Raw genomic sequence first — 57,671 nt, 5'->3', positions numbered from 1 at the left:
TCACCCAGTTCAACCCGCACGCCACGCACTTTCACCTGGTCATCGTTACGCCCCAGGTACTCGATATTGCCATCCGGCAACCAGCGCGCCAGGTCGCCGGTGCGGTACATGCGGCCCTCGTTGAACGGGTCTTGCAGGAAGCGTTCGGCGCTCAGGTCCGGACGGTTCAGGTAACCACGCGCCACGCCGCTGCCGCCGACGTACAACTCGCCCGCCACACCCACCGGCACCGGACGCAAGTGCGCATCCAGCAGGTAGACGCTGGCATTGGCGATGGGCCGGCCGATATGCAGCACCTGCCCGGCGCGCACGCGGCCGGAGGTGGCAACTACCGTGGCTTCGGTGGGGCCGTAGTTGTTGATCACTGCAAAGCGGCGTTCCTGGGTGAACTGGCGCAGGCGATCACCGCCAATCAGTAGAATGCGCAACGTGGAGTGTTGCAGGTTCTGGCTGAAGGCGTATTCGGCCACAGGCGTTGGCAGGAAGCTGACGTCCAGCGGTTGCGCCAGCCACCAGGCGAGCAGCTCATCGATGTTTTCATTGCCTATATCGGCCGGTGGCAGATGCAGGGTGGCACCCACGCACAGCGCCGGCCAGACCTCCCAGGCCATCGCATCAAAACCAAAACCGGCGACGCTGCTGGTGTGGCCCGTCGCAGCCAGGCCAAAGGCCTCGCAGTGCCAGTGCACCAGGTTTTCCACGGTGCGGTGTTCCACCATCACACCTTTGGGCTGGCCGGTGGAGCCGGAGGTGTAGATGACGTAAGCCAGGTGCGCCGGGGTCAACGCGCTGAGTTGCGGGTTGCTGACGGCCTGCTGCTGCAAGCGCGGATCGTGCAGGTCGAGGGTGGCAACCGCGCCCAACAGGTCGCGGGTACTGGCTTCGGCCAACACCGCCACGGGGGCGCTGTCTTGCAGCAAGTAAGCGATGCGCTCGGCGGGATACGCCGGGTCGATAGGCACGTAGCCGGCACCGGCCTTGAGGATGCCCAGCAAGCCCACCAGCATCTGCGGACCGCGACGGCAGCACAGGGCGACGCGATCGTCGGGCTGCACGCCCTGTTGCAACAGATGATGGGCCAACTGGTTGGCGCGAATATTGAGCTGCTGGTAGGTCAGCGATTCGCCGTCTTGCACCACGGCGATGGCGTGAGGTTGGCGCTCGGCCTGGACCTCGAATGCCCCATGCACCGTGTGGCCCTTGGGGAAATCGCTGGCGGTGGCATTGAACTCGCGCAGCAGGGTTTCACGCTCCGCTGTCGGTAGGATCGGTAGCTGGGTCAGCACAGTCTTCGGTGCGTTTTCCAGCGTCTCGACCAACTGTTCGACAGCGTTATGCATATAGCCACACATGCGCTGGGCACCGATCTGCGGCAGTGCCAAGACGGTCAGGCCGAAGCCTTCGCCCAGGTCATCCACGCTCAAGGTCAGCGGGTAGTTGCTGCGTTCCTCACCACCGAGCAGTTGCACTCCTTCCCAGATGCCATGGCCGTCGCGGGCCATTTCGCCAGGCGTGCTGTGGCGGTAGTTGAGCAAGGCACTGAACAGCGGCGAGGCATTCGCCACGCCGCTGCAACGCTGGGCCAGCGCCAGGGACGCATGTTCGTGGCCAAGCAAGGCGCTCAAGCGCCCATGGGTCGCCTTGACCGCAACCGCAGCCGGCGCGGCTACATTGACCCGCAGCGGCAAGGTGTTGATGAACATGCCCAGCGCACGGTCCGCGCCGTCACCGGCTTGCATGCGGCCCATCAATACGGTGCCGAACACCACGTCGTCACGCCCGGACACCAGGCCCAGTACCTGCGCCCAGGCCAGGTGCATCAGGCTTGCCGCGCTGACGCCCAACTGCCGCGCCTGTTCGCGCACGCGCTGGGCCAGCACGGCACCCACCGGCCATTCGGCTTCTTCGATCTCACGCCCATCGCCCTGCACGTCTTGCACGCCGAACGGCAAGGTCGGCTCATCCACGTCAGCGAGCATGTCGCGAAAGAAGGCTTCGTGTTCCTCCACGCTGACACCCAGGCGCGCCTGGGCCACGTAGTTGCGGAACGGTGCCGCCTCGGGCAAGTCCTGCGCCGGGTTGAACAGGAACGTGCGCATCTCCTGGCCCACCACTTCCATGGCGGTGTGGTCCAGCGCCAGGTGGTGGAACAACAGGATCGCTGCGACGCGGTTATGCTGCGGATCCTGGGCGTAAACCATGCGCAGCAGCGGCGCCTGGGTGATGTCCAGGCGGTAATGGCGGGCATCGAAGCGCGCGTGCAGTTGTTCGATGACGTCGCCGTCCGCCGGGTCCAGCGCGATTTCCTGCACCACCAGTTGCGCCTCGCGCCACACCACCTGCACCGGGCTGTCCAGCCCTTCCCAGACCACGCCGGTACGCAGGATGTCATGGCGGGCCACCACCTTTTGCAATGCGCCCATGAACGCGTGCAGGCGCTCGATACTGTCGAATGCCATGCGCGATTGAAGCAGGTACGGATCACCCTGCTCGGCACTGATGTGGTGGTAAAGAATGCCTTCCTGCAGCGGCGCCAGCGGGTAGATATCCTGCACGTTCGCCGCACCGCCCGGCACGTTCGCGACGATACGCGCAATAGCCGTCGGGTCGAGCTGTACCAGGGTCAGCATGGACGGCGTGATCTGGGTGCAACCCACTGGAATGCCATTGGCTGGCACCACGACTTCCCGACCACTGCCCACGGCGGCGGCCAGCGCCGCCAGGCTTGGCTGGCTGAACAACACACGCACATCGCAGCTGAGGCCGACCTGGCGCATGCGCTCGATCAGGCTGACCGCCAGTAATGAATGCCCGCCCAACTCAAAGAAGTGATCGTGACGGCCCACGCGGTCGAGCTTGAGCACGTCCTGCCAGATCTGCGCCAGCTGGGTTTCCACTTCGCCTTCCGGCGCTTCGAAGCCACGGCTGAGCAGCGCACTCTGGTCCGGCACCGGCAGGCCCTTGCGGTCGAGCTTGCCGTTGGCGGTCAGCGGTAGCAGCTCCAGCCACACATAAGCCGACGGCACCATGTAATCCGGCAGGTGGCCTTGCAGGTGGGCGCGCAGTGTTTCGATGTTCAATGGTTCACTGGCGGTGTAGTAGGCCACCAGGCGCTTGTCGCCGGGCTCGTCTTCACGGGCCAAGACCACAGCGTCTTTTACGCCGGGGAAGCTGGCCAGGCAGGTTTCGATCTCGCCGGGTTCAATCCGGAAACCACGGATCTTCAACTGCAGGTCATTGCGCCCCTGGTACAGCAAGGTGCCGTCGACCTGCCAGCAGGCCAGGTCACCGGTGCGGTACAGCAGGCCTTCACCAAACGGGTTCGGGATGAATTTTTCGGCGGTCAGTTGCGGCTGGTTCAGATACCCCTTGGCCACGCCCGCGCCGCCGATGTACAGCTCGCCCACCACGCCCAACGGCACGGGTTGCTGGCGCCGGTCGAGCACGTAAGCCTGGGCATTCGCTATCGGGCGGCCGATGGGAATGCCGCCCTCGCCCACCGAGGTGATCTCGAAGGTGGTGGAAAAGGTGGTGGCTTCGGTGGGGCCATAGCCGTTGAGCAGGTGTTGAGGTTTACCGTGTTCAAGTACGCGGCCAATCACCTGCGGGTCCAGCACATCGCCGCCAACAATCAGGTAGCGCAGTTGGCGGAACACCGGCATCAGCGCGTCGGCGTACTGGTGGAACAGCCCGGCGGTCATCCACAACACGCTGACGGATTGCTCCTGCAATAACGACGCAAACGCCGCCTGGGACAACAGCACGCCATGCTCGACCACCACCACGCAGCCGCCATTGAGCAACGGCGCCCATACGTCGAGGGTGCTGGCATCGAACGCCGGGTTAGAGGCAAACGCCACGCGGTCGCGCGCGTTGAATTCGGCGTAACCGTTGTTGAGCACCAGCCGCGATATGGCACGGTGCGGCACTTGCACGCCTTTGGGCGCCCCGGTGGAGCCGGATGTGTAGAGGATGTAGGCGACGCTTTCGGCGGACTGCGGCAGTTCAGGGTTACGCGGCGACTGGGCGTCCAGGTTCAGGTCGGCCAGGTTGTTGAGCACCCGGTGCGCACCACTGTCCTGCACGATAAACGCTTGGCGCTCAACCGGCGCGTTGACGTCCAGCGGTACATACACCGCGCCGCACTTGAGGATCGCCAGCTGGCAGATCAGCAGATCGAGAGAACGCGGCAGGGCAATCGCCACGCTTTCGCCCGGTTGCACGCCCTGGCTGAGCAAGTGGTGGGCCAGGCGGTTGGCATGCCGGTTGAGGTCGCGGTAACTCAAGGACAGCTGGCCATGCACGGCCGCCACGGCTTCCGGACGGGCCAGCGCCTGGGCTTCGAACAGCTGATGCACGGTGAGCTGGGACGGGTATTCACGGGCGGTGGCGTTGAAGTCCACCAGCAATTGGTGACGCTCGGCGGCCGGCAGGATCGAGACTGCCTGCAACGGCGTGGTCGGCGTCTGCTGCAACGCGGTCACCAGATGGCGCAACGCGGTGAGCATGTACTCACCCACGCGTTGTACATCGAGGGTCGCGACGCCCTGTACGGTGAGCGCGAAGCCCGTGCCCAGGTCATCGACGTTGAGCACCAGCGGGTAGTTGCTGCGTTCTTCGGAGCTGAGAATCTGGATGCCGGAGGCGGCGAACGGGCTGTCTCCCGGCGCTTCCCCCGGTGCGCTGTGGCGATAGTTGAGCAAGGTACTGAACAGCGGCAGCGAGCCCGGCACGCCGCTGCAACGCTGGGCCAGGGACAACGAGGCGTGCTCATGCCCGAGCAATTGCGCCAGGTGTGCATGGGTGGCGCGCACGCCGGCTTGCACGCCGACCGTGCCGAGGCTGACCCGCAGCGGCAAGGTGTTGATGAACATGCCCAGCGCACGGTCGGCGCCCTCGCCGCCCTGCATGCGGCCCAGCAACACGGTGCCGAACACCACGTCCTGTTGGCCAGACACCTGCCCCAGCACCTGGGCCCAGGCCAAATGCACCAGGCTTGCAGTGCTGACACCCAATTGCCGCGCCTGTTCGCGCAAGCCCAGGCTGAGTGCCGGTTCCAGCGGCAGGTGAGCTTCAAGGATGCCACTGCCGTCGCCATTCACGTCCTGCAGGCCGAAGGCCAAGGTCGGCTCATCGATATCGCCGAGCATTTCGCTGAAGAAGGCTTCGTGCTGGGCCTGGCTGACGCCGAGTCGCGCCTGGGCTACATAGTTGCGGTACTGCACGGCGTCCGGCAGTTGTGCGCTGTTGCCAGACAGGCTGGCGCTCATTTCGTCCACCAACACCTGCAACGCGGTGTGGTCCAGCAGGATATGGTGCAACAGCAAGATGCCGACAAAACGGCCTTGATCTTCTGAGTAGGCGAAGCGCATCAGTGACGCGCGGGTCAGGTCGAGGCGGAAGTGACGCGGGTCGAAGCGTTGCTGCAATTGGGCAAGCGACTCGTCGCAACGCTCAACGGCCAAGTTCGCCTGGCGCAATACCACCTGCACCGGCTCGTTGAGGCCCTCCCAGAGAATCGCGGTGCGCAGGATATCGTTGCGTTCGATCACGCTGTGCAGTGCCTGGATGAACGCGTCCACCGCCGCCTGATCGTTGAAACTGAACTGCACCTGCAACACGTAGGGATCGCCCTCGGTGGTCGCCAGGTGATGGTAGAGAATGCCGGCCTGCAACGGCGCCAGGCCGTAGATGTCCTGCACGTTGCTGAGGCCACCGGGTACGCTCTGGATGATGTGATCGAGCGCCGCCTGATCCAGTTCCACCAACGGCACCATGTCCGGGGTGATGTGCTGGCTGGCCTGGGTGATCAGGTTGGCCGGGACCTGCACCTCCTGTTGCCCACCCACGGCTGCGGCCAGTGCCGCCAGGGTCGGTTGGCCGAACAGCACGCGCACATCGGCGCTGAGGTCGACCTGGCGCATGCGTTCGATCAGCTTGACCGCCAACAGCGAATGGCCGCCCAGTTCGAAGAAGTTGTCGTCACGGCCGACCTGATCGAGCTTGAGCAGGTCTTGCCAGATCGTGGCGATGGCGGTTTCCACCGCGCCTTGTGGCGCTGTATAGCCGCGACGGGCCAGGGCGTCGGCATCCGGCGCGGGGAGTGCCTTGCGGTCGAGCTTGCCGTTGGTGGTCAGCGGGAATTTATCCAGCTGCACAAAGGCGCTGGGCACCATATGCTCGGCCAGACTCTGCAGCAGATGGTCGCGCAGGTCGGCTGCCTGTAGTTCGCCTTCGGCAATCACGTAGGCCACCAGGCGCTTGTCGCCCGGTTCGTCCTCACGGGCGATCACTACGGCATCACGTACGCCAGGAGCCGTGGCCAGGCGCGCTTCGATCTCGCCCAGTTCGATGCGGAAACCGCGGATCTTCACCTGGTCATCGTTGCGCCCCAGGTATTCGACGCTGCCGTCGGCCAGCAGGCGGCCGAGGTCGCCGGTCTTGTACAGCCGCTGGCCGGTGGCCGGGTCGGCCAGGAAGCGCTCGGCGGTCAGCGCCTCACGGTTGAGGTAACCGCGCGCCACCCCGGCGCCGCCGACGTACAACTCACCGACCACCCCCAACGGCAGCGGCTCGCGACGCGCATCCAGCACGTACAACTGCAAGTCGGGAATGCGCACGCCAATCGGGCTGACGCCAACTAATTGCGCATCCGCCGCTTCAAGGGCGCGATAGGTCACATGCACGGTGGTTTCGGTGATGCCATACATGTTCACCAGTTGCGTCCCGGCGTTGATCGTCCGGGCGTACCACGGCTTGAGCATGCCCGGCTCCAGCGCTTCGCCGCCAAAGATCACCTGGCGCAAGGAGTGGGATTGCGGGTTCTGGCTCTGTGCCGCGATCAGTTGGCGGAAGGCGCTCGGCGTCTGGTTGAGGATGCTCACACCCGCTTCGCACAGCAGCGAATAGCATTCATCCGGCGAACGGCTGACCAGTTGCGGCACGATCAGCAACTGGCCGCCGTGCATCAGCGCGCCCCAGATTTCCCACACCGAGAAATCGAAGGCGAACGAGTGGAACAACGCCCATACATCGTTGGCGTTGAAGCCGAACCAATGCTCGGTGGCCGTGAACAGTCGTGCGACCTGGCGGTGTTCGATCATCACGCCCTTGGGCTGGCCGGTGGAGCCGGAGGTGTAGATCACGTAGGCCAGGTGGGCCGGGCTGACCCTGACCCGAGGGTTGACGAGGGACTCACCGCGCAAGCCATTCAGGTCGATCTGTGGCAGGTCGCCGACCAAGTGACGCGTGTTGGCTTGCACCAGCACCGCCACCGGCGTGCTGTCGGCCAGGGTGTAGGCAATGCGCTCCAACGGATAGGCCGGGTCGATCGGCACATAGCCGGCGCCCGCCTTTAGGATACCGAGCAAGCCAATGATCATGTCCGGGCCGCGCTCCACGCAGATCGCCACGCGGTCATCCGGGCAGATGCCTTGGGCCAGCAGGCGATGGGCAACCTGATTGGCGCGCTCGTTCAGCTGGCGTTAGGTGAGGTGCTGGTTGTCGAAGCGCAAGGCGATGGCTTCGGGCTGGGCGGCGGCGTGGGTTTCGACTTGCTGATGGATCAGGGCGGTGTCGGCGTAGTGCGCGGGGCTTTGATTGAGGCTGTGCAGCAGGGTGTGGCGTTCGGTGTCGGGCAGGATATTCAGGCCGCTGAGCGGCATGTCCGGTCGTTGCTCCAGGGCATCAGCCAGGCTTGCCAGGGCGGTGTGCAGGTAAGTGGCAACCCGTTCAGCACCAATGGACGCGTCGACCATCACGGTCAGCGCGAAATCCTCCCCCAGGTCATCGACGTTGACGGTCAGCGGGTAGTTGGTGCGCTCCTCGGCGCCCAGCACACGGATGCCCTCGGCCACCTCGATCACCTCGGCCATGTCCGTGGCGGCGCTGTGGCGGTAGTTGAGCATGGCGCTGAACAGCGGCGTCGGTGCCGCCACACCACTGCAACGCTGGGCCAGCGCGAGGGACGCATGTTCGTGATTGAGCAAGGTGGTGAGGCGTTCATGGGTGGCCTTGACCCCGGCACGCACGCCCTGTTCGCCCACATCCACACGCAGGGGCAAGGTGTTGATGAACATGCCCAGGGCTCGTTCACCGCCCTCGCCCGCGCCCATGCGGCCGAGCATCACGGTGCCGAACACCACTGCATCACGCCCGGAGACCACGCCCAACACGCGGGCCAGCGCCAGGTGCATCATGCTCGCCACGCTGACGCCAAGGGGGCGTGCCAGAGCGCGCAGGCGGCGGCTCAGTGTGCCGTCGACGGGGATGCGTGCCTCGTCGATGCCCAGGCCATCACCCTGTACATCCTGCAAACCGAAAGGCAGCGTCGGCTCATCGATGTCCGCCAGCATCTCGCGGAAGAACGCTTCGTGGGTCTGCTCGCTGACGCCATGGCGTACCTGGGCGATGTAGCTGCGAAACGGCACCGGCTCACCAGCCTGGGCGTGCTCGCCGGCCAGGTACAGCTGGATTTCATGGCGCACCACGTCCAGGGCGGTGTGATCGAGGATGGTGTGATGGAACAGCAGCGTCGCCGCCACCCGCCCAGTGTGCGAATCCTCGGCAAACACCAGTCGCAGCAGCGGCGCCTGGCCCAGGTCCATGCGATAACTACGCGGATCGAAATCAACCGCCTCGCAAGACAGGCTCGCCTTGCGCCACACCACTTGCAACGGCTCGTCGAGACGCTCCCAGACCATGGAGGTGCGCAGGATGTCGTGACGATCGATCACCCATTGCAGCGCTTCGGCAAACGCCTCCAGACGCCCACGGCTGTCGAACTCGAACTGCGCGTGCAGCACGTACGGATCGCCCTGCTCCGCCGACAGATGGTGGTACAGCATGCCTTCCTGAAGCGGCGCCAGTGGGTAGATATCCTGCACATTCGCCGCGCCGCCGGGGATGGCCGCGACAATCCGGTCGATGGCGGCCTGGTCGAGGCTGACCAGGGGCAGCATGTCTGGAGTGATGCGGTAGGCCGGGCTCAGCCAGTCGCCGCCATGCTCGGCCACCAGTTGGAGCAGCCGGGGCTTGTGGGCGATCAATTGATCCCACAGCGCATCGTCCATTGCTTCGTCATCGCCCAGGATGATCAGGTCGCCTTCTTCCAGTTGCAGACGGATCGCATGAGTGGAAATCGCTGCCAATAATTCGCTGAACTGCATGGGGTAACCTGCCTGATAAGTCACGGTGGAGAAGAAAGTCCGTTTTCAGCTGCCGCTTGAATCGGGTGCTGTGCGCCCCGCATCCAAAAAGCGGGCGCAGCCGGGGGCCTGGAGAGGCTTCCGGCAGGCTTGGAAAATTAAGGGATTTGGCAGGCGGGGGGTGACATGGGAAGCGGGGACAAGGAGGAACTGGGTTGGTTCAATCTGTGGTAGGAGTGCCCACCACAGCCCCATTCAAGGGGTTTTCAGCTTCAGGTGACGCGCATACCACGGCCGCTTCGGCACCCGTTTGAACAGGCCCTGCAGGCTGTTTTCGTCCTCACCAAAGGTAATGCGCAGCGCCAGCTTCATGACCTCCGGGTCCATCTCCATCGACTTGCCCACCTGCAACCCCGGTGTGGTGCTGCAGCCATGGGTGTCCGGGCCCAGCCAGGGGTCGCCGACTTCCACCCAGCGCCCCGGCGCGAACCAGGCCACGCCGTTGACTTGCAGGCGCTGGACTTCGCCCGGATTGAAGCGTTCATGGGCACGGAACCAGTCTTCGATGCGGTCGTCGATCCAGCCGTGGAAATGCCAGAACACCGGGTTGACGTGGGAAGAAAACGGGTCACCGAGGAAGTCGTTTTCCGCTGCATACCAGCGCGCAGCAAAGTCGGAAGGGTCACGGGCCATGGGCACGGGGGCACCATTGGAGGGGTCGCGTGGCACCGAGGCCCAACGCATGTGCAGCCAGTCGTGCAGGCCCAGTTCCATTTCGGAGCCCAACTGGCCTAGGGTGAATTTGGCCAGGTAGCGCGGGTCGCGGTATTGGGACTCCCACACTTGGAAATTGCTGTGATAAGTCTCGGCGGCCTTGATGTCGCTGACCCACTGGGTGTACTCGGTGTCGTCCGGTGCCGACCAGGTGGGCGGCAGTGCGAAACCGTCGTGGTTGTCGAAATAGCGCAAAAAGCCGTGGCGATCACGCTCCAAGGCCGGTTGCGGCTCGGGGAATTGCGGCCATGAAGGCAGATCCTGCATTGAGCGCGCAGTGCCGAGCATGTGGCGGTGCATGAAGAAGAAGTCGATACCCGAGCCGTTGCGGTCTTTGCGCTTGCCCCGCGCATCGCGTTCCTGGCCGCGCGGGCCGGGTTGCCAGCCGATACCGCGCAAGGCCTCGCGCTTTTCCTCGGGGAGTTTGTGCCACTGGTCACGGGTGGCGTGCCACAGCTGGTGGAAAAGACGGTGTTCGGGAGCAATCAGCCAAGCCAGCAAGGTCGGATTGAGGCCGATGCGTTGGCGGGCTTCGGGGAACCATTGCTTATGGGCGATGAAACGGTTATCGCGCTCGACCAAGGCCAGGGGACGATCCAGGTCGAGAATCTGCCCGCTGAGGGTGCTACTGCCCGCGTTGGCAAAATCAGCCCAGACCTGGTCGAGGGTCATCTTGAATTCATAGGCGGGCGTACCGTCGGCCGAATCGCGGTCGATCAGCCGCCAGTAGAGCACGGCGCTCTCCCCCGTCAACAGGTCACCCAACACCCGGTAGCGCGGCTCGCCCTCGGCGCGCAGGTGGGCGGCGGTGTCCAGGTAACCGCGCAAACCGCGTCCACGGGGCGCAATGTCGAGCAGCAGTTGCAAATCTTGCAATGGCAGCCCTTTGAGGCCGGCGTCGCGGCCTTCCAGGCGCAGGTCCCACACCCCACGCAGGGTGTTCGCCAGGTGCTGGCCGGCGGTGTCGGCCAGGTCCACCGTGGCTTCGCCGGGGGTGATGGGGAATTCTTCTTCGCGCGTCAACTCGCGATGGGCATAGAAGGCGGCCGGCACCGCGGCGCCTGTCAGCGCCAGGCCTGCGATGAACCCACGTCGAGAGATGGTCATTGTCTACCTTAGGAAACGGCTTTATCAGAGCTAGAACGTTTGCCCGCCGGGGAAATTTACCGAGGCGCCCTCGCCGCCTAAATTTTGCCGCCGATCACTCGTTCTTCCCTGATAGCGAAGGCCTCAACTGACTGAGATGGCAATGACAAAACCACGTTCGAAAAAGGCGCTGTACATCGGCTTGCCACTGGCACTGGCCATCAGTGCCGGGGCCGGCTTCCTGGTCTGGGATCACTGGTTCAAGGGCAATGCCGGTTACCCGCTGGCGGTGATCAAGCAGGCCAACGAAATGCAGGATCGACTGCTGTCGTTCGACAGCCATATCACCGTGCCCGTGGATTTCGGCACTGCCGGCAACGAAGCGGACAAGGACGGCGAAGGCCAGTTCGATCTGGTCAAGGCGGCACGCGGGCGTTTGTCCGGCGCAGCGCTGACCATCTTTGGCTGGCCGGAAATCTGGAACGGCCCCAATGCGCCGCACAAACCCACCGACGGTTTTGTCGAAGCCGCGCGCAACGAGCAGGAAGTGCGCTACAAGATCATCAGCGGCATGGTGCGCGACTTCCCCAATCAGGTCGCCATCGCCTACACCCCGGATGACTTCCGGCGCCTGCATGGCGAAGGCAAGTTTGCGATCTTTATCAGCATGCTCAACGCCTACCCACTGGGCAACGACTTGAACCAGTTGGACCTGTGGGCGGCGCGCGGCATGCGCATGTTCGGCTTCAGCTATGTGGGCAATAATGCCTGGTCGGACTCATCGCGGCCGCTGCCGTTTTTCAACGATTCCACTGACGCCCTTGATGGCTTGTCGGATATCGGCAAACAAGCGGTGCACCGCCTCAATGACCTGGGGGTGATCATCGACGTGTCGCAAATGTCGACCAAGGCCCTGGAGCAAGTGGCGCAATTGAGCCGCACGCCAATGGTGGCGTCCCATTCGGCGCCACGTGCCTCCGTGGATATCCCGCGCAACCTGAGCGACAAAGAGCTGCAACTGATCAAGCAGAGCGGCGGCGTGGTGCAGATCGTCGGCTTCTCCGCCTACCTGCGCCCACTGAGCCAGCCGACCCAGGACAAGCTCAACGCGCTGCGCGCCCGCTTCGACCTGCCGCCCCTGCCCAACCTGGCCGTGGCGCTGATGCCAGGCGACGCGATCATTGCCGCCTGGCCCGAACACAAGTTCGGCGAATACGCTGGCGCGCTGTACGGCATCCTCGATGAAGAACCGAAGGCCACGCTCAAGGACCTGGGGGACGCCATTGACTACACCGTGCGCAAGATCGGCATCGACCATGTCGGCCTGTCGTCGGACTTCAACGATGGCGGCGGCGTCCAGGGTTGGAACAACGTCGGCGAAATACGCAACGTCACGGCCGAACTGATCCAGCGCGGCTACTCCGAAGCCGATATCGCCAAGCTGTGGGGAGGCAACTTCCTGCGCGTATGGGACCAGGTCCAAAAATCCGCCAAGCCCTTGGCCAATCGTTAATCATCCAGAAGCCAGTCCATGACCGACCGCCGTACCTTTCTCAAGCAGGCTGGGGTATTTGCCGCCAGCCTGCCACTGGGCGCCGCCCTGCTCCCGCAGGCCATCGCCGCCAACGCTCCACCCGATGACCCATGGACGGGACTCAAGCAACTGTTCAACCAGGACCCGAACTACCTGCATTTTTCCAACTTCCTGGTAGCCACTCACCCCAAGCCGGTGCGCGAGGCCATCGAACGCTACCGCGCGCAGATCGACCGCAACCCTGGGCTGGCCATGGACTGGGACCTGCAGGAAACCTGGAAACGCGAAGGCCAGGTGCGCGAGTGGGCTGGCCGCTACCTGAAGGCCACACCACCGCAGATCGCCCTGACCGGCAGCACTTCCGAAGGTTTGGCGATGATTTATGGCGGGATCAAGGTGCGGCCTGATCAGGAAATCCTCACCACCGTCCACGAACACTATGCCACCGAGTTCAGCCTGGATTTCCGCGTGCGCAAGGAGCAGACCCAAGTCCGCAAAATTAGCTTGTTCGACAACGCCCATCGGGTGTCCGCCGACGAGGTGCTGGGCAACATACAGCGCAATATCCGCCCCAACACCCGCGTACTGGGCATGACCTGGGTGCAGTCCGGCAGCGGCGTGAAGCTGCCCATCGGCGAGATCGGCAAGCTGGTGGAAGAACATAACCGCAACCGTGACGAGCAGGACCGTATCCTCTACGTAGTGGACGGCGTGCACGGTTTCGGCGTGGAAAACCTCGATTTTCCGGACATGCACTGCGACTTTTTCATCGCCGGCACTCACAAGTGGATGTTCGGCCCACGCGGCACGGGCCTTGTCTGCGCCCGCGACCCGCAGAACAACGACGTGACCCCGATGGTGCCGACCTTCTCCGAAGACAAGGACTTCGCCACCAGCATGACGCCAGGCGGCTACCACGCCTTCGAGCATCGCTGGGCGGCGGACGAAGCGTTCAAGCTGCACCTGCAACTGGGCAAGGCGCAGGTGCAAGCGCGCATCCACGCACTCAATACCGAACTGAAAGAGCAATTGCTGGCCCACCCAAAAATCGAACTGGTCACCCCGCGCAGCCCAGAACTGTCGGCGGGCTTTACCTTCTTCCGCGTCAAGGGCCAGGACAGTGATGCCGTCGCGGCCTACATGATGAAAAACCGCGTCGTGATCGACGCCGTGGACCGCGATGTCGGCCCCGTCATCCGCACCTCCCCCGGCCTACTCAACTCTTCCGCCGAGATCCAGCGCTTCATGACCCTGCTGAACCAGCGGGCGTGACGCACACCTTTTCCCCTTTGAATGAGAGGCCCACATGAACAAACCCCTCACAGCCCTGGCGCTCACCGCCCTGTGCGGCGCCTTGCTGCCCACCCTGGCCCAGGCCGCCGCGCCGCAACCCGGCAAGGTGTTCAAGGACTGCAAGGACTGCCCGGAAATGGTGGTGCTGCCCGCTGGCACCTTCACTATGGGCACGCCCGAGGATGAAGTCGGCCGCGAGCCGGATGAAGGCCCGATGCATGAAGTGACCTTCGCCAAGCCGTTTGCCATGAGCCGTTTTCATATCACCGCTGGCGAATGGGACAGCTACGTGCGCCAGACCGGCGTGAAGATCGCCGATGGCGACACCCGCCCCGGCCGCGAATGTATCGCCAGCAAGCCACGCTATCCCCAAGGCCCGCGCCAGCCGGCGGTGTGCATGGACATGGATGACATCAAACGCTATGTGGCCTGGCTGTCGAAAAAGACCGGCCAGCAATACCACATGGTCAGCGAGTCCCAGCGTGAGTACGCCGCGCGCGCCGGCTCTACCGGGCCGTTCCCCTTCCCGTTCGATGAAGGCAAGGACTACAGCATCGCCAAGCACGCCAATACCTATGGCCCCGCAGATGGCTACAGCTATTCGTCACCGGTCGGCAGCTACCCGCCGAATGCGTTTGGCATGTACGACATGCATGGCAACGTTTACGAACGAGTGGCCGACTGCGAACACCCCAACTACATCGGCGCGCCTACCGATGGCAGCGCGTGGATGGAGCCTAACTGCGAGGGTTACATGATTCGGGGTAATGACTGGGGTGAAGCGCCGGTGTTTTCGCGCTCGGGTAACCGCAACACGATCTACCCGCAGACGCGCGGGGATTGGATTGGGTTTCGGGTAGTACGCGACCTGTAACACACAGGAGATTTAATGTGGGAGCAAGCCCGCTCCCACATTTTTAACCGTGCCCGCGTTAGATTCCTTTTTGGGCCAGCAACGCCAATCCTTCATGCAACGCCGGGAACAGGCTGTTATTGAAGTTGTTCCAGCGCAACTCAAGGATGGTGTCTTGCGGCGTGATTTCGGTCTTGAGCACGTCGTGGAACACTTCACCCGAATCGATGCCGTTGTCCACGTAGTGGAAAGACGCACCGGTGAGGTACAGCGGCTCCGATGGCGTGGTGGCCTTGGTCGCCCAATCCGTGATCGTCAAACCACGCGCACCGTACAAGGCGTTCCAGGTGGCATAGGCACCGCGGCGCTCGTACGGCGATTCAATGCGGGTAATGCCCGGATGGATGTTCATGATACGACGGGCAAATGGCGCACCGGGACGCACCAGTTCATCCAGGATCACCAGCAAACCGTCCAGCACCACGATATCGGCCTTCAACTCCACCAGCGTGTCGTGCAGGCGGCGCTCGAAGTCCTGCTTGCCGGCGATGTGTTCCGCACTTCCCCGTGGCAGGCGTCGATAGGTCGACGGCACGCTCAGCAGCAAGTCATTGACCAGACGTCCCTGTACGCGCAGGTCGGCCGGATACAACCATTGGCGGCCAGGTTTGTAGGCAAAACCGTAGTCGGCCACCAATTGCTGGTCCCGCGGGTTCTGCTCGTCGTCGTCATACACCACGCCCACAAGGTTGTAGGCCTCGCCCAGCGGCGTGTCGTTCAGCGCCCCCGCCAGGGATTCCAACACCGACATCATGTAGCGCTCATGGTCCTTGTAGGCCACCGGCTGCCCGGCCTTGTCAGCCGCGGCATTGCGCAGGGACCACACGTACACCAGATTCTTTTTCGTCATTGTTTCGCTCTCGCTGGATAGATCAGGCACGCGCCAATACGCGTGCGCCTACACCACAAGAACGAACCAGCCACCGTGCAATTTATCCACCCCCGCCACCATCGGGCACACCGAGCTAAATAGTCGCGCCAATCCTTCGTTTGTCATGGGTAAGGGTCTGTGTGCCCAGCCCCCTCTTTTTCACTTTCCGGGAAGTATTTATGACCGACCCCAAGCGCGGCGCCTTCAGCGGTTTGCTCGCATTGCTCAGGCCCTTTCGCACCATCGTGACGGTCTCCGTCGGCCTAGGCATGGCCGGCGGCCTGGCCATCACGTTGCTGCTGGCGACCATCAACAATGCCCTGCACTCCTCCACCGGAATGACGCAGGGGGTGATTCTGACGTTTGCGGCGCTGTGCCTGCTGGCACTGACCAGTTCGATCGTCTCGGATATCGGCACCAACTACGTCGGCCAGCGGATTATCGCGGCCCTGCGCAAGGACCTGGGCGAAAAGGTGCTATCGGCGCCTATTGAACAGATCGAGCAGTATCGCTCCCACCGCCTGATTCCGGTGCTGACCCATGACGTCGACACCATCAGCGATTTCTCCTTCGCGTTCACCCCACTGGCCATCGCGACCACCGTCACCCTCGGCTGCCTGGGCTACCTGGCGTACCTTTCGGTACCAATGTTCCTGATGATGATCGTTGCCATCGTCATTGGCAGCAGCGTGCAATTTATCGCAGGCCACAAGGGCATCCGCGGCTTCGACGAGGCCCGCGACCAGGAGGACGAGCTGCAACGCTATTACTCTGCGATCGCCTCGGGCGCCAAGGAGCTGCGTATTCACCGGCCACGCCGCTACCGCATGAACACGCACCGCATCCAGAAAACCGCCGACCGCATCAGCGACATCCAGGTGCGCTCGGTGAACATCTATATCGTCGCCAAGACGTTCGGCTCGATGCTGTTCTTCGTGGTCATCGGCCTGGCCCTGGCGATGCAGGCCTACAACCCCAACCCGGACCCGGCGGTGATCACAGGCTTCGTGCTGGTGCTGCTGTACATGAAAGGCCCGCTGGAGCATGTGGTGGGTTACTTGCCGATCATTGGCAAGGCACGCATTGCCTTTGCGCGCATCACCGAGCTTTCTGACCGTTTCTCGTCGCCTGAACCCCATCTGCTGATGGATGGCAGCGAAGCCCCCACGCCGGTGGTCAACAGCCTGGAATTGCGCGGCGTGAGCTACAGCCCGCCGCCGGTGGAAGGCAGCCAGCCGTTCCACCTGGGGCCGATAAACCTGAGCATCAAGCAGGGCGATATCGTGTTTATCGTGGGCGAGAATGGCTGTGGCAAGACCACCCTGATCAAACTGCTGCTTGGCCTGTATCAACCGCAGGCCGGGGAAATCCGCCTCAACGGCGAAACCGTGACCGACCCCGCGCGCGATGACTATCGCCAGTTGTTCACCACCGTATTCGCCGATTACTACCTGTTCGATGACCTGGTCCAAGGCAGCGCCACGCAGTCCCTGGACAGTGCCGCCAAGTACCTGGAGCGCCTGGAAATCGCGCACAAGGTCAGCGTCAAGGACGGCGTATTCAGCACCACCGACCTGTCCACCGGCCAGCGCAAGCGCCTGGCCCTGGTCAACGCCTGGCTGGAAGAACGCCCGGTGCTGGTGTTCGACGAATGGGCGGCCGACCAGGACCCGGCCTTCCGTCGCGTCTTCTACACCGAGTTGCTGCCGGACCTCAAGCGCCTGGGCAAGACCATCATCGTGATCAGCCACGACGACCGCTATTTCGATATTGCCGACCAGTTGGTGCGCCTGCGCGCCGGCCAAGTGGTGCACGAAATGGAACCGGCGTGAATTTCTTTTCCGGTTTCTGCAGGTAGGAACGTCTCACTAGTGGTAATGAGAATTGACCTCAATAAACACCTATAAACTGCCAACCTAAAACATAGAAGAGAACTCATCCATGTCAGTAAGACTCGGTCTCAGCCCTCTGAGCAAAGCGCTATCCATGCGAAGGGCCCTGAACTTCAACCTCAAGCCTTGTGCCCTCGCCCTTGCGGTGTCCTTGCCCATGGCTGGTTATGTACAGGCCCAAGAGATCGAGATCGATATTCCTGCACAACCGTTGGGGACGGCGTTGCAGGCGTTTGGTCGCCAGACCAATCTGCAGGTGCTGTACAGCCCGACGGATGTGCAGGGTAAAACCAGTGTTGCAGTGAAAGGCAAGCTTGAGCCGACCAAAGCTATCGCCAGCCTGCTAAAGGGCACAGGCGTCAACTATGGCCTGCAAGGCAATGCTGTGACCATTAGCGCCAGCGGCGGATCCGCCCTGGAACTGGGTACCACCCAGGTCATGGCCAACCAGTTGGGTACGGTCACCGAGGGCACGGGCTCCTATACCCCCGGCACCATCGCTACCGCTACACGCATGGTTCTGACACCCCGCCAGACACCGCAATCAATCTCGGTGGTCACACGCCAGGCCATGGATGACTTCGGCCTGACGGGTATCGACAGTGTCATGCGCCACACGCCGGGCATTACCGTGTCGACGTATGACAGCGAGCGTACCAACTACTATTCACGCGGATTTGCCATCCAGAACTTCCAGTACGATGGCATTCCAATGACGCGCAACGCGCCCTACTCCGCCGGCCAGACCCTGACCGACATGGCGATCTACGACCGCGTCGAGGTACTCAAGGGCGCCACCGGGCTGCTGACCGGCGCCGGCGGCCCGGGCGGGACCATCAACCTGGTGCGTAAAAAACCGACTTCGGTGTTCCAGGGCCACATCGAACTGGGTGCGGGCTCCTGGGATAAATATCGCTCGGAAGTCGATGTCAGCGGTCCGCTGACGGAAACCGGCAACGTCCGCGGCCGGGCCGTCGCCGCCTACCAGAAAGAACACTCGTTCATGGATCACTATGAACGCAAGACCAGTGTGTTCTACGGCATTCTCGAGTTCGACCTGGACGAGGACACTCTGCTGACCGTCGGCGCCGACTATCAGGACAACGATCCGAAAGGCTCCGGCTGGTCCGGCAGCCGCCCCATCTATGACCGGGCCGGTAACACGATCAGCCTGCCGCGCTCGTTCAACAACGGCGCCAAGTGGAGCAAATGGGAGCAGTACTCGCGCACCGCGTTCGCCACCCTCGAGCACACCTTCGACAACGGCTGGGTCGCCAAAGGCCAATACAACCACCAGATCAACGGCTATAACGCCCCGCTGGGCTCCCTCACGCGGCCAGATCCCGTGACGGGGCTGTCCTCGATCTACGGCAACAAGTTCACCGGTGAAACCGTCAGCGACAGCGGCGATGTGTACCTGACCGGTCCCTTCAGCCTTTTCGGTCGCGAGCATGAACTGGTGGTCGGCTCATCGATCTCTTCTTCACACTGGGTGGGCAAGGACTACTACAGCCCGACCTACATCAACAACGTTCACGACTTCTACAACTGGAATGGCGACAGCATCGAACCGGATTGGGGCAAAGTGGGCTTCAAGAACGACGAAACCACACGCCAGACCGGCAACTACATGACCGCGCGCTTCAGCCTGATGGACGATCTGCACCTGTTGTTGGGTACGCGGGTCGCCAATTACCAGGTGACCGGCACCAGCGACACCAAGGACACCGGCAAAGTCATCCCGTATGCCGGGTTGGTCTATGACCTCAACGACAACTACTCCTTGTACGCCAGCTACACCGACATCTATCTGCCCCAAACGGCTTACCGCGATACCAGCAACAAAATGCTCGAACCGGATGAAGGCACCAACTACGAGATCGGCCTCAAGGGTGAGTTCTACGACGGTCGCCTGAATGCCAGCCTGGCTTACTTTGAAATCAAGGAGGAAAACCGCGCTGAAGCCGACTTGAACTACAGCGGCATATCGCTGATCGACAACCCTTATAAAGGTATCAAAGCCAAGACCAAGGGCTTCGAAGCGGAAATCTCCGGCGAACTGGCCCCCGGCTGGCAGCTGCAAGCTGGCTACACCCATAAAGTCATTCGTGACCAAAGCGGCGAAAAGGTCTCCACTTGGGAGCCGGAAGACCAAGTCAACCTCTACACCACCTACAAACTCAAGGGGCCTCTGGATAAGCTGACCCTGGGCGGTGGTGTACGCTGGCAGGGGGAAGGTTGGCAGGTGCTGACCAACCCCACCACAGACCGCAAGGACAAATTTGCGCAAGACCCCTACTGGCTGGTGGACGTGATGGCCCGCTACCAGGTGACCGAGAGCGTCTCTGCCACAGTCAACGTCAACAACGTGTTCGACAAGAAGTACTACACCAACATCGGGTTCTACAACTCGGCGTACTACGGTGACCCACGCAATGTGATGCTGACGACGCGCTGGAGCTTCTAAGCTCGGGTAACAACAATAGCCCCTGGCCACTTGAATGGTCAGGGGCTTTTTTATGGGCGCGTGCCCATCGCGTACAAATGATTATGCATCCCCGCAGGAATCACCCATAAAAAAGCCCCCGGCCACTGACGCGACCGGGGGCTTTTCGTCCTCCGTTTATCTGCCCATCACATCCAGGAAACTGCTGACAAATTCGGCGTTGTCCACGATCCGCTCATGGGTAGTGTCGATCACGACCGATTGCTCGATTGCCATCTGCCCCAGCACTGCCCGCAGGCTCGACTCGATCAGCTCGCGGTGCTGCCCACCCTTGCTCTGCGCCGCCCACCAGCACAGTACCGGTGCAGTGATCGCCGAGTATCGGGCCTCTTGCAGCCGCTGATCCAGTTCGCGCTTGACGTCCCAGGACACCTGCGCCTCGGAACCTTCCAGCAGTTCGCGCTTTAGCGTCAGGTAGGCCTCACCCAAGGTGTGCTCAGCCCAGGCATCCAGTCGTGCCCATTGCCGCACTTGATCTTGCTCGCACGCTTGGGCCTCCTGCCAGGCTGTTTGGATCTGCAGGGCCTGGGCCGGGAACATCACGCCGAGCAACTCAGCCCGCTGCTCAACGTCGGACAAGTGTCGATCATCGGCGTTATCGTCTTCCTTCCAGAATGCTGTCACGTCATGCGGCGGCGGCGTGTCGACCAGGCCGACGCACTCTACCTCCCTCCCCGCCTGCTCCAGGCGATAGGCCACGTCCAGTGCCAAGTTGCCCCCAAGCGACCAACCGGCCAGGCGGAACGCACCTTGCGGATGAGCGACCAACAATTGCTCGGTGTAGTCCTCGACCATAGTGGCCCAGGCAGGCACCGTCCCACCCTCTTCTGTCAGCGCCCGACAGATAACGCCCAGCACCGGACGCTGTTCCCTGAGCGCCAGGGCGACGGCCTTGTAGCAATGCACCGAGCCATAGCTGGGATGGAACAGGAACAACGGCGTCCCCGATTCCACGCTGTTGAGCGGCACAATCAGCGAACGGCGTGCGCTGCCCAGCAGGCAATCGACTTGCCCTTGCACCGTAGGGTTGAGCATCAACTGGGTCACCGACAAGTTGGTGCCGCAGGCGTTTTTGATGCGCTCCTTAAGCATCAATATCAACAAAGAGTGCCCACCCAGTTCGAAGAAATTATCGCGCAGGCCGACTTGTTCGACACCCAACACATCCCTCCAGATCGCTGCCAGCTGTTTCTCCAACGGGCTTTGCGGTGCCAGGTAAGCCTGGGCGTGCTGGACCGCATCAGGCCTTGGCAAGGCCTTGCGATCCAATTTGCCATTGGGGCTCAACGGCATCTGGTCGAGTACGACCCACTGCGCCGGCACCATGTAGTCCGGCAGCTGTTGAGCCAGGTGGGCGCCCAGCACATCGCGCCAATCGTCACCCGCGTTTTGCAGCACCAGGTAGCCCACCAGGAACTTGCCGTCCACCGCCAGCACGGCAGCCTCACGCACCCACTCGTGTTCCAGCAGGCGTGCTTCGATTTCGCCCAACTCGATGCGCAGGCCGCGCAACTTGACCTGATGGTCGATACGCCCGGCGTACTCGATCACGCCGTCGTCGCGGTAACGCGCCAGGTCGCCGGTGCGGTACAGGCGTTCGCCGCTTACGAATGGATGCGCAATAAAGCGTTCGGCGGTGAGTGCCGGGCGGCGATGGTAACCACGGGCCAGGCCGATGCCACCCAGGTACAACTCGCCCAGTACACCCACCGGTACCGGCTCGAAGTTGCTGTCGAGGATGTAGCAGCCCAGGTTGGCAATCGGCTTACCGATAGGCACCGCATCGCAGCCCTCCTCTACGCAAGTCCAGTGGGTCACGTCGATAGCGGCTTCAGTCGGCCCGTACAGGTTGTAAAGACTGGCGTGCGGCAGCTTGGCGAACACTTGTTGCTGAGCGTCCACCGGCAACGCTTCACCACTGCAGACAATGCGCTGCAGGCTGGCGCAGGTAGACACCTTCGAGTCCTGCAGGAACGCCTGCAGCATCGATGGCACAAAATGCAGCGTGGTGATCTGCTCTTGATTGATCAGGTCGATCAACTTGGCCGGATCACGGTGATCCCCAGGCGCTGCAACCACCAGGCGCGAGCCGGTCATCAGCGGCCAGAAGAACTCCCACACCGACACGTCGAAGCTGAACGGGGTCTTTTGCAGTACGCTGTCGCCGGCGTCCAGGCTGTAGGCTTCTTGCATCCAGTGGAGCCTGTTAGCCAGGGCCGAATGTCGATTGCCGGCGCCTTTGGGCTGGCCGGTGGAGCCTGAGGTGTAGATCACATAGGCAAGGTTCTCGCCGTCCAGGATGATGCCCGGGTTGGCGTCGCTATAGCCTTCGAACCCTGTTTCGCCCAGCACCAGGCTGCTCAAACCCTCCGGGATCGGCAACTGCTCCAGCAGATGCGCCTGGGTCAACAGCAGCTTCACGCCACTGTCATCGAGCATATAGGCCAGGCGTTCACGCGGGTATTCCGGATCCAGCGGCACATAGGCACCACCGGCCTTGAGCACTGCCAGCAGGCCCACCACCATTTCGATGGATCGCTCTACGGCCAGGCCCACCAGCACGTCCGGCCCTACGCCGGCGGCGATCAATCGATGAGCCAGGCGGTTGGCGCGACGGTTCAGCTCGGCATAGCTCAGGTGCTGCGCACCAAACACCAGGGCCGGTGCGTCTGGCGCCAAGGCCACCTGGTCTTCGATCATCTGGTGCACGCCACGGTGCAATGGATAATCCCGCGTTGTCGCGTTCCAGTCCTCGACAATCAACTGGTGCTGAGCAGCGGGCAACGACGGCAGGTCTGCCAGGCGCTCAACCTGCGGCAGCGTCAACGCCAGCAGCAACTGCTGGAAATGCGCCGACAGGTTAACGACGTCCTGCGTTTCGAACGCGGCGTGATCGTAGTTGAACTCCATCGCCAGGCGATTACCCATGGCCAGCAGTACGGTCAGCGGATAGTGGGTCTGTTCCAGGCTGTCCATCGTGCCGAAACGCAGGCCCGCCGGGGATCCCTGCTCTAAAGCCTCGGACACCGGGTAGTTCTCGAATACCAGGATGCTGTCGAACAACGCCTCGCCGCCCAGCCCTGCCCAGCGCTGGATCTCGAACAGCGGCGTGTGCTCCTGTTCACGCAGGCGCAGGTTTTGTGCCTGCACCTGCTGCAACCAATCATTCACGCTCAACTGCGGGCTCGGCGTGGCCACCACTGGCAGCGTGTTGATGAACAAACCCACCTGCTGTTCGATACCCGGCAATTCGGCCGGGCGTCCCGCCACCGTGGCACCAAAGGCGACGGTGTCCAGGCCGGTATGACGTTGCAACAGCAACAGCCAGGCGCTTTGCACCAGGGTATTGAGCGTCACCTTGTGGCGCTGGGCAAACGCTTTGAGTTGTTCGGTTACCGTCTGCTCCAGGGTCAGCCGGTGAATGCCATTGACCTCGGACACGTCCTGTTCGCGGGCGAGCCCACGGGACAGTCGCGTTGGCGTCTGCAAGCCCGCGAGCTGGGCTTTCCAGAAGGTCTCGCTGGTGAGCGGATCCTGTGCCTGCAACCAGCCGATGTAATCGCGATAGCGTCCGTTCGGCGCGCGTAGCGATTCGCCGGCGTATTGTTGCAGCACCTCGCCAAACAGCTGCGAAGCACTCCAGCCATCCATCAGAATGTGGTGGTTGGTGTAAATAAGGTGATGGCTGTCGATGCTGGTACGCACCACGACCAGGCTCAGCAAAGGCGCCTGCTCAAGCACGAAGCCATCTGCACGAAGGGTTTGCGCCAAAGCATCGAGCGCTTCACCGAGGTCTTCACGCTGCTGCCAATCGTGCTCGACCAAAGGCACCTGGGCCGCCTTGTAGACCACCTGCAACGGCTGCTCCAGCTCGGTCTGCCAGAGGAACCCGGTGCGCAGGATGTCGTGGTGCTCCAGGGCGACCTGCCAGGCCGCCTGGAAACGCGCCACATCCAACCCTTGCACGTCAACGCGCATCTGGTTGATGTAGTCGCCCGAGCCCTGGCCGAACAGGGATTGGAACAGCATGCCCTGCTGCATCGGCGACAGCGGGTAAATATCGTCGACCTGGCTCAACGGCAAGGCCAGGCCATCCAACTGAACCTGGCTCAAGCGGGCCAGTGGGAAGTCCGATGGGGTGGCGCCGGAGTGTTCAGGCTGGCAGCAATGCCCGATCAGCGCCTTGAGCTCTTGCGCGTAGTCATCCGCCAGTTGCTGGATGCTCGCCGAATCGAACATCTGCTGGCTGAAGCTCCAGTTCAGGTTCAGCTCACCGCCATACACCTGGCCGTTGATTTCCAGCCAGTTGCCCAGCGATGCATCCGGGCTCTGGTCGCTGCCGGCGGCATCACCAGAAGGCGCAAACAAGCCCTGCTGTTCATTGCCATCAAAACTGGTATCGAACTGGCCTAGGTAGTTGAAGGTGATACGCGGTTGCGGCAGGCGTGCCAATGCGTCACGCACATCGGGCTGGCCCAGGTAACGCAGGGCACCAAAACCGATGCCCTTGTCGGGAATCGCGCGCAGCTGCTCCTTGATGCCCTTCAATGAATCCGCCAGGGTCGAAGCCGGGGTGAGTTTTACCGGGTAGAGGCTGGTGAACCAACCGACCGTACGTGTCAGGTCGATGTCCTCGAACAGGTCTTCGCGGCCATGCCCTTCCAAGCGGATCAGGGTCGAATCGTGGCCGGTCCAGCGCCCGATCACCCGCGCCAGCGCCGTCAGTAACAGGTCGTTGATTTGAGTGCGATAGGCTGCCGGGGCGTCCTGCAGCAGGCGACGGGTATGGCTGCCGTCCAGGTGCGTGGTTGCGCTGCCGATATGGCGATTGCTCAGGCTCGCTCCTGGCTTGGCGCTTGGCAGGTCGGCCTCGGCGCCGTGCAATTGTGCTTGCCACCACGCCAGCTCCTGGGTCAGTGCCTCGCCTTGGACGTATTGCTGAAGACGTTGCGCCCAGTCGCGGGTGGAACTGGTCTTGGCAGGCAATGCCACTGGGGTGCCTGCGGCGAGTTGGCGGTAGGCCGTTTGCAAATCCTCCAAGAGAATCCGCCACGACACGCCATCGACGACCAAGTGATGGATAACCAGCAGCAAGCGCTGCGAACCATCGTCCAATTGAACCAGCACGGCGCGCATCAGCGGGCCCTGGTCGAGATCAAGGCTGCGTTGCGCCTCCTCGGCCAATGCCGTGAGTGCTTCAACACCGTGCAGCGTGCTTTGCCACAACACAGTATCGGCCTGATGGTGCTCGGCCGCACGGAACAGACCCTGCCAGCCCTGCGCGCCTTCAACAAACCGCGAGCGCAACGCATCGTGGTGCACCAGCAACGCTTGCAAGGCCTGGGTCAATGTCGCGGCATCGAGGTGTTCGTGGGGCTGCAGCACCACCGACTGGTTCCAGTGGTGACGTTCGGCAATCTCATCGGCGAAGAAGGCTTGCTGGATCGGCAACAGCAACGTCTCGCCGCTCAAGGCGGCCTGGCTGATGGTCAAGCCTTCGACACCCTGGCGCGCGACGCCAGCCAGGCTCTGTACGGTCTGGTGCTGGAACAGGTCCTTGGGCGTGAACCGGATGCCCGCTTGCCGCGCACGGCTGACCACCTGGATCGAGATGATCGAATCGCCGCCCAGCTCGAAGAAGTTGTCGTTCAAGCCCACCTGCGGCAAGCGCAGCACGTCGGCCCAGATGGCGGCGAGCTGTTGTTCCAGCTCGCTTTGCGGCGCCACGTAGGCTTGTTGCAACAGGCTTGCGTCCGGTTGCGGCAAGCCTTTGCGGTCGAGCTTGCCATTGGGCGTCAGCGGCATTTGCGCCAGGAACATGAAGTACGTCGGCACCATGTAGTCGGGCAGACGGGTTTTCAAGGCGCGGCGCAGGGTTTCGCGGAACTCGGTTTCGTTGGCAGGGCCAGCATTGGCCGGCACCACGTAGGCCACCAGTTGTTTACCGGTCGGACCTTCCTGGGCGACCACCACGGTTTCGCCGACGTTGTCCTGTTCGCGCAGGCGCGCTTCGATCTCGCCCAGTTCGATACGGAAACCGCGGATTTTTACCTGGTGGTCGACACGACCGAGGTAATCCACCACACCATCCGGGCGGCCACGGGTCAGGTCGCCGCTGCGATACACACGGCTGCCTGGCTTGCCGAACGGGTCCGGTACAAAGCGCTCAGCCGTCAGTGCCGGACGCTCCAGATACCCTCGGGCCACGCCCTCGCCGCCCAGGTACAACTCGCCGGCCACGCCGACAGGTTGAAGATTGAGTTGCGAGTCGAGCACGTAGCCGCTGCGGTTGCCCAGCAAGGTGCCGATTGGGGCATAAACCGCGCCGCACGGATCGCCCCGGCGTGCCTTCCACAGCAATGGCGTGACCACGGTTTCGGTCGGGCCGTAGCCGTTGAACAGGTAGGTCGGCTTGAGCGCGCGCCATGCCAGGTCGTAGCTGGCCTGGGCGACCGCGTCACCGCCAAAGCAGTACACACGCACCTTCGGTGGGTTGCCGTCACGCTCGGCATGCTCGGCCAACTGTTGCAGGTAAACCGGCGGGAACACCGCCATGGTCACGTTGTGACGGTGCATCTGTTCGTAGGTGTATTCCGGCAGCCACAGGCTGTCGTCACGGATCAACACGCTGGCGCCGTTGATCAACGGGTGCATCCAGCCTTCGTGGGAGCCGTCGAAGGCGAACGACATGAAGTGCAGTTCGCAGTCAGACGGGCTGGTTTCATAACGCTCGCCAGTGGCGATGATGTGCGCCACCAACGGACCGTGGGACACCGCCACGCCCTTAGGCATACCGGTCGAACCCGAGGTGTAGATCACGTAAGCCAGGTTATCGCCGTCCAGCTTCACGTCCGGTGCAGTGTCGCGGTAATCCGCCCAGCCCTCGGTGCGATCAATCGCCAATGTGCCCAGTCCTTCGGGAATCGGCAGTTGCTGCAACGCGCTGCTATGGGTCAGCAACAGCTTCGCACGGCTGTCCTGCATCATGTACAGCAGACGGTCACGTGGGTATTCCACGTCCAGCGGCACATACACGCCACCGGCTTTCATCACCGCCAGGAACGCCACCATGATTTCAGCACTGCGCGGCATGGCGATGGCCACCCGCACTTCCGGACCGACGCCACGGGCGATCAGCGCATGGGCCAGGCGGTTGGCCTGGCGGTCCAGCTCGCCATAGCTCAGGGTTCGCGCGTCGAATTTCACGGCGACCGCATCGGGGTTTTCCCTGGCGCGGTCAGCCACCAACTCATGCACAAGACGCTTGGCCGAGAAGCCGGCATCAGTCTGGTTCCACAGTTGCAGAATGTGCTGCTGCTCATCCTGGCCCAGCAGGTTCAATTGGCTGATGGACTGTTGTTGATCAGCAACCATCGCCTGCAACAGGTTCTGCCAATGGCCGGCCATGCGCGCGATGGTCGCCGGGGCAAACAGATCGGTGGCATAACTCAGCGATGCGCCGAGCTGGTTCCCGGACTCCTCGATATCCAGGATCAGATCGAAATGCGCGGCTGTTTCATCCCAGCTCACCGGGCTCATGTCCAGCTGCGCCAGGCGCTGCAAATGCTCGCCAGCCTGGCTGATGTGGTGGTTGAACGCAACCTGGAACAAGGGACTCAAGCTCAGGCTGCGCTCGGGTTGCAGGGCCTCGACCAGTTGCTCGAACGGCAGGTCCTGATGCGCCTGGGCTTCCAGCGCGCGTTGTTTGACCTGGGTCAGTAGCTGGCGAACGGTGGTCTGCCCGTCGACATCAGCCTTGAGCACCTGGGTATTGACGAAGAAGCCGATCAGCCGCTCGGTTTCAACGCGGTTACGGTTGGCAATCGGCACCCCGACGCGAATGTCCTGCTGGCCGCTGTAGCGATGCAACAACGCCTGGTACGAAGCCAGTAGCACCATGAACAGGGTCACACCTTCGCGCTGGGCCAGGGCCTTGAGGCTGTCGACCAGCGTGGCCGGCAACGCAATGTTCAGGCGTGCGCCGCGATGGGTCGGCACTGCCGGACGCTGGTGGTCGAACGGCAACTCCAGCACCGGTTGCTCGCCGCCGAGCACCTTGCACCAGTAGTCAAGCTGGCGGGCCTTCTCCCCCGCCTCCATCCATGTGCGCTGCCACTGCGCATAGTCGGCGTACTGGATCGACATGGCCGGTAATTGCAACGTCTGCCCTTGGCTGTAGGCGGTGTAAAGCTGCACCAGTTCGTCAACCATGACCTGCATCGACCAGCCATCGGAAATAATGTGATGCTGCACGATCACCAGCACATGCTCGTCCGGGGCCAGGCGCAACAGGCTGACCCGCATCAATGGGCCCTGGCGCAGGTCAAATGGCTGAGCGATACGCGCTTCAACTTCGGCTTTAAGGCTCGCTTCGTCAGTGTCGGCCGACACCAGTTCGATGCGTGTACACGCACTGATGACTTGCACCGTGCGCTCCGCATCCTGGTGGAAGTGGGTGCGCAGGCTTTCGTGGCGCACGACCAGGGCATCAAACGCCTTCTGCAACGCAGCCTTGTCCACTAGCCCCTTGAGGCGCAGGGCGCTGGGAACATGGTAAGCCGCACTGGTCGGGTCCAGTTGCCAGAGGAACCATTGACGCTCCTGGGCAAACGACAGCGCCAGCGGCTGGTCACGTGTCACCGCCACAAGCGGCAGTGCCGTGGTGGCCTGCAACCCTGCGCAAGCAGCTGCGAACGCTTCCAGCGTCGGCTGTTCGAACAGCGTGCGCAAAGGCACTTCCAGCTTGAGGTCATGGCGCACCCGCGAGACCACTTGGGTGGCGAGCAATGAATGGCCGCCACGCTCGAAGAAGTGATCATGGAGCCCCACCTGCTCCACCTGCAACACGGCTTGCCAGATGGTGGCCAGTTGCATTTGCAGGGCATTTTGCGGGGCTGCATAGGCCTGGCGCGCTTGACTCAGGTCGGGCGCCGGCAGCGCGCGACGGTCGAGCTTGCCGTTGTTGTTCAATGGCAGCGCATCGAGGGTGACCCAATGCCCCGGCACCATGTAGTCCGGCAGGGACTGGCGCAAGGTGGCTGCCAATGCGGGCAAGTCCAGGGACTGCCCATTGACGGGCACCACGTACGCCACCAATTGCGTGCCCGTCGCACTTGACTGCGCGATGACGGCGGCTTCGCGCAACTGCGGCACGGCTTGCAGGCTGGCTTCGATTTCGCCCATCTCCACGCGGAAACCACGGATCTTCACTTGATGATCGATGCGTCCGACGTACTCAAGCGCACCCGCCGCGTTGTAACGGGCCAGGTCGCCGCTGCGGTAGAGACGCGAACCCGGCACGGCGGAAAATGGGTCCGGCAGGAAGCGTTCAGCAGTCAGCGCCGGACGGTCGAAATAGCGCTGGGCCAAGCCGTGTTCGGCGCCGATGCACAATTCGCCAACGCCCTCTGTTGCCAACAGGTCGAAACCGCTGTCCAGCACATACAAGGAGCGCCCCTGGATCGCCCGGCCAATCGGCACGCCAAACGCATCGCTGGCGTCCGCTAACTGGCAGTCGTGCACGCTGGACACCACGGTCGCCTCGGTAGGCCCGTAGGTATTGACCAGGCGCACGTCGCCCAGGCCAGCGGCGTGCCAGGCGCGCAGCCCTTCCACCGACATTGCCTCGCCGCCCACATGCACCTGGCGCAGGTTGCCCAGGCTGCGTGAGTCGACAGCACATTCCTTGGCGAGCAAGTACCAGTAAGCGGCTGGCAAATCCGCCAGGGTCACGCCTTGCTCGACGATTTCCCGAGCCAATTGCCCGGCGTCCCACAGTTCATCGCCGCGCATGATCAACGCAGCGCCGACACACAGGGGTGGGTAGCATTGCTCGACGAAGCCGTCGAAGCTGAAGGTCGCGAATTGCAGCACGCGGTCCGCAGCACTCAAGCGGCTGTAGGCCTCTGCGCTGTCGCAGAATTGACCGAGGGCGGCATGATCGATGGCCACACCCTTGGGCTGGCCAGTGGAGCCGGAGGTGTAGATCACATACGCAAGGTCAGCGGCGCTTGTGTGATTGAGTGGATTGGTCGACGGGTAGTCTGCCAACTCTGTGCCGGAGGCGGTGAAGTCCACACGCGCCAGCCCTTGAGGCAGTGTCAGGTCCGCGAGCAAACCGACCTCGCTGAGCAGCAGATCGAGGCGGCTGTCCGACAGCATGTAGGTCAGGCGATCCACCGGGTAGCTCGGGTCGAGCGGCACATAGGCGGCGCCGCTTTTGAGCACGGCGAGCAAGCTGACAATCAATTGCGGACCGCGTCGAGCGGCCAGGCCGACGCGTTGGCCAGGCCCAACGCCCAGCGCCAACAGGCGATGGGCCAGACGGTTGGCGTGAGCATTGAGCTGTGCATAGCTCAAGCGTGCATCGCCAGCTTGTACCGCCAGCGCCTCCGGCGTGGCGGCGGCCTGGGCGGCGATACGTTCGTGCACGCGCAGGTCATTTTGTGCGGCACCCGGCGACTGGCTGAGGGCGAGCATGTCGCGCTGGGCAACGTCGTCGAGCAGACGCAGATTGCCAAGCGATACCTGGGCATCCGTGAGCATCTGAACCAGCAGGTGTTGCAGGTTGCCACTCAGCCGAGCGACCTGCTGTGCGCTGAAACGCGCTTGGTCATAGCCAAACTCCAGGCGCAGGCTGGCGCCCAGTTCGATCCCCAGGGTCAGCGGATAGTGGGTCTGTTCATGGTTGTGCAGGCGGCCGAACACCAGGCCGGCTGGCGCGCCTTGTTTCAAGGCTTCGGCCACCGGGAAGTTTTCGAATACCAGCAAGGTGTCGAACAGCGCACTGCCCTGCTGCCCCGCCCAGCCCTGGATGTCATACAGCGGCACATGTTCGTGGTCGCGCAGGCTCAGGTTGAGGGCTTGCAGTTCGCTCAGCCAGCCGGCAACCGACTGCGCGGGCGAGGCTGCGCTGATAATGGGCAGGGTGTTGATGAACAGGCCCAGTTGTTGTTCGATCCCCGGCAATGGCGCCGAGCGTCCTGCGACAGTGGCGCCAAAGGCCACGCAGTCTTGCCCGGTATAGCGTTGCAACAACAGGCTCCAAGCGCCTTGCAACACAGTGTTGAGGGTGACTTTCTGACGGCGGGCAAACTCACCGAGGGCCTGCGTGAAATCGCCCTCCAGCACCACATGATGATCGGCCATTCCCTTGCCGTCGGTCGGTACACGCAGCGCCTGGGCCAGCAAGGTCGGCGTTTGCAACGGTGCCAGGCTGGTTTTCCAGAACGCTTCACCTGAGGCTTGCTGCTGCAACCACCCCAGGTAATCACGGAACTGCCCCTGCGGCGCCGGCACCTGTTGCCCGGCGTAGTGAGCGATGACTTCGCCGAGCAACTGGGCGTTACTCCAGCCGTCCATGAGGATGTGGTGGCTGGTGAAGATCAGATGCCAGGCAGTGCCGGCACCTCGCACCAGCATCAGGCGAAACAGCGGCGCCGCATTCAGCGCAAAGCCTTTCCCGCGCTCGGCAGCGGCGAGCGCATCGAAATCGGCTTCGATGTCTTCGATGACTTGCAACTGCACATCCACCTGGCGTTGGATCACCTGGTGGGCGCTTTCCAGACCGAGCCAGTGGAAGCTGCTGCGCAGGATGTCATGGCGGTCCAGCGCGGCCTGCCAGGCACGGCCGAATGCCAGCAAGTCCAGACCATCGATGTCCAGGCGCAACTGGTTGATGTAGGCCTCGGCCTCGGGCTCGTACAGCGTATGGAACAACATACCCTGCTGCATCGGCGACAGCGGGTAGACATCGGCAATCGCCGGCCCGGCGATGGGCAAGGCGTCCAACTGCGACTGGGTCAGGCGTGCCAACGGAAAATCAGAAGGGGTGACTTGCCCCACCGGCGTGTCGCAGCAATGCTCGATCAAGGCCTTGAGTTCGGCCACGTAGTCATCCGCCAGGCGCTGGACCGTCGCGACATCGAACATCTCACGGCTGAAACCCCACTGCAGCGCCAGTTCACCGCCATACACCTGCCCTTCCACCGTCAGCCAGTTAGCCAGCGGCGCCTCGGGATCCTGGGCCTGCCCACTGCCTTGGGTAGCCGGAACGAACAGCGCCGACTCGTTGAACTGGCGGTCGAACTGGCCCAGGTAGTTGAAGGTGACGCGCGGCGTAGCCAGGTTCGACAGGGCTTCGCGGGCGTCAGGCGTCCCGAGATAGCGCAGCAGGCCGTAGCTGACGCCCTTGTGCGGTACGGCGCGCAGTTGCTCTTTTACCGATTTGATTGCAGCCGACAGCTCGCCATCGGCTTGCAGGCGTACTGGGAACAGGCTGGTGAACCAGCCGACAGTGCGGCTCAGGTCAACCGTGTCGAACAGGTCTTCACGGCCATGGCCTTCCAGTTGGATCAGCGCGGCGGGCTGTTCGCTCCAGCGGCTGATGACACGCGCCAGGGCAGTCAGCAGCAGGTCGTTGACCTGGGTGCGGTAGGCCGCTGGCGCGTCTTGCAGCAGTTGACGGGTATGTTCGCTACTCAGGCGAATTTCGACTTTGCTGCCCAGGCGGTTTTGCAGGCCGCCCTGGGGGTTATCGCACGGCAGATCGACGCTCGTGGTCTGGGCCTGCCAGTACGGCAGTTGCTCGTCCAGCGTCAACGCATGGGCCTGCAATTGCTGCGCCCACAGTTGATAGGCGCTGGTCTTGGCCGGCAATGCGGCATTGCGGTAGACCTGTTGCAGGTCTTCGAGCAGGATGCGCCACGATACGCCGTCTACCGCCAGGTGATGCACCACCAACAGCAAGCGTTGGGAGCCGTCGGCCATCGCCACCAGGGCAGCACGCAACAACGGGCCCTGTTCAAGATCAAGACTGCGCTGGGCTTCGTCGCAGAGTGCGGCCAACTCAGCGTCGTCAGCGACTTGGGTTTGCCACACTTCAGCCGTTGTCACGGGCTCGGCATGGGTTTGCCGCCACCCGTCAGCCTGTTGCACAAACCGCAGGCGCAGGGCGTCGTGGTGGTTGATCAGTTGGGTCAAAGCCGCTTCAAGCCGTGCAGGTTCCAGGGTTTCCCGTGGCGTCAGCAGCAGCGACTGGTTCCAATGCTGACGCACTGGAATCGCCTGCTCGAAAAAGCTCTGTTGCACGGGCGTGAGAATGACTTCGCCGGTGACTGGCCCTTGGTCGATGATAGCCGCTTGCTCGCGGGTCGCGACCAGCGCCAGGGTGCGCACACTCTGGTACTGGAACAGGTCCCTTGGACTGAGGCGAATCCCCGCCTGGCGCGCACGGCTGACCACCTGGATGGAGATGATCGAATCGCCGCCCAGCTCGAAAAAGTTGTCTTCCAGGCCGATCTGCTCGACGCCCAGTACGTCACTCCAGATAGTCGCCAGTGTTTTTTGCAGGTCGTTTTCCGGTGCGACATAAGCCTGTTGTGGTGCAGCATCCGGCACCGGCAAGGCCTTGCGGTCGAGCTTGCCGTTGGCGGTCACCGGCAGCTTGGCCAAGTACATTATATGAGTGGGTACCATGTACTCCGGCAGGCTGCTCAGCAGCCAGGCCTTGAGATCGACCGGCGCCTGGTCTTCCAGCACCAGGTAGGCCACCAATTGCTTGCCGCCCTGCACCAGCACCACCGCCTCGCGCACCGAGGGGTGTTGCATCAGGCGCGTCTCGATTTCACCCAGCTCGATACGTAGGCCACGCAGCTTGACCTGATGGTCGAGGCGGCCGAGGTATTCGATGACGCCATTGGCGCGCTGACGCACGCGGTCGCCCGTGCGGTACAGACGCGTGCCGTCACCGAAAGGACTGGGCACAAAACGTTCGGCAGTAAGTGCCGGACGTCGATGATAACTACGAGCCAGGCCAGTGCCGCCCAGGTACAGCTCGCCGCTGACGCCAGCGGGAACCGGGTTGAGCTGGGCATCGAGCACGTAGGTGTCGAGGTTAGCGATGGGGCGGCCGATGGGCACGCTGTCGGCGCCTTCGTCGACGCAGGTCCAATGGGTGACGTCGATGGCGGCTTCGGTTGGGCCGTACAGGTTGAACAGACCGGCTTGGGGCAACTTGGCAAACACTTGCAATTGCGCATCCAGCGGCAAGGCTTCGCCACTGCAGACGATGCGGCGCAGGCTCGTGCAAGCCTGCACGCCCGACTCATGGATAAACGCCTGGAGCATCGACGGCACAAAGTGCAACGTGGTGATGCCGTGCTGCACAATCGTCTCGATCAGGCGTGCCGGTTCGCGATGCTCGCCGGGCGCTGCTACCACCAGGCGTGCGCCGGTCATCAGCGGCCAGAAGAACTCCCACACCGACACATCGAAGCTGAACGGGGTTTTTTGCAGGACCGCATCGCTGGCGTCCAGGCCATAGGCTTGCTGCATCCAGCACAGGCGGTTGACCAGCGCACGATGGCTGTTGCCGGCGCCCTTGGGCTTGCCGGTGGAGCCGGAGGTGTAGATCACGTAGGCCAGGTTCAGCGCGTGAAGGGTGACGTTTGCCGAGTCGGTGCTGTAGCCATCGAGCCAGTTGGCGGGCTGGTCCAGGGCAATCACCTGGATGCCTTCGACAGGCAACAACGGCAACAGACTGTGTTGACTGAGCAACAACCGAATGCCGCTGTCTTCGATCATGTAGGCCAGGCGTTCCTGGGGATACTCAGGGTCCAACGGGACGTAGGCGCCACCTGCCTTGAGGATAGCCAGCAGGCCGACCACCATTTCAATCGAGCGCTCAACGCAGATCCCGACCAGAACGTCCGGACCTACGCCCTTCTCGCGCAAGGCATGGGCCAGCTGGTTGGCGCGAGCATCAAGCTGGGCATAGGTCAGCGTTGTGGCGCCGAACACCAGCGCTGGCGCGTCGGGCGTGGCCTGTACCTGGTCTTCGATCAGGTGATGGATGCCGCGCTCGATCGGGTACGCCTCGGCGGTCTGGTTCCAGCTGTGGACCAGCACTTGCTGCTCATCCGCATCCAGCATCGGCAACTCACCGATGCGCTGCGCACCGTCGGCCACCATGGCCTGCAACAGACGGATCCAATGCCCAGCCATGCGCTCGATGGACGCCGCGTCGAACAGGTCATTGGCGTAGGTCAACGCGGCGTGCAGGGTGCCGGATTTTTCATAGGTGTCGAGGGTCAGGTCGAACTGAGTGGTGCGGCCTTGCCACTCCACCAGCGCCAGTTCCAGGCCGGAGGCCGTGCTGACGCCCGCAATGTCGGCCACCACCGGCTGGTGGTTGTACATGACCTGGAACAACGGCGTATGGCTGAGGCTGCGCTCTACCTTGAGGGCTTCCACCAGGCGCTCGAACGGCAATTCCTGATGGGCCTGGGCGCCCAGTGCGTGCTCCTTGATGCTTTGCAGTAATTCGGTGACAAGGGTTTGCCCGGTCAGCTCGGTGCGTAGCACTTGGGTATTGACGAAAAAGCCGATCAGCCCTTCGACTTCAGTACGGTTGCGGTTGGCGATTGGCACGCCGACACGGATATCGCCCTGCCCGGTATAGCGATGCAGCAGCACGTTGAACGCACCGAGCAAGAGCATGAACAAGGTAACGTTGTGCTTTTGTGCGCAGCTACGCAGTTGTGCGGTCAGCGTGGGTTCGATCGCGAAATTATGGCGCGTGCCCTGGTAGCTCGGCATGGCCGGACGTGGGCGATCCGCGGGCAGTTCCAGCACCGGGTGCTCATCGCCCAGGCGCGCTTGCCAGTACTCCAATTGTCGAGCCTGCTCACCCGCTTCCAACCAGCGACGTTGCCACAGGGCGTAGTCGCTGTACTGGATCGGCAAGGCCGGCAGTTGCGGCGTTTCATTGCGCTCATGGGCGTCGTAGCAGCGGATGAACTCCTCGATCAGCACGTTCATCGACCAACCGTCGGAGACGATGTGATGCAGGGTCAGCAGCAACACGTGTTCCTGCGTGTCGAGCGTGAGCAATTGCACGCGCAGCAACGGGCCGCTTTCCAGATCGAACGGCAGCAGCGATTGACGGGGCGCGGAGTCGTTGACGGCTTGTTCGCGCTCAGCAGGAGACAGGTGGCTCAGGTCGAGTTGTTCGACGGCCAACGGCGTTGCAGTCGCCACTTGCAACAGGCGCTCATCGGCCTGTTGCTGGAACACGGTGCGCAGGGTTTCGTGGCGCGCGACCAGGCTCGCAAATGCTTGCTCCATCGCTTCCAGGTTCAACCTGCCTTTGAGGCGTACAGCGCCCGGCAGGTTGTAGGCGCCACTGGCCGGGTCCAATTGCCACAGAAACCACATGCGCTGCTGCGCGTAGGACAGCGCCTGGCGATCCTCCGCCTCCACCCCTGCCGGAATCGGAAACCGGGAAAAATCCACCCCTTCTTTCTGCAAGGCCTGCAGGAACAATTGGCGTTTTTCCAGGGGCAACCCGATAAACCGGCGAGCAAGTTTCAAGGAGTCTTCAGCATTCATTTCTTGGAGTCCGGAACAATAGGCGGGAAGCACAAAGGCACGTCGTCCCTATAAAACGAACCGGACAGGGAAAAATTAGCGGGGAGTGGAAGGCGTGGAGCGAGGTGTCATCAAGGGTTACATCAATCTCAGCAGAGACACCCGAACCCGAGCTAGCATTGACGAACACCACTTTTTGCAACTACATTTAGTTACACTCAGGGAGCGCCGTGTCCAAAAATGAACAGCTGCTCGCCAAACGGCTCAATGAGCACATGGCATTTACCTGGCCTGAGCTCGTAACGCTGCTGCGACGACTGGGCTACACACAGATTGAAGGGGCTGGAAGCCGGGTCAAATTCGACATCGGCGACCCCAGTGCAATGATCACCTTGCACAAGCCTCACCCTGGCAACGAACTGAAACACTACATTCGGCGCCAGATCATCGAACAGTTGAAATCAGGAGAACTGATTCAGTGAACAACCAACTGAAACACAAGGGCTACATCGGCTCCATCGAAGCCAGCGTCGAAGACAACTGCCTGTTCGGCAAGATTCTGTTCATCAAGGCGTTGGTGAGCTATGAAGGGAAAACCGTCGCTGAACTGGACGCTGCATTTCGTGAGGCGGTGGATGACTACCTCGCCACTTGCCAGACCCTCGGGCAGACCCCGGAGAAGCCCTGCAAGGGTTCCTTCAATGTCCGGGTCGGCCATGACTTGCACTTGGCGGCAGCCCTGGCGGCAACCCGCAAAAAAGTGACCCTCAATGACCTGACACGCCAGGCCTTGAATGAGTTTTTACAGCATCATGGCAATGATGCATGCCCTGCGGTTAGCTGATTAACCCAACCGCCGATAACCCAACACTGCCGCCCCCAGCACCACCGCCCCCGCCGCCAACGCCACGTAGAACCCGCTGGTGGCGCCTAAGTGGTCAATCATCCAGCCGGAACTGGCAGCGCCAATGGCCACGCCGATGCTGAGGCCGGTGATCAGCCAGGTCATGCCTTCGGTCAAGCGGCTGGCGGGTACGATCTGCTCCACCAAGGCCATGGATACAATGAGCGTTGGAGCGAAGAACAGCCCGGAGATAAAGATGGCCACCGCAAGTCCCGGAATGTTGGTTACCAACAGCAACGGCAAGGTGGTCAGCGCCGTAGCCATGCCACAGAACAGGAACTGCCGGGGCAATGATGCCTTGAGTTTCAGGGTGCCGAACGCCAGCCCTGCCAGGCATGAGCCGATGGCGTACACCGACAGTACGATGCTCGCCGCCGCCGGCTGGCCCTGATGCTGGGCAAAGGCGACGCTGACCACATCCACCACGCCGACAATCACGCCCATGGCCAGCAACAGGATCATCAGGATCAGCACCGAGGGTGAAGCAATCAGCCAGCGGCCGTGGTGGCCCTGATGCGCATGCACGGGTGGTTCGGTGTCACGCTGCAACACAAAGGTGGTAACACCCAGCGCCAGCAACAACGCGGCGACCAAAGGCCCCGCCTCCGGAAACAGCACCACGCTCAACCCCACCGAAATCGGTGGCCCGATGATGAAGCACACTTCGTCCAGTACCGACTCCAGGGCAAACGCGGTCTGCAGCTTGGGTTGGCCCCGATACAGCTCGGTCCAGCGCGCCCGCACCATGGCCGACATGTTGGGCATGCAACCCGCCAGAGCGGCAAACAGGAAGAGCAGCCAGTTCGGTGCTTGCAGACGGGTACACAGCAGCAACATCAACAACGCCCCGCCGCCCATCAATGCGGCAATCGGCAGCACTCGGCCCTGACTGTATTGGTCCACCAGCCGCGACACCTGCGGCGCACAAAACGCCGTGGCCAAGGCAAAGACCGCTGCGACCGAGCCCGCCAGGCCATAGCCGCCATGCACCTGCGAGAGCATGGTGATCAAACCGATCCCCGTCATCGATACCGGCATGCGCGCCAGCATGCCCGCCAGCACAAAAGCCCGGGCGCCAGGGACCTGGAACAACTCGGCGTAAGGGTTTGCCATCCTGCTCGACCTCTTCATGAATGCCCCGAAACTTGCTATCCGCAAGAATCGAGGCAAAATACATACGGTGCGTATGTGATAAATCATGCTTAACATACGCAGCGTATGTCAATCTTTCCCTTGTCGATTGTGAGCCCTACCATGAGCCGAGCCCGTGCCGAAATGATCGAAGACACCCGCGCCCGGCTGATTGCCAGCGCGCGCCAGGCCTTTGCGACACAAGGTTACGCGAATACATCGATGGACGACTTCACCGCCCGTGCCGGCCTGACCCGAGGGGCGCTGTACCATCACTTTGGGGACAAGAAAGGTCTGCTGGCCGCCGTGGTTGCCCAACTCGACAGCGAGATGGACGCGCGTTTACAGCGCATCTCAGATGAAGCTTCAGACCTCTGGAGCGGCTTTTGCGAACGTTGCCGTGCCTACTTGCGCATGGCACAGGATGACGAAATCCAACGCATCGTATTGCAGGATGCGCCGGCCGTGCTGGGTGACACGGGCTCCCAGCAACACTGCGTGGAGTCATTGCGCCAACTGATTGAGGCGTTGATGCAGGCTGGAGCCGTCCCCCACGTCCCGAGCCTTGCGCTGGCGCAACTGATCAACGGCAGCCTGGTCAGCACTGCCCTGTGGATCGCCCGGGATGAACACCCGGACGAGCGACTCGAACAGGGCCTGTTAGGTCTTGAACTGCTGCTGCGCGGCCTGAGCCTCACACCAACCGCTTGATCTGCTTGTGTCGCCACACCAACCGGTAATACGCGGTCTGCAAGGCCAGCATGGCCAGGTAGGTCACCGGGAACGCCATCCACACGCCTTCCAGGCCAAAATGCGCGTTGAACAGGTAAGCCATCGGCAGCTCCACGCACAGCACGCAGAAAATCGAAATCACCACCGGCATCAGCACCACACCGCTGGCCCGCATGATCCCGCCCACCACCGCCTGGAAGCCAAACACCAGGATGCTCCACAGCATGATGTGCAGCAGGTGCTCAGCGTTGACCCGTGCCGCATCGTCGGTAATGAACAACCCGAGCAACCAGTGGGACAACACATAACCCAATACAATCAGGCCACCGGTGAGACACAGGTTGATCAACAACCCCGTGCGCAGAATCGGCCCGATACGCTCCAACCGCCCGGCACCAATCGCCTGGGCACCCAGGATCGAGGCGGTGATGGCAATCGACAAGGCCGGGAACTGCACGTAGTTAACGATTTGTGTCACCGCGCCATACGCCGCCGTGGCCTGGGAGCCGTGGCCGTTGACCAGGGCAAGGATGACCAATTCCGACAGCGACAGCACCACCATCTGTAGGCCGGTCGGCAAGCCGATGCGCAAGACCTTGCCGAGAATCACGCGGTCCAGGCGCAAGGCCGTAAGCAACTCACGATCCGGCGCCATCACATGGTGCTTGTGGCGCAGGCGCAAGATCAAAAACAGCATGGCCAAGGCATTACCTACCAGCCCGGCATACACCGCGCTCTGGATGCCCATGGGCGGCAGGCCGATCCAGCCGCCAATCAGTGCAGGGGTCAGCAACAGGCCGACCAGGGTCGACACCATCAACGCCAGCAACGGCGAGATCGTGTCGCTGACGCCGCGCAGCAACTGGGTGTAAAGGATGAACACCAGCAACAACGGCATGATCAGCATCATCTTCTGCGCATAGCCGACGGCATCGTCCAGCACATCAACCGGCGTGCCTAATGCCTGCAACGCCGGACGTGCAAACAGACTGCCCAGCACCGCTGCGATCACACCCACCAGCGCGCCCAGCGTCAAGGTTGCTCCGGTAATCACCTTGACCATCCCCGTTTCCTGCGCCCCCCAGGCTTGGCCGATCAACACTGAGGCACCCGCCCCCAGGCCGATCACCAAGGCAATGAAGAAAAACACGATGGGGAACATGCCCGACACCGCCGCCAACGCTTGGGTGCCGAGCATTTGCCCGACATAGATGCCGTTGAGGGTGCCGGAAAAACTTTGCAGGAAGTTAGACAGCACCATCGGTGCCAGAAAGATCAGGTAGATCTGCCACAACGGCCGTTGTTGAGTGACGTCCATGAAGGTAGGGATCCAGGAAGGGTGATCAGACAGGGAACGCGTTGCGCGACAACCAGGCCAGGTACGTTTGCACGTCCAGCGGCCAGTGCGCGATCTTGCGGGAGAAGTCCACCGCATCAAAGGCAAACAACGCCCGTGAAGCCTCTTCGAAACCGGGCAGGTCACCGCCGATAGCGCTCATGAAGCGATACCCGGCTTCCTTGGCCTGGCGTATCTGATCACGGGAAGCATGAGCCGCGCGAGCCTCATCCACCAGCCGGCGCAACGCCGCCGAGGCACCGCCGCGTTGCTGGCCCAGCCATTCCCAGTGGCGCGGTAATAACGTGACCTCCCGTGCGACCACCCCCAGTTTCGGACGCCCGACCGAGGGCGTAGCGGGAGGCTCGTCCGTGACTTCGGCCTGGACCGGTTGTTCAGGCGCATAGCCTGCGGGCCAGGGGAAGTCGACTTGGAGCCCGGTGGCGTCATCGAATACCAGAAAGCTGCCCGCTGGATGATCAAGACTGGCGAGCGCATCGGCGACATCAGCGTAGGAACCCGCTGCCACACGCTGGTGGCCAACAAAGGCCGTACACATAGGAAGGTTTTGCGTAGGCATAGTTATTACCCGGATATTAATATTTTTACCCGGATCATATTAGCCAAAGTTTTATGACATGCAAGGCGATATTGTGGTGAAACTTCCAACTGCCTGCCGCTGAGCGGCAAAATACATCGGATGACGTGTCAATCCAGGTTTTATTCCATCAATTCGCTCGATGACAGGGTCAGCAATTTCTGATTGGACGCGTGACAGGCGGGTCGATAGATTCCCCCGCGAAGATAGCTATTAGCCATCACCTCTCAACTCCCTGAATATCGAGCTTTCCATGAAAAAACCTGTCTCGTTGGCGATGCGTATCGGACTGGGCTTTGCGTCCACCCTGTCGTTGCTGGTGCTGATCACCGCCGTCGGTATCCAGCGCGTGGGTTTTATCGACAGCACCCTCAAGGAAGTGTCCGAAAAAGCTGCTGTGGTGCAGCGCTATGCGATCAATTTCCGTGGCAGCGTGCACAACCGCGCCATCGCCATCCGCGATGCCGTATTGGTCAAGGATGAACCGTCGCTCAACCGCCACCTGGCCGAGATCGACCAGCTCAAGCGCGATTACCAGGACTCTGCGGTGATGATGGATCGCCTGTTCGCCAACGCCGCCGCCAGCACCGAGGAATCCCGTCTTTTGGCTGATATCAAGGCCATCGAGACCCAGGCCCTGGCCTCCACCGAACGGGTGATCAGCCTGCGTCGCGGCAATGACATCGCCGGCGCCCAGGACTTGCTGCTGGCCCAGTCGTCGGCTCACTACACCGAATGGCTCAAACGCGTGAATGCCCTGATCGACTTCGAAGAAGCCCAGATCAAGCAACGCCTGGACACGGTGCAAGCCGCCGCCAGTAACTTTGCCGTGCTGATGCTGCTGGCCAGCGCCGTCGCGATCCTCTTGAGCGTGCTGGTGTCCCTGTTGATCATCCGCAAGGTCAAGGCCACTCTTGGCGCCGAGCCGGAGGAAGTCGCCGAGGCGATCCGTCGCCTGGCTAATGGCGACTTGAACCAGCCCATCGAAACCCGCTACCCCGACAGCGTGATGGGTATTTTGAAAAACGCCCTGGCGCGCCTGGGCGACACCATCACCGAAGTACGCTCGGCAGCCCAAGCCCTGCGTCACGCTTCGGTCACCCTGTTGTCCGTAGCCAGCGACAACCGTCAGCAGATCACCCTGCAAACCAGCGAAGCCCAGCATGTGGCGGCTGCGATCACGCAAATGGCGGCCTCGGTCAGTGAGGTCTCGGGCTACGCATCCGCTGCGTCCAAGGCGACCATTTTGGCGGACGCAGAAGTCGACAGTGGCCACCGCCTGGTCGGCGAAGTGACCGTGGCTATCGAGGAGCTCGCAACCATCCTCGACCAGGCCACCAGCCGGGTCAACCAAGTGTCCAGCGACAGTGAAAGCATCGAAACCGTGATCGAAGTGATCAACGCCATCGCTGCCCAAACCAACCTGCTGGCACTCAACGCGGCCATCGAAGCCGCGCGGGCCGGTGAACATGGCCGTGGTTTTGCGGTGGTGGCCGATGAAGTGCGCTCGCTGGCGACGCGCACCCAGGAATCGACCCAGGAGATCCGCGACATGATCGGCAAGCTGCAAAACGGCACCCAGGACGCCGCCGATATCATGCAACGCAGCCGCAGCCTGGCCCAGGTCACCGTGGCGCAGACCCGCGACTCACAGGTGGCCCTGGGCAAGATCAGCCAGGAAGTGGGAGCGATCAATGCGATGAACGCGCAGATCGCCAGTGCTTCAGTGCAGCAAAGCGCGGCGGCGGAAGAAGTTGCGCAGAATGTCACACGCATCCATAGCTCCACCGTGCAATCGGCGGCGGGCTCGGAGCAGGTGGAGCATTCCAATCACGAACTGGCGGAGCTGGCAGATCGCTTGAGTACCAAGGTGGCGTTTTTCAACGTGGCCTAACGTTTGTCGCGCTTCATCTGCATGGTCAGGGTAAAACGATCTGCGGGGTAGACCGTTTCCGACACCGCGATCACCCCGCCAGCCTCATCACGATACTGGCGGATGATATTGAGCCCCAACGCGCCGCCCTGCGCCTTGAGGCTGGCGGCCAACTCAGCTGACAGCTGCACCGGCCGCACCTGTTGGTCCACCACATCGATATGCCGCGAGAACGCCTTGCCGATCAACGCGGCGATCAGTTCATCCGGGTGCTTGCGCGCTTCGGGAATTACCTCGGCATAGGTCTGCTCGGCGTACACATCGGTCCAGCACAACGGTGCGTTGCCGGCGCTGGCATCGACCTTGATGCTCGACACGCAGAAGTAATGCCCGCCCGGTTCCAGCCCTAGGCGCCGCGCCAGCGCGATATCAGCGACGAACTCGCGAACGTCCTGGATATCGCGGATATGGGTTTCGGCCACCTGCACCAGGTCGGCCACCGACGCCATCGCCTGGGAATACCCGCCCTGGGGTGAGGCCGCTTCGACCCTCGTCCCCACGCGCTTGCGCCGCGAGACCATGCCCTGCCCCTGCAACTGATCGATGGCCGCGCGCACGGTGTGCCGGCTCACCGCGTACAGCGAGCAGAGTTCGAATTCGGTCGGCAACAACGACCCCACCGGGTAATGGCCGCTGCCAATCTGATCGATCAAGTCCTTGGCAACCGCCGCATAACGCCTCTGGCTCACGCTTTCCATTTTTACCCTCGTTGTCGAGTTGACAGTGTATCAGCACAGGCGTAATCATATTGTACGGACATATTAAATATGTATGGTTTAAAAATAACAATTAGGATTTTCCCATGTCGAGCACCGTTTTTGATTCCGCCCTGTTCCGCGACATGTTCGGCACCGCCGAAATGCGCGGTGTGTTTTCCGATAAAGCCCTGATCGAACGCAACATCGAAGTGGAAGTCGCCCTGGCCCGCGCCGAAGCCCGTTTCGGCGTGATCCCAAGCGAGGCCGCCGAGCAGATCGCCGCGCTGTCGAAATACGAGGCCCTGGACCTGGCGCTGATGCAACACGAGACCGAGATCGTCGGTTACCCGATCCTGCCGTTGGTGGAGCAACTGTCGAAGATCTGCGGTGAAGCCGGCCGCTATGTGCACTGGGGCGCCACCACCCAAGACATCATGGACACCGCCGTGGTCCTGCAGGTCCGCGCTGCGCTGGCCATCGTCGAGCGTGATATCCAGGCCGTACGCGGCTTGCTCGCCGGCCTGGCCGAGCGCTATCGCGACACACCGATGGCGGGCCGCACCCACTTGCAACACGCGCTGCCGATCACCTTCGGCTACAAGTGCGCGGTGTGGTTGAGCATGTTCGATCGCCACGCCGAGCGCCTGGTGGAGCTGCGTCCACGCGTCGAAATCGGCCAGTTCGCCGGGGCCGCCGGCACCCTCGCCTCCCTCGGCGACAAGGGCCTGGAAGTACAGGAAGCCCTGATGGCCGAACTGGGCCTGGGCGTGCCGCAAGCCACCTGGCACGTAGCCCGCGATGGCCTCGCCGAAACCCTGAATTTCCTCGGCCTGGTCACCGGCTCCCTGGGCAAGATTGCCCTCGACATCATGATGATGATGACCAGCGAACTGGGTGAAGTGTACGAACCTTTCGTAAAAGGCCGTGGCGCCAGCAGCACCATGCCGCAGAAGCGCAACCCGATTTCCTGCGAGCTGATGTACGCCGCCGCCAAGGGCGTGCGCCAACACGCCGGGCTGATGCTCGATGCGATGATCCAGGACTTCGAACGCTCCACCGGCCCGTGGCAGGCGGAGTGGATCGCTATCCCCGAAGCCTTCGCCCTCAGCGCCGCGTCCCTCGGCCAGGCGTCCTTCATGCTCGCCGGCCTGGAAGTGCGCCCCGAACGCATGCGCAAGAACCTCGACATGACCCAGGGCCTGATCGTCGCCGAAGCCGTGATGATGGGCCTCGCCCCGGCCCTCGGTCGCCAGGTCGCCCACGATGTGGTCTACGCCGCATGCCGCATGGCCAATGACCAGGGCACCAGCCTGCTCGACGCCCTGCTCGCCCAGGGCGAAGCCACCGCGCAACTGGACCTGGCCGAACTGCAACGCCTGACCGACCCGGCCAACTACCTGGGACTCGCGCCACAGATGGTCGATATCGCGCTGGCGCGCCCAGGCTCAGTCAAACGCTGATCTTTCGGGCACATCGGTTTTTTGTAGTGAGCGGGCTTGCCCCGCGCGAGGCAAGCTCGCTCACCACAAAAGCCAGGCTCCTGACACATCGCTCAAACACAGCCAATAACAACAATGAGATCACAGACATGTCATCCACCCCCGCAAAAAAACCGCTCTACAAGGACCTGACTTTCCAGGTCGTCGCCGCCATGTTCCTCGGGATCGCCTTCGGCTTTCTCGCCCCGGAGCTGGCCGCCAGTTTCAAGATCCTCGGCGATATCTTCCTCAAGCTGATCAAGACCGCCGTCGCGCCGCTGGTGTTTTTCACCGTGGTCCACGGCATCGCTTCGGCCGGTGATATCAAGCGCGTCGGCAAGGTCGGCCTGCGTGCGTTGATCTACTTTGAGGTGGTGTCCACCATCGCCCTGGCCATCGGCCTGCTGTGGGGCAACCTGTTGCAGATCGGCTCCGGCATGCACGACGCGCACCCTAGCAGTGCCGCCGCTGCCGCCGCCAGTGCTGCGGTTGCCAAGGGCCATGCGCCCGCGTCGACCATGGACTTCATCTACGGCATCTTCCCGGACAATTTCGTCGGTGCCTTCGCCGGTGGCCAACTGTTACAGGTGCTGGTGATCTCGGTGTTGTTCGGTTTCGCCCTGCTGGCCTTGAAGCCTGAGCGTCGTGAAGTGATTGAAGACGGCCTGAACCGCATCTCCGAATGCTTCTTCGAATTCATCAACCTGATCATGAAGTTCGCGCCCCTGGGGGCCTTCGGTTCGGTGGCGTATGCCGTGGGCAGCAATGGCACCGCGGTGCTGATGTCCCTGGCCAACCTGGTGTTGATGTTCTACGTCGGCATTGCGTTCTTTATCTTTGTGGTGCTGGGCGCGGTGTGCCGGTTGAGCGGCTTCAGCCTGTGGCGCTTCCTCACCTACATCAAGGATGAAATCTTCATCGTGCTCGGCACCGCGTCGTCGGAAAGCGCCCTGCCGCGCCTGCTGCAAAAGCTCGAAAAATTCGGCTGCTCCAAGCAGAGCGTCGGCCTGGTGTTGCCCACCGGCTACGCGTTCAACCTCGACGGTACATCGATCTACATGTCGCTGTGCGTGCTGTTTATCGCCAACGCCTACGGCGTGCCGCTGAGCTGGGAGCAACAGCTGGGCATCATCGCGATCATGCTGGTGACCTCCAAGGGCGCGGCGGCGGTGTCAGGTGGCAGCTTCGTGGTGTTTGCCGCGACCGTCACTGCTATCGGCGTACTGCCGGCGGAAGGTTTGGCGTTGCTGTTCGGTGTGTACCGCTTCATGTCCATGGCGATTGCCACCTGCAACACTATCGGCAACAGCGTGGCGACGGTGGTGGTGTCCAAGTGGTCTGGCGAGTTCTCCCAGCAGACCGCCCAGGATGAATATCAACGCGTGCTCGGCCGTGCTGCCGGCGCGGCACTTTAACGGAGCCTGGAGATGACTGCTCTGCGAATCGAACATGACGCATTCGGCCCGGTGTCGATCCCGGCTGACCGTTACTGGGGCGCACAGACCCAACGGGCACTGGAGGTGTTCGGCAGCAAACAGCCGTTCCCCGCCAGCCTGATCCGCGCCTTTGGCCAACAAAAACGCGCGTGTGCCCGCGCCAATGTACGGCTAGGCGCGCTTGCCCCGAGCCTGGCACACGCGATCGAACTGGCGGCGCAGGCCTTGGCCAACGGCGAGCTTGACCTGCACTTCCCGCTGTCGGTCTGGCAGACCGGCTCCGGCACCCAGACCAACATGAACGCCAACGAAGTCATCGCCAACCACGCCAACCTCGCGCTTGGCGGTGAACTGGGCAGCAAGTCGCCGGTGCATCCCAATGACCATGTGAACCGCTCACAGTCGTCCAACGACAGTTTCCCCACGGTGATGCACCTGACCACCGTGCTGGAACTGCGCGGTCGCCTGCTGCCTGCATTGGGCCATCTGCGTGATGGACTCAACGCCAAGGCAGACGCCTGGCAGGACGTGCTGAAAATCGGCCGCACCCACCTGATGGATGCGGTGCCGATGAGCCAGGGCCAGGCCTTTGGTGCGTTTGCCCAGCAGATCCAGCATGGCATCGCGCGAATCGAAGCCTGCCTGCCGCGCCTGCGCCTGCTGCCCCAGGGCGGCACGGCGGTGGGCACCGGGTTGAACACACCGGTCGGTTTTGACCTGGCGTTTTGCGAAGAAATCAGCCGACTCACCGGCGAACCCTTCGAAACCAACCCCTGCAAATTCGAAGGCATGGGCACCCACGATGCCCTGGTCGAAGCCTCCGGGGCGCTGAATGTACTGGCTGTTTCCTTGACCAAGATCGCCAATGATATCCGCCTGCTCGGTTCGGGTCCGCGTTGCGGCCTGGGTGAATTGATCGTGCCAGACGATGGTCTGACCTCCTCGATCATGCCCGGAAAACGCAACCCGACCATCGCCGAAGTACTGGTGCAGGCGGCGATGCAGGTAATGGGCAATCACACCACCATTACCCTGGCGGGCGCTTCCAGTACCTTCGAATTGAACGTGGCCAAGCCGGTGCTGATCCACAACCTGCTGCACTCGATCGAGGTCCTCACCGACTGCGTCAGCCTGTTCACCCACAAGCTGCTGAGCGGCCTGGAGCTGAACCGCCCACAGTTGGCGCGCAATGTGGAGCATTCGTTGTTGATGGCGACGGTACTGAACCCGCTGTTGGGTTACGACCGCGTGGCGCAGATCACCCGCAAGGCGGCGGATGAAGGCTTGTCACCCAAGGAGGCGGCGGTGCAGTTGGGGCTGATCAGCGCCGCAGAGTATGACCAACGGGTGCGGCCGGAAAGCATGATCAGCCCCGGCTGATCACAGGCTCAGCCAGCACGTTGACGCCCTGATCAGGCCGATACGCGCCCTTTGTCGAGGATAAAATCGATGTTATCCATGTCGAAGCGCTTGTCCTCGTAGCCTGGCCCGCCTTGGTTGTTGGTACCGATATCCAGCTCCCGCAAAAGCCCGGGACGGTTGAGAAGCTCAGCGGCAACGTGTCGTGCTTCGGGGCTGAACGTACGATTTGATGGCGTCTGACCAGCCGCTTCCTTCAACTCATTGACGTTGATGTATTGATCGTCTGCGCCAGCGGTAAATTGCCTGAAGTTATCTTTCACGCCTTGAATCAAGTCGTGGTTACTCATGTTTTTGTACTTGTCCGAGGAATAGGCCAGGTTTTCCCTGGAGAAGGCACCGTCGAACACACCCATGCTGCTCTGGTCGAGTTCCTTGAACACATCACCCCGCTCGAGCAGCTCATTCGCCAGATCTTTTTCGGCTTGGGTGACAGGCTGGCCATCCAGTTTGTAGCCACTGGCCACTGCATTCAGGGATTTGTCGGTGATCAACCCAGGGGAACTCGGGTCTTCAAATGAACTGAAACGGGCCTGTATCTTGTTGAGAAGCTGCTCCTTGCTGTCGTTCGCGTAAGGACGCTGGCCCGACGCAGACAGGGATGGCTGTTGCCAATCGGCCTGAGGTGAGTAATGGCTTTCCAGGCGCTGGCGCTGCATGCCGCCGCTGTACCGGCCTGGAAACTCACGCATGGGAGGTGCTTCTTGCTGCTCACTTTGATCAATGGTGCGCTCCACATCGCCCATGCTGATCAACCCATCTGTAGAACCTGCGTGGCCGATTGAATCCAGCATCGTGTTCAATTCGGGACGTTGGAGAATCTCCCTTGCCAAAAACGTCATCCGATCATTGAACGGATTACCGGTCAGCGGGCGATGGGCGACCTGCTGGAGGGTTTGCTGCGTCACAAACCCACTGTCAGCACTCTGGAAGTAATCGAAATTTTTCGCGAAATCCCGCGCAACCTCCGAGTTGGGTACGCGCCAGCCAGCGTTGGCAGAGGGCGCTCGGGGCTGCTCGCAAGGAGGACTGAACTCACCGCAAAAAGGGCTTTCCTGACGAAAGTTAATATAAGACATAGCAAAGGCCTCAGAGACTGAAATCGATAACTGCCCACCCGAATCGGCTGCGCGGCGGATCAACGTTCCATCTGTGGCCATGAGCAGAAAAACGGTTCCTGCGTGTATTAACGACGGCCATTCACCCGCAGTTGGCCGCCCTCTGAACTACCCACCAAAGGTCTGCGAAGGCCGGCGCAACGTCGGATCAAACGGATTGATCCTTGGACCAATCGCCGCCGCTTCGCGCTTGAGCAACTCCACCACCATCGGCAACCGGCTCGGCCCCAGCCGATCACTGATGGTCGCCACGCTCAACGCCGCCACCGCATGCCCGTCGCGATTGAGGATCGGCACCGCCAACCCCGCCATGCCTTCCAGCACCCCGGTATTACGCGCCGCGTAGCCCAGATTGCGCACGTTCTCCACTTCCGAGCGCAACAGCACTTCGTCATACAGGTGGAAGTCCTTGAGCCGTGGCAGGTTGTAGCGGATCACCGTCTCGCGCTCCTCCTCTGGCAAGAACGCCAGGATGGCCAGGCTGCCCTGCCCTACGCCCAACGCCACGCGCCCGCCGATGTCCCCGGTGAAGGTGCGGATAGGGTACGGGCCTTCGCTGCGGTCCAGGCAGACTGCGTCGAAGCCTGAGCGCGCGAGCAGGAACAGTGAATCACCCAATGACGCACTCAGGCGCAGCATGCTCGGTCGCACCAGGTCACGCAGATTGCCAGTCTTGCCCGCATTCGCCGCGAGAGCGAAGAACTCCAGGCTCAGGCGATAGCGCTTGCTGCGCGCGTCCTGCTCGACCATGCCTTCGTCCATCAGGCTGCGCAGCAAGCGGTGGGTGGTGGGTTGGGACAGGCCCACCTGTTGCGCGAGCTGAGTGACGCGTTCGCCACCCTCTGGCACGTCACCCAGGGTACGCAGCAGCGCGAACAGCCGAGACACCCCACCGGAGCCAACTTCTCTGGCGCTGTCATTTCGACCAGTGGAATCCATAACAACCTATCTCTTAGTAAATTCCGGTGAGTGAATAAATATGAAAATAGTAGTCCGTTCAGTGAAACTCCATCTTCCGCCCATCCTAGTCTTCGTCCTAATCTGCGTCCACAGGGGCGACATGAACAACTAACGGCAGCCGACTCAAGATCGAGCGCCAACGCACCGGCAACACTTCATTCGCATCTGCCCAAAACAAAAAAGCGCGTTTCGACGCGACTCAAAAAGGTGGAACGCAGACATGGCATTTCTCCAACTCAACGCCTTGAGCAAACGCTACGGCGCCGTCGATGCAGTGGTCGCCACCGACCTTGCGGTGGAAAAAGGCGAGTTCGTATCGCTGCTCGGCCCTTCGGGCTGCGGCAAGACCACCACCCTGCAAATGATCGCCGGCTTCGTTGATGTGAGCGGCGGGCAGATCCTGCTCGACGGCCGCGACATCACTTATGCCAAGCCCGCCAGCCGTGGCCTGGGCGTGGTGTTCCAGAGCTACGCGCTGTTCCCGCACATGACCGTGCGCGACAACGTTGCCTTCGGCCTGAAGATGCGCAAAGTGCCGGCGGCGCAGATCGCCAGCAAGGTCAAGACCGTATTGGAACTGGTGCGTCTGGCGCCCCACGCTGACCGTTACCCACGCGAGTTGTCCGGCGGCCAACGCCAACGTGTGGCCCTGGCCCGTGCCCTGGTGATCGAGCCGCCGGTGTTGCTGCTGGATGAACCGCTGTCCAACCTCGACGCCAACCTGCGCGAAGAAATGCAGTTCGAAATCCGCCGCATCCAGTGCGCCGTGGGCATCACCACCTTGATGGTCACCCACGACCAGGCTGAGGCGCTGTCCATCAGCGACCGCGTGGTGGTGATGCAGGCCGGGCGTGTGACCCAGATCGACGCGCCGTACAAGCTCTACGAACACCCGCGCACGCGCTTCATCTCGGACTTCGTCGGCAAGGCCAACCTGTTGCCGGGCGACTACGATCAGTTGGGCGCTCCACAGGTCCGCCACGAAAGCGGTAACGGCGAACTGACCCTGAGCCTGCGCCCGGAAAAGATCCAACTGGTGGACGCCGGCACCGGCCGACTGCAAGGCAAGGTGCTCGACAGCTACTTTTTCGGCAGCCAATGGCTGTATCGCATCCACACCCAGCTTGGCGAAATCACCGTAGTGCGCAGCAACGACGGCAGCGCGCCCCTCGGTTGCGGAGCAGCGGTGGGCCTGGACTGGCAAGCCAGCCTGCTGCGCGTATTGGCGGCGGATGAGGTGCGCGCATGAGCCGGGGCTATCTGTTGTCATTGCCCGCCCTGGTGCTGTTTGTCGGGCTGCTGATCCTGCCGTTGGGCCTGACGCTGGTGTTGTCGTTCAACGTGTTCGATTACCAGGTGGGCGTGAAGGGCGATGAGTGGACCCTGGCGCATTACCTGTCGCTGTTCAGCGATTCATACTTTTACGAAATCTTCTGGCGCACTTTCTGGATCAGCGCCTTGGTCACCCTGCTCTGCGTGGTGATCGGCGTACCTGAGGCTTACATCCTCAGCCGCATGGGCACCCCGTGGCGCTCGATCTTCCTGATCCTGATCCTCACGCCGCTGCTGATCTCGGTGGTGGTGCGCGCCTTTGGCTGGAGCCTGCTGCTCGGCGCGGACGGGCTGGTGAACCAAGTCATTCAATTCCTCGGTGGCCGACCGGTGAAGCTGTTGTACACGCCGTTCGCGGTGATCATCGCCCTGGTGCACGTGATGCTGCCGTTCATGATCATCCCGGTGTGGACCTCCCTGCAGAAGCTCGACCCGTCGGCAGAACAAGCTGCGTTGTCCCTCGGCGCCAGCCAGACCACGGTGATGCGCAAGATCGTGTTGCCGCAGGTGATGCCCGGTGTGCTGTCCGGCACGCTGATCGTGTTCGGCCTGGCCGCCAGCTCCTTTGCGATCCCCGGCCTGCTCGGCGGACGCCGCCTGAAAATGGTCGCCACCGTGGTGTACGACCAGTACCTCTCGGAACTCAACTGGCCCATGGGCGCGACCATCGCGGTGGTGCTGCTGTTGGTCAATCTGCTGATCATGCTGAGCTGGAACCGCATGGTCGAAGGCCGCTACAAAAAGTCCCTGGGGGTTTAAGCGCATGTCCAGAAACGGTCCTTTGGCCCTCGGCTTTCACACGCTGGTGGTGCTGTTCATGATGGCGCCGCTGGTGGTGGTGTGCCTGGTGGCCTTCACCCCGGAAAACACCTTGAGCCTGCCTACATCGGGCTTCTCGCTGCGCTGGTTCCGTGCGGTGTTCGAGCGTGCGGATTTTATCCAGGCGTTCTACAACAGCTTGATTTTGGCGTTTACCGCCGCGAGCCTGGCGACCTTGATTGCGGTGCCTGCCGCCTTGGCGATCAGTCGCTATCAGTTCCCGGGGCGTAATTTTTTCAGTGCGTTGTTCTTGTCGCCGATCATCATTCCGCACCTGGTGCTTGGCGTGGCGATGTTGCGCCTGTTCGCACTAATGGGCGTGAACGGCAGCTTCACCTGGTTGATGCTCGCGCACGTGGTGATCATCACGCCGTATGTGCTGCGCCTGGTGTTGGCCGCCGCGATTGGGATTGATCGTAGTGCCGAGCAGGCCGCGGAGTCCTTGGGCGCCAGCCGCTTCACGCTGTTCCGCCAGATCACCCTGCCGATGATCTTGCCCGGTGTAGCTGGCGGCTGGTTGCTGGCGTTCATCAACAGTTTCGATGAGGTGACGTTGTCGATCTTCGTCAGCTCGCCGGCGACCCAGACCCTACCGGTGCGCATGTACGTGTATGCCACCGAGTCCATCGACCCGATGATGGCGGCGGTCTCGGCGCTGGTGATTGCACTCACGGCCGCCACCATGATTTTGCTGGACCGGGTCTATGGCCTGGACCGTGTGCTGGTGGGGAAACACTGATGGCTCTGTTCAAACGCCTGGCCGAAACCCAACGCCCTGCCCTCGCCTTCACGCTTGACGGGCAACCGGCCAGTGGCTTGCTCGGTGACACCTTGCTGACCGCCATGCTGACCTGCGCCGAACACCTGCGTGGCAGCGATTTCAGCGCCGAACCGCGGGCCGGTTTCTGCCTGATGGGCGCGTGCCAGGATTGCTGGGTGCGACTTGAAGACGGGCGCCGCGTACGCGCCTGTTCGACGCTATTGGAAGAAGGCCAGGCCATCCGCCGCGAACCGGGGCGCCAGTCATGAAGCCTGTGGTGATTGTGGGCGCAGGCCCGGCCGGGATCAGCGCGGCGCGCACGTTGCTCGACCATGGCATCAACCCTTGCCTGGTGGATGAAAGCCTGCGCGGTGGCGGGCAGATTTATCGACGCCAGCCACTGGGCTTCCAGCGCACCGCCAAGCAGCTTTACGGATTTGAAGCACGCAAGGCCGAGGCCGTGCACCGCACAATGGATGAGCTGGCACCGCTGATCGACTACCGCCCGGAAACCCTGGTGTGGAATGCCGAGGACGGGCGCCTGGATATGCTCAACAACGGCCGCGCCGAAAGCCTCGAGTACGCGCAACTCATCGTCGCCACAGGCGCCACCGATCGCATCCTGCCCGTGCCGGGTTGGACCCTGCCGGGCGTGTACAGCCTGGGCGCGGCGCAAATCGCGCTGAAGTACCAGGGCTGCGCCATCGGTGAGCGCGTGGCGTTTTGTGGCAGCGGGCCGTTGCTGTATCTGGTGGCTTACCAGTACGCCAAGGCCGGCGCCAAGGTGGTGGCAGTGCTCGACAGCGCACCGTTCAGTGCCCAATGCCGTGCATTGCCAGCGTTGCTCGGGCAACCGGCGACCTTGGCCAAAGGCGTGTATTACCGCGCCTGGTTGACGGCCCACGGGATTCCCGTACATCAGGGCGCCACGCTTGAACAGATCAACGGAGCGCAACGGGTCAGCGGCATTCAATGGGCTGATCAGACCCTGGGATGCGACGCCGTGGCCTTCGCTCATGCCCTGCGCAGCGAAACGCAACTGGCGGATTTGCTCGGTTGCGAATTCGCCTGGAACGCGTTGAATCGGGCGTGGCTGCCACAACGGGACAGTGCCGGACGCAGCAGCGTCAACGGCGTGTACCTGGCGGGCGATGGGGCTGGGATCATGGGTGCGGACGCCGCACAAATGGCGGGTGAACGTGCAGCGCTAGCCGTGCTCGGGGATTTGGGCGTGTCCATCGATCAGCGCCGCCCTGCTGTGCTGGAGCAACAATTGGCGACCATCCAACGCTTTCGTCATGGTTTGGAAACTGCGTTCCCGTTCCCAGAGAAGTGGGCGGCCGAAGCCGCCGATGCGTTGATCCTCTGCCGCTGCGAAGAAGTCAGCGTCGGCGACGTACGCGCGGTGGTGGATGAAGGCCACTGGGAGATCAATCGCGTCAAGGCCCACTGTCGCGTCGGCATGGGCCGCTGCCAAGGCCGGATGTGCGGGTTGGCGGCAGCGGAAATTGTCGCGGAGCGCAGTGGCCGGGCCATCGAAAACGTCGGCCGCTTGCGGGGCCAGGCACCGATCAAGCCGCTGCCGTTTGGCGTGGAGGTGCAGCCGTGATCGACGTCATTGTATTGGGCGGCGGGATCGTCGGCGCGTCGGCCGCACTGATGCTGGCGCAGAAAGGTCAGCGGGTGGCGCTGGTGGAACGGGACTTTTGCGGATCCCATTCCAGTGGCGTCAACTACGGCGGCGTGCGGCGCCAAGGCCGGCCATTGCACCAATTACCGCTGTCGCAGCGTGCCCACCAGCTGTGGGCAGACTTGCCGGGATTGATCGGTATCGACGGCGAGTACTTGCGTTCCGGTCATTTGAAGCTGGCGCGCAGTCATGCTGATTTCGCCGCGTTGCAGGCGTATGCCGAGCAGACACGGGGATTTGGCCTGGGTTTGCAGTTGCTGGATTACGCCGAGCTGCGCGCACGATTTCCCTGGGTCGGCGATATCGCCGTCGGTGCCTCGTTGTGTCCGGAAGACGGCCACGCCAACCCTCGCCTGGTGTCGCCCGCCTTTGCCCGCGCGGCGAAACGACACGGCGCGCAGGTTTATGAACAGTCGCCCGTCACACGTATCGAGCATGACGGCCAGCACTTCCAGGTGCACTGCGCCAACAGTCTGCATCTTCAAGCGCCGTGGCTGCTCAATTGCGCCGGGGCGTGGGCCGGGGCGGTGGCCGAACAGTTTGGCGAAGCGGTGCCGATGACCTCGGCACACCCGGCGATGCTGGTCACTGAGCCCTTGCCGATGGTGATGGACGTGAGCACCGGCGTTGAAGGCGGCGGGATCTATGCGCGACAGGTCGCCCGGGGCAATTGCATCCTCGGCGGTGGTCGCGGCTTTGCCCTAGGTCCGCAACAAGCACGACCAGGGCAAGCCGCGGTGCTGGAGATCCTGCGCAATGCCGGTGAGCTGTACCCGTTTCTCAAGGGTGCCCAGGCCATCCGCACCTGGAGTGGCACCGAAGGTTATCTACCCGATCACGAACCGGTAATCGGCCCCAGCAGCACCCAACCCGGCTTGCTCCACGGTTTCGGCTTTGCCGGTGCCGGGTTCCAGCTTGGTCCCGCCGTCGGTGAAGCCCTGGCAGAGATCGTCTGCACCGGTGCCAGCCGCCAACCTATCGAAGCGTTTTCCATCCGTCGTTTCCAAGCCTGAGAGGAAAAACATCCATGAACCCACGTATTGCGCTGTCCTGCTTGTCCCTCGCTCTACTCGCCTCAACGGTGCACGCCGCGCCCACGCTGTACCTGGGCATGAACGGCGGCACCATGGAACGGGTGTACGCCGACAAGGTGCTGCCCGCGTTCGAAAAGGCCAATAACGTCAAGGTGGTGATCGTGCCCGGCACCTCGTCGGACATCCTCGCCAAGGTCCAGGCCAACAAAGACAACCCGCAGATGCACGTGATGTTCCTCGACGACGGCATCATGTACCGCGCGATTTCCATGGGATTGTGCGACAAGCTGGCGCCCAGCCCGACCCTGGAGCAGATCCCCGCCAAGGCGAAGATCAAGGAACACGCCGTGGCCGTGACCCTCGGCGTCACCGGCCTGGGCTACAACGCCAAGATGTTCAAGGAGAAAGGTTGGGCCGCACCCACCTCGTGGATGGACCTGGCCGACCCGCGCTTCAAGGACAAAGTGGTGTTCCAGTCCCTGGCCTCCTCCACCTTCGGCCTGCATGGCTTCCTGATGTTCAACCGCCTCCAGGGCGGCGACGAAACCAACGTCGACCCCGGCTTCAAGGCCTGGCCAAAAACCGTCGGCCCCAACGTGCTGGAATACATCGCCAGCTCCGCGAAGATCTCCGAGATGGTGCAGACCGACGAAGCCGCAATCTTCCCACTGACGCCCACCCAGGTCGCCACCCAGAAACTGCTCGGCGTGCCCATGGAATATGCGCAACCCAAGGAAGGCGCGGTGGTGCTGAACGTGGCCGAATGCGTGATCGCGCGCAACGACCAGCCGGAACTGGCGCAGAAACTCGCCGCGTTTTTGCTGACCGCCCAAGCCCAGGCCCCGGCGTTGGAAGAAGGCGACCAGATCCCGTCTAACCCGACCACGCCAACCACCGACAAGACCCGCGCTCGGGTGGAAGCGATGCAGGGCTACTTGCAGACGGCAATTTCGATTGATTGGGACCAGGTCAACCAGGCGCGGCCGGAGTGGAATGCGCGGTGGAGTCGGTCGATCGAGCGGTAGAACTTCATAATCCTTCCCGGCGCCGAACGCGTTGACGCTGGGTACGGATTATCTTCGCGATTCGCTGGCGCTTTTGACGGAGTTTTACCCATTCAGCGCGGGCCTCTCGATAGCGTTTACTATTGATCAGCAGCAGAGCCAGCAGCGGGAACAATAGGCCCAGGACATAGAACACCTTGTGAGGGCGGTGTTCGATGGTCGGTAAAACACCCAACAGGCTAAACACCATCAGAACGACCGGGATCCATAGCCAGCTTGGGTAGCCACGCACGATCATGAAGTTGCAATGGCCAAGGAGACAGGCTGATCCGAGAGTAGATAAGAAGGAGTATTTCAGATTCAAGTCAGCAGGTAACGCATCGAAGTAACTGTCAAACATCATCGGAACACCAATCGCCAGCGCGAATATTTGAAACAAGTTTGCCGCAGCGAATACCGGAAAATAGCGCAGCAGGAAATGCCGAAGCTGCTCAAGGGTCATCAGAAGAATCATTCGTCAAATTCCTCGTACAGACCTACTGCGATTGTTCTCAGATTTCCAGACATTGCACTGCCTGCCACCGCACCTCCGACCGCGACGGTATCCTTGAGCTGAGCGAGCGTCGCATGTCGAAGCTGGGCCTGGGTATATCGCTTGGGAAAGTCACCAGAAAGCTGTTTCAGCTTAATAAGCTTGGCGCTCAAATGCGGGTGGTTGATGCTGAGCAATTCCTTCGTCAATTTTGCACGTTCCTGGCGATTCATCCTTCTGAGGACATCACGCCACGACCTCCCGGTCGAGGCTTTGGTTGCGCTTGCTAGCTTGACCGTGGTCAGGAACGAAGTACTTGCTCCTATGGATGGTCTGAAGTAGGCCGCTATTTTTCGACTGCTGAGCCATAGGTG

The 57,671-nt window shown here is 62.2% G+C and carries 29 protein-coding genes and 2 pseudogenes (1 of these 31 running past the window's edge); 19 read left to right on the top strand and 12 right to left on the bottom strand.

Annotation, left to right across the window (positions count from 1 at the left end):
- Positions 1–9,167: pseudogene (locus H096_RS07025) on the bottom strand (amino acid adenylation domain-containing protein) (it extends 3,661 nt beyond the left edge of the window).
- A 234-nt stretch (positions 9,168–9,401) separates the two neighbouring features.
- Positions 9,402–11,027 carry a hypothetical protein gene (locus H096_RS07020; RefSeq protein ID WP_033897436.1) on the bottom strand — a complete coding sequence of 542 codons (1,626 nt, stop codon included), beginning with the start codon at positions 11,025–11,027 and terminating at the stop codon, positions 9,402–9,404.
- Between the two features lie 142 nt (positions 11,028–11,169).
- Here H096_RS07020 and pvdM point away from each other — a divergent pair, with 142 nt between their 5' ends.
- The 3 genes from pvdM to H096_RS07005 are packed head-to-tail and all read left to right on the top strand — an operon-like array spanning position 11,170 to position 14,707.
- Positions 11,170–12,519 carry a pyoverdine-tailoring dipeptidase-like protein PvdM gene (gene pvdM / locus H096_RS07015; protein WP_033897435.1) on the top strand — a complete coding sequence of 450 codons (1,350 nt, stop codon included), beginning with the start codon at positions 11,170–11,172 and terminating at the stop codon, positions 12,517–12,519.
- An 18-nt stretch (positions 12,520–12,537) separates the two neighbouring features.
- On the top strand, positions 12,538–13,812 hold the full coding sequence (locus H096_RS07010) for an aminotransferase class V-fold PLP-dependent enzyme (RefSeq protein ID WP_033897434.1): 1,275 nt from the start codon (positions 12,538–12,540) through the stop codon (positions 13,810–13,812).
- A 34-nt stretch (positions 13,813–13,846) separates the two neighbouring features.
- Positions 13,847–14,707 carry a formylglycine-generating enzyme family protein gene (locus tag H096_RS07005; RefSeq protein ID WP_033897433.1) on the top strand — a complete coding sequence of 287 codons (861 nt, stop codon included), beginning with the start codon at positions 13,847–13,849 and terminating at the stop codon, positions 14,705–14,707.
- A gap of 58 nt (positions 14,708–14,765) precedes the next feature.
- On the opposite strand, the gene H096_RS07000 is transcribed toward H096_RS07005, so the two are convergent.
- Positions 14,766–15,596 (bottom strand): N(5)-hydroxyornithine transformylase PvdF, encoded by an 831-nt coding sequence (locus tag H096_RS07000; protein ID WP_033897432.1) that lies wholly within the window; start codon positions 15,594–15,596, stop codon positions 14,766–14,768.
- Positions 15,597–15,796: 200 nt separating this feature from the next.
- Here H096_RS07000 and H096_RS06995 point away from each other — a divergent pair, with 200 nt between their 5' ends.
- Positions 15,797–17,449, top strand: a complete 1,653-nt coding sequence (locus tag H096_RS06995; protein WP_033897431.1) for a cyclic peptide export ABC transporter — start codon at positions 15,797–15,799, stop codon at positions 17,447–17,449.
- Positions 17,450–17,603: 154 nt separating this feature from the next.
- The gene (locus tag H096_RS06990; RefSeq protein ID WP_033897430.1) at positions 17,604–19,976 is read left to right on the top strand and encodes a TonB-dependent siderophore receptor; all 2,373 of its coding nucleotides are present in this window, start codon (positions 17,604–17,606) and stop codon (positions 19,974–19,976) included.
- Between the two features lie 156 nt (positions 19,977–20,132).
- Here the strand turns inward: H096_RS06990 and H096_RS06985 are convergent, their stop codons facing one another.
- Positions 20,133–36,404, bottom strand: a complete 16,272-nt coding sequence (locus H096_RS06985; RefSeq protein WP_033897429.1) for a non-ribosomal peptide synthetase — start codon at positions 36,402–36,404, stop codon at positions 20,133–20,135.
- A 209-nt stretch (positions 36,405–36,613) separates the two neighbouring features.
- Between H096_RS06985 and H096_RS06980 the strand changes: the two genes are divergently transcribed.
- Both H096_RS06980 and H096_RS06975 read left to right on the top strand, forming a co-directional pair.
- Positions 36,614–36,865 carry a type II toxin-antitoxin system HicA family toxin gene (locus tag H096_RS06980; protein ID WP_033897428.1) on the top strand — a complete coding sequence of 84 codons (252 nt, stop codon included), beginning with the start codon at positions 36,614–36,616 and terminating at the stop codon, positions 36,863–36,865.
- Positions 36,862–37,227, top strand: coding sequence for a type II toxin-antitoxin system HicB family antitoxin (locus tag H096_RS06975; RefSeq protein ID WP_033897427.1), 366 nt, complete (start codon positions 36,862–36,864; stop codon positions 37,225–37,227). Before H096_RS06980 ends, H096_RS06975 begins: the two co-directional genes overlap by 4 nt.
- Here the strand turns inward: H096_RS06975 and H096_RS06970 are convergent, their stop codons facing one another.
- Positions 37,228–38,400 (bottom strand): MFS transporter, encoded by a 1,173-nt coding sequence (locus H096_RS06970; protein ID WP_033897426.1) that lies wholly within the window; start codon positions 38,398–38,400, stop codon positions 37,228–37,230.
- A 141-nt stretch (positions 38,401–38,541) separates the two neighbouring features.
- Here H096_RS06970 and H096_RS06965 point away from each other — a divergent pair, with 141 nt between their 5' ends.
- Entirely contained in the window at positions 38,542–39,129 is a 588-nt protein-coding gene (locus H096_RS06965) for a TetR/AcrR family transcriptional regulator (protein ID WP_033897425.1), read from the top strand.
- Here H096_RS06965 and H096_RS06960 read toward each other — a convergent pair.
- Together H096_RS06960 and H096_RS06955 are read right to left on the bottom strand one after the other, a co-directional pair.
- Complete coding sequence (locus H096_RS06960) at positions 39,113–40,468, bottom strand: MATE family efflux transporter (protein WP_033897424.1); 1,356 nt, start codon at positions 40,466–40,468, stop codon at positions 39,113–39,115. The two genes, H096_RS06965 and H096_RS06960, sit on opposite strands and share 17 nt — an antisense overlap.
- Positions 40,469–40,493: 25 nt before the next feature.
- On the bottom strand, positions 40,494–41,066 hold the full coding sequence (locus tag H096_RS06955; RefSeq protein WP_051421959.1) for a DUF2239 family protein: 573 nt from the start codon (positions 41,064–41,066) through the stop codon (positions 40,494–40,496).
- A gap of 271 nt (positions 41,067–41,337) precedes the next feature.
- On the opposite strand from H096_RS06955, the gene H096_RS06950 reads away from it, so the two are divergent.
- Entirely contained in the window at positions 41,338–42,978 is a 1,641-nt protein-coding gene (locus H096_RS06950) for a methyl-accepting chemotaxis protein (protein ID WP_033897422.1), read from the top strand.
- On the opposite strand, the gene H096_RS06945 is transcribed toward H096_RS06950, so the two are convergent.
- Complete coding sequence (locus H096_RS06945; protein WP_177076877.1) at positions 42,975–43,706, bottom strand: GntR family transcriptional regulator; 732 nt, start codon at positions 43,704–43,706, stop codon at positions 42,975–42,977. The genes H096_RS06950 and H096_RS06945 overlap by 4 nt on opposite strands.
- A gap of 113 nt (positions 43,707–43,819) precedes the next feature.
- Here H096_RS06945 and H096_RS06940 point away from each other — a divergent pair, with 113 nt between their 5' ends.
- From H096_RS06940 to H096_RS06930, 3 genes are all read left to right on the top strand, one after another.
- Complete coding sequence (locus H096_RS06940; RefSeq protein WP_033897420.1) at positions 43,820–45,175, top strand: adenylosuccinate lyase family protein; 1,356 nt, start codon at positions 43,820–43,822, stop codon at positions 45,173–45,175.
- Between the two features lie 128 nt (positions 45,176–45,303).
- Entirely contained in the window at positions 45,304–46,608 is a 1,305-nt protein-coding gene (locus H096_RS06935) for a cation:dicarboxylase symporter family transporter (protein ID WP_033897419.1), read from the top strand.
- Between the two features lie 12 nt (positions 46,609–46,620).
- Positions 46,621–48,009: a class II fumarate hydratase gene (locus tag H096_RS06930; RefSeq protein ID WP_033897418.1), complete on the top strand. Its 1,389-nt coding sequence runs from the start codon at positions 46,621–46,623 to the stop codon at positions 48,007–48,009.
- A 32-nt stretch (positions 48,010–48,041) separates the two neighbouring features.
- On the opposite strand, the gene H096_RS34210 is transcribed toward H096_RS06930, so the two are convergent.
- Together H096_RS34210 and H096_RS06920 are read right to left on the bottom strand one after the other, a co-directional pair.
- Positions 48,042–49,208, bottom strand: a complete 1,167-nt coding sequence (locus H096_RS34210) for a hypothetical protein (protein ID WP_191982997.1) — start codon at positions 49,206–49,208, stop codon at positions 48,042–48,044.
- 66 nt (positions 49,209–49,274) lie between these two features.
- Complete coding sequence (locus H096_RS06920) at positions 49,275–50,105, bottom strand: IclR family transcriptional regulator (RefSeq protein WP_033897417.1); 831 nt, start codon at positions 50,103–50,105, stop codon at positions 49,275–49,277.
- 241 nt (positions 50,106–50,346) lie between these two features.
- Between H096_RS06920 and H096_RS06915 the strand changes: the two genes are divergently transcribed.
- The 7 genes from H096_RS06915 to H096_RS06885 are packed head-to-tail and all read left to right on the top strand — an operon-like array spanning position 50,347 to position 56,786.
- Positions 50,347–51,375: an ABC transporter ATP-binding protein gene (locus tag H096_RS06915; RefSeq protein ID WP_033897416.1), complete on the top strand. Its 1,029-nt coding sequence runs from the start codon at positions 50,347–50,349 to the stop codon at positions 51,373–51,375.
- Positions 51,372–52,217, top strand: a complete 846-nt coding sequence (locus tag H096_RS06910; RefSeq protein ID WP_033897415.1) for an ABC transporter permease — start codon at positions 51,372–51,374, stop codon at positions 52,215–52,217. The genes H096_RS06915 and H096_RS06910 overlap by 4 nt, the downstream gene beginning before the upstream one ends.
- 4 nt (positions 52,218–52,221) lie before the next feature.
- Positions 52,222–53,016 (top strand): ABC transporter permease, encoded by a 795-nt coding sequence (locus H096_RS06905; RefSeq protein WP_028619822.1) that lies wholly within the window; start codon positions 52,222–52,224, stop codon positions 53,014–53,016.
- Positions 53,016–53,306: a (2Fe-2S)-binding protein gene (locus H096_RS06900; RefSeq protein WP_033897414.1), complete on the top strand. Its 291-nt coding sequence runs from the start codon at positions 53,016–53,018 to the stop codon at positions 53,304–53,306. Before H096_RS06905 ends, H096_RS06900 begins: the two co-directional genes overlap by 1 nt.
- Complete coding sequence (locus tag H096_RS06895; protein ID WP_033897413.1) at positions 53,303–54,646, top strand: NAD(P)/FAD-dependent oxidoreductase; 1,344 nt, start codon at positions 53,303–53,305, stop codon at positions 54,644–54,646. The genes H096_RS06900 and H096_RS06895 overlap by 4 nt, the downstream gene beginning before the upstream one ends.
- The gene (locus tag H096_RS06890) at positions 54,643–55,740 is read left to right on the top strand and encodes an FAD-dependent oxidoreductase (RefSeq protein WP_033897412.1); all 1,098 of its coding nucleotides are present in this window, start codon (positions 54,643–54,645) and stop codon (positions 55,738–55,740) included. Before H096_RS06895 ends, H096_RS06890 begins: the two co-directional genes overlap by 4 nt.
- 14 nt (positions 55,741–55,754) lie before the next feature.
- Positions 55,755–56,786, top strand: coding sequence for an ABC transporter substrate-binding protein (locus H096_RS06885; protein ID WP_033897411.1), 1,032 nt, complete (start codon positions 55,755–55,757; stop codon positions 56,784–56,786).
- Positions 56,787–56,790: 4 nt separating this feature from the next.
- Here the strand turns inward: H096_RS06885 and H096_RS06880 are convergent, their stop codons facing one another.
- On the bottom strand, positions 56,791–57,279 hold the full coding sequence (locus tag H096_RS06880; protein ID WP_050572437.1) for a hypothetical protein: 489 nt from the start codon (positions 57,277–57,279) through the stop codon (positions 56,791–56,793).
- A pseudogene (locus tag H096_RS34345) lies at positions 57,276–57,671 on the bottom strand (NAD synthetase); the annotation flags it as partial. The pseudogene H096_RS34345 and the gene H096_RS06880, both read right to left, overlap by 4 nt.

This window comes from Pseudomonas sp. FH1 (assembly GCF_000510895.2).
GTDB lineage: Bacteria > Pseudomonadota > Gammaproteobacteria > Pseudomonadales > Pseudomonadaceae > Aquipseudomonas > Aquipseudomonas azotoformans_A.
This window is presented reverse-complemented; position numbering and strand designations above follow the sequence as displayed.

Coding starts and splice junctions, on each gene's coding strand:
- H096_RS07020 (WP_033897436.1), bottom strand. CDS start 11,027: ATGACCATCTCTCGACGTGGGTTCATCGCAGGCCTGGCGCTGACAGGC.
- pvdM (WP_033897435.1), top strand. CDS start 11,170: ATGACAAAACCACGTTCGAAAAAGGCGCTGTACATCGGCTTGCCACTG.
- H096_RS07010 (WP_033897434.1), top strand. CDS start 12,538: ATGACCGACCGCCGTACCTTTCTCAAGCAGGCTGGGGTATTTGCCGCC.
- H096_RS07005 (WP_033897433.1), top strand. CDS start 13,847: ATGAACAAACCCCTCACAGCCCTGGCGCTCACCGCCCTGTGCGGCGCC.
- H096_RS07000 (WP_033897432.1), bottom strand. CDS start 15,596: ATGACGAAAAAGAATCTGGTGTACGTGTGGTCCCTGCGCAATGCCGCG.
- H096_RS06995 (WP_033897431.1), top strand. CDS start 15,797: ATGACCGACCCCAAGCGCGGCGCCTTCAGCGGTTTGCTCGCATTGCTC.
- H096_RS06990 (WP_033897430.1), top strand. CDS start 17,604: ATGCGAAGGGCCCTGAACTTCAACCTCAAGCCTTGTGCCCTCGCCCTT.
- H096_RS06985 (WP_033897429.1), bottom strand. CDS start 36,404: ATGAATGCTGAAGACTCCTTGAAACTTGCTCGCCGGTTTATCGGGTTG.
- H096_RS06970 (WP_033897426.1), bottom strand. CDS start 38,400: ATGGCAAACCCTTACGCCGAGTTGTTCCAGGTCCCTGGCGCCCGGGCT.
- H096_RS06965 (WP_033897425.1), top strand. CDS start 38,542: ATGAGCCGAGCCCGTGCCGAAATGATCGAAGACACCCGCGCCCGGCTG.
- H096_RS06960 (WP_033897424.1), bottom strand. CDS start 40,468: ATGGACGTCACTCAACAACGGCCGTTGTGGCAGATCTACCTGATCTTT.
- H096_RS06955 (WP_051421959.1), bottom strand. CDS start 41,066: ATGCCTACGCAAAACCTTCCTATGTGTACGGCCTTTGTTGGCCACCAG.
- H096_RS06950 (WP_033897422.1), top strand. CDS start 41,338: ATGAAAAAACCTGTCTCGTTGGCGATGCGTATCGGACTGGGCTTTGCG.
- H096_RS06940 (WP_033897420.1), top strand. CDS start 43,820: ATGTCGAGCACCGTTTTTGATTCCGCCCTGTTCCGCGACATGTTCGGC.
- H096_RS06935 (WP_033897419.1), top strand. CDS start 45,304: ATGTCATCCACCCCCGCAAAAAAACCGCTCTACAAGGACCTGACTTTC.
- H096_RS06930 (WP_033897418.1), top strand. CDS start 46,621: ATGACTGCTCTGCGAATCGAACATGACGCATTCGGCCCGGTGTCGATC.
- H096_RS34210 (WP_191982997.1), bottom strand. CDS start 49,208: ATGGCCACAGATGGAACGTTGATCCGCCGCGCAGCCGATTCGGGTGGG.
- H096_RS06920 (WP_033897417.1), bottom strand. CDS start 50,105: ATGGATTCCACTGGTCGAAATGACAGCGCCAGAGAAGTTGGCTCCGGT.
- H096_RS06915 (WP_033897416.1), top strand. CDS start 50,347: ATGGCATTTCTCCAACTCAACGCCTTGAGCAAACGCTACGGCGCCGTC.
- H096_RS06910 (WP_033897415.1), top strand. CDS start 51,372: ATGAGCCGGGGCTATCTGTTGTCATTGCCCGCCCTGGTGCTGTTTGTC.
- H096_RS06905 (WP_028619822.1), top strand. CDS start 52,222: ATGTCCAGAAACGGTCCTTTGGCCCTCGGCTTTCACACGCTGGTGGTG.
- H096_RS06900 (WP_033897414.1), top strand. CDS start 53,016: ATGGCTCTGTTCAAACGCCTGGCCGAAACCCAACGCCCTGCCCTCGCC.
- H096_RS06895 (WP_033897413.1), top strand. CDS start 53,303: ATGAAGCCTGTGGTGATTGTGGGCGCAGGCCCGGCCGGGATCAGCGCG.
- H096_RS06885 (WP_033897411.1), top strand. CDS start 55,755: ATGAACCCACGTATTGCGCTGTCCTGCTTGTCCCTCGCTCTACTCGCC.
- H096_RS06880 (WP_050572437.1), bottom strand. CDS start 57,279: ATGATTCTTCTGATGACCCTTGAGCAGCTTCGGCATTTCCTGCTGCGC.